Consider the following 57,374-nt stretch of genomic DNA (forward strand, 5'->3'; position numbering starts at 1 on the left):
CCGGTAACAACGGTACCACGACCGGAGATGGAGAATACGTCTTCGATTGGCAGCAGGAATGGCTTGTCAATCGCACGCTCTGGTTCTGGGATGTAAGAATCCAGGAAACCAGCCAGTTCGATGATTTTCGCTTCCCACTCTGCGTCGCCTTCCAGCGCTTTCAGAGCAGAACCACGAACGATTGGGGTATCGTCGCCTGGGAAATCGTACTGAGACAGCAGTTCACGAACTTCCATCTCTACCAGTTCCAGCAGCTCTTCGTCATCAACCATGTCGCACTTGTTCAGGAACACGATGATGTAAGGAACGCCTACCTGACGACCCAGCAGGATGTGCTCACGAGTCTGAGGCATTGGGCCGTCAGTCGCAGCAACAACCAGGATCGCGCCGTCCATCTGCGCAGCACCGGTGATCATGTTTTTAACATAGTCGGCGTGGCCTGGGCAGTCTACGTGTGCGTAGTGGCGAGTCGGGGTGTCGTACTCAACGTGAGAGGTGTTGATGGTGATACCACGAGCTTTTTCTTCTGGTGCGTTATCGATCTGGTCGAATGCACGAGCAGAACCACCGTAGGTTTTTGCCAGAACGGTAGTGATTGCAGCGGTCAGCGTTGTTTTACCATGGTCAACGTGGCCGATAGTACCGACGTTAACGTGCGGTTTTGTACGTTCAAACTTTTCTTTAGACATCGATTGTCCCTCTAAGACACGGATAAATCGGTGATATCACCACATCAACCAGGCGAAATGCCTCAATTGTTGAATACAGTAAAATTGAAACAGAGAGAAACGGGAAGGAGAAGTGAAGTGGTGCTGATACCCAGAGTCGAACTGGGGACCTCACCCTTACCAAGGGTGCGCTCTACCAACTGAGCCATATCAGCACGTATTGGAGCGGGCAGCGGGAATCGAACCCGCATCATCAGCTTGGAAGGCTGAGGTAATAGCCATTATACGATGCCCGCATCCTGAAACTCGGCTACCCAGTTCTTTCTGTAACAAAAAAAGAGATTTCTCTCTTTTTCAGTTTGAGCTGGCTAATTTTTCCAACCAGCTCCGGCGGCATTTACGCTGCCAGAAAGTGGTGGTGGGGGAAGGATTCGAACCTTCGAAGTCTGTGACGGCAGATTTACAGTCTGCTCCCTTTGGCCGCTCGGGAACCCCACCGGACTTGATGGTGCCGACTACCGGAATCGAACTGGTGACCTACTGATTACAAGTCAGTTGCTCTACCTACTGAGCTAAGTCGGCATCAAGTAGCGCGCATTCTATGGATACCTGCGCGGTCATGCAACTAAAAATTTGCATAAAACGTTCTTTCGCTCACATTTTATGCTAACAGCGTGTTGAGCGCTGTAAAAGTAGTCATTCACGGTCAAATAATCAACATGTAAGGGGTATTTGCACTGTAAACACCGTAGCGTGACGGCCTCCGCGTAACGCAGCGCTTTCCATCTTTTTTCTTATTATTCCTGTCATCTGGTGTTAACCTCCTGCCCATTGTCCAAAATTAACTGTGTGATGAGCCACGATCCGGCAGTTTAATGCTGGCTCACTGAAGCATGCTTATGAGCAAAAAAGAGCAAACGTTAATGACGCCTTATCTTCACTTTAACCGCAGCCAGTGGGCTGCCCTGCGTGATTCCGTCCCTATGACGCTGACGGAAGGTGAAATCGCACGGTTAAAAGGGATAAACGAAGATCTGTCCCTTGAAGAAGTGGCAGAAATTTATCTCCCCCTCTCGCGCTTGCTTAACTTCTATATCAGCTCGAACCTGCGTCGTCAGGCGGTGCTGGAGCAGTTTCTCGGGACGAACGGTCAACGCATTCCTTATATCATCAGTATCGCAGGCAGCGTGGCCGTGGGTAAAAGCACCACCGCACGCGTCCTGCAGGCACTGTTGAGCCGCTGGCCGGAACACCGCAGCGTGGAGCTGATCACGACCGACGGCTTCCTGCATCCAAACGAAGTATTAAAAGAACGCGGGCTGATGAAGAAGAAAGGCTTCCCGCTCTCTTATGATATGCACCGTCTGGTGAAGTTTGTCTCCGATCTGAAATCCGGCGTGCCTCACGTGACGGCGCCGGTCTATTCGCACCTGATCTACGATCGCATCCCGGGTGGGGATAAGACGGTGGTCCAGCCGGATATTCTCATTCTGGAAGGTCTCAACGTGCTGCAAAGCGGCATGGACTATCCTCACGATCCGCATCACGTCTTTGTCTCGGATTTCGTCGATTTCTCTATTTATGTCGATGCGCCGGAAGACCTGCTGCAGAACTGGTACATCAACCGCTTCCTGAAGTTCCGTGAAGGGGCATTCACCGATCCGGATTCCTATTTCCACCACTATGCTCAGCTTTCTGAAGAAGAAGCGATCAATGTGGCGACGGGGCTGTGGAATGAGATCAACTATGTGAATCTTAAAGAGAACATCCTGCCGACGCGCGAGCGTGCGAGCCTGATCCTCACCAAGAGCGAGAAGCACGCCGTCGACCAGATTCGCCTGCGGAAATAATAAAGCAGACATAATAAAACCGGCTTAGCGCCGGTTTTTTTCGTTATGCGTGTGGCTTCTCGCCATTTTCATCCTGATCGACCGCGAAGCAGGCCACCAGTTGACCACCATACTCCTTCAGCTGCGGCTGTAGCTGGGTGCAGGGGCCAAAGCGGCGGCTGCAGCGGGCGTTGAATGCACATCCCGGCGGCGGATTCAGCGGGCTTGGCAGCTCTCCCGTCAGCTTTATGCGCTCACGACGATCGTCCGGGTTCAGACGCGGCGTCGCAGACAGCAGCGCCTGGGTGTACGGGTGACGAGGGTTATTAAAGATCTGGTCTTTGGTCCCCTTCTCCACGCAGCGCCCCAGGTACATCACCATCACTTCATCAGCAATATGCTCCACCACCGACAGGTCGTGGGAGATGAACACGTAGGAGAGCCCCAGCTCCTGCTGGAGATCCATCATCAGGTTCAGCACCTGCGCCCGCACGGAGACGTCGAGCGCTGAAACAGGTTCATCGGCAATCACCACGTCCGGGTCAAGCATCAGCCCGCGTGCGATAGCGATACGCTGACGCTGGCCACCGGAGAACATGTGCGGGTAGCGGTCATAGTGCTCGGTTTTGAGGCCGACCTTCGCCATCATCGCCAGCGCTTTTTCACGGCGCTGCTCTTTGCTGAGATTGCTGTTAATCAGCAGCGGCTCTTCCAGAATCTGCCCCACCTTTTTACGCGGGTTCAGCGAACCGTACGGGTTCTGGAACACAATCTGGATTTTCTGGCGACGCAGCTTCTGCGCCTGCGGGTCGTGCTTGAGCAGATCCTGCCCCTGATAATAGAGCTCGCCGCCGGTCGGCACTTCAATCATCGTCAGCAGACGGCCCAGCGTGGATTTCCCGCAGCCGGACTCCCCCACCACCGCCAGCGTTTTACCGCGTTCAAGGTTAAAGGAGACGCCGTCCAGCGCTTTCACCAGGCGTTCAGGGGCAAACAGCCCCTTCTTCACCGGGTAATATTTTTTCAGGTCGATGGCCTGCAACAGCGGCTGTTGCGTGGTGGCCTGTTGCGTACTCATAGTGTTGGCCTCCCGGCATCATCGAGTGGGTAGTGGCATTTCGACTGACGACCGTCAGCCAGCTGGTTCAGCTCTGGTTCTTCCGCCCGGCATTTGTCCGTCGCATACGGACAGCGCGGATTGAGCAGACAGCCCTGCGGACGGTCATATTTGCCCGGCACTACACCCGGCAGCGACGCCAGACGCGCTTTATCCTGAGCAAACTCCGGCAGCGCGCGTAAAAGCGCCTGGGTATACGGGTGACGCGGCGCGCGGAAGATATCGTGTGAATTTCCGGTCTCGACCACCTGGCCGGCATACATCACGATGATTTTGTGCGCAGCTTCAGCCACCAGCGCCAGATCGTGCGTAATCAGCACCAACGCCATGTTCTCTTTCTGCTGCAGCTCCAGCAGCAGCTCGATGATTTGCGCCTGGATGGTCACATCCAGCGCCGTCGTCGGTTCATCGGCAATCAGCAGCTTTGGCCGACAGGCAATCGCCATGGCGATCATCACGCGCTGGCTCATCCCGCCTGAGAGCTGGTGCGGGTAAACGTCCAGACGCGATGCCGGGTCAGGAATGCCCACCTGGTTGAGCAGATCGATCGCCCGCTGACGACGGGTTTTCTTATTCCCGCCCTGGTGCACCTTGATTGCTTCCATAATCTGGAAACCGACGGTGTAGCACGGGTTCAGGCTGGTCATCGGATCCTGGAAAATCATCGCCACTTCCGCACCCACCAGCTGGCGGCGCTGTTTCTCAGAAATGCGCTTCAGGTCCTGACCGTTGAACTGCAGGTTTTCCGCCATCACGCGGCCCGGGTAATCAATCAGCCCCATGATCGCCAGTGAGCTCACTGACTTACCGGAACCGGACTCCCCGACAATGCCAACCACTTCGCCCTGATTTACGCTGTAGCTGATGCGGTCCACGGCGCGAAACGGGGTGCCTTCATCGCCGAAGTGCACCGATAATTTATCTACATTTAATAACGCCATCTCGTGCCTCTTACTGCTTCAGTTTGGGATCAAGCGCATCACGCAGGCCATCACCCATCAGGTTAAATGCCAGCACCGTCAGCAGGATTGCCAGACCCGGGAAGGTGACAACCCACCAGGCGCTTTGTGCGAACTGCAACACGTCGGAGAGCATGGTGCCCCACTCCGGTGTTGGCGGCTGCGCACCCATGCCCAGGAAGCCAAGAGCGGCCATATCAAGAATGGCGTTAGAGAAACCGAGCGACGCCTGAACGATCAGCGGCGCAAGGCAGTTCGGGAAGATATTGACGAACATCTGGCGCATCGCACCGGCACCCGCCACGCGAGAGGCGGTGACGTAATCGCGGTTCACTTCCACCAGCACCGCCGCACGGGTTAAACGCACATAGTGAGGAAGCGCCACGAACGTCAGCGCCAGGGCGGCGTTACCGATCGACGGACCGAAGATCGCCACCAGCACCAGGGCCAGCAGCAGGCTTGGCAGCGCCAGCATGATGTCGACGATACGCATGATGATGTTATCAACGATACCGCCGAAGTAGCCGGCAACCAGACCCAGTACGATCCCCATAATCAGGGATAACACCACCACCAGGCAGCCGACCAGCAGCGACAGGCGCGCACCGTACATCAGACGCGACAGCACATCGCGGCCCACATCATCGGTCCCCAGCAGGTGCGCCAGGCTACCGCCATCCTGCCAGGCAGGCGGGGCGAGCAGCGCATCGCGGAACTGATCCGCCGGGTTATACGGCGCGAGGACGTTCGCAAACACCGCAATCAGGATCATGATAGCGACATACACCAGCCCCACCACCGCGCCTTTGTTGCGCTTGAAGTAGTGCCAGAACTCCTGCATCGGCGTCATCGGAACCGGTGCAGCAACAGCTTTGTTTTCAGAAACCTGTGACATGATGGCCCCTTACTTCTTATGACGAATACGCGGGTTCACCACGCCGTACAGCAAATCGACCAGCAGGTTGACGAGGATAATCATCGTCGCGACCAGCAGCACACCGCCCTGCACCACCGGATAGTCACGGCGTTGCAGCGCGTCAATCAGCCAGCGACCCAGGCCCGGCCAGGAGAAGATGGTTTCGGTCAGGATCGCCCCCGCCAGCAATGTCCCCACCTGGAGACCGATAACGGTCACCACCGGCAGCATGGCGTTACGCAGCGCATGGACGATGATAACGCGCATACGCGTCAGGCCCTTGGCGCGCGCGGTGCGGATATAATCCTCACCCAGCACTTCCAGCATCGATGAACGGGTCATACGCACGATCACCGCCAGAGGAATGGTGCCCAGCACCATGGCAGGCAGGATCATATGCGCGATGGCATCCATGAAGTTGCCCTCTTCGCCCCAGATAGCCGTATCAATCAGCATAAAGCCGGTGAGCGGGTTGGAGTCATCCAGGAATACCATATCGCTGACGCGCCCGGAGACCGGTGTCAGGTTAAGCTGCACCGAGACCAGCATGATCAGCATCATGCCCCACCAGAAGATAGGCATGGAGTAGCCGGTCAGCGCCAAGCCCACAGCGGTGTGGTCAAAAATAGAGCCACGCTTAACGGCAGCCAGTACCCCGACAGGAATACCCACCGCGGTGGCGAAAATCATGGCGCAGACGCCAAGCTCCAGCGTCGCTTTAAAACGCGGCACGAACTCGTCCCACACCGGAAGACGGCTTTTCAGCGAAATCCCTAAATCACCGTGCAGCACGCCCCAGATATAGTGGAGATACTGCTGCCACATTGGCTTATCGAGGCCAAGTTCAGCCAGCAGCTGTGCATGGCGCTCAGGGGAAATACCACGCTCGCCCGCCATAATCATTACCGGGTCGCCGGGGATCATATGGACGAAGGCAAAAGTGAGAAGGGTGATACCGATAAACGTGGGGATAACAAGTCCCAGACGTCGGAGGATGAACTGCAACATAACCCGGATTCTCTCTGATGACGCACGACCAGTGGCGTGACGTCTGTATTGCTCACAAATCTTATCCCCTCTCCTTTCAGAGAGAGAATTAAGCACTGCTGCCGGGTGGCGCTACGCTTACCCGGCCTACATACCGTAGGCCAGTGCAAGCGCAGCGCCGCCTGGCGTTGCTTTTAATTATTCAACCGATACGTTTTCGAAGTGGTGTTTGCCCAGTGGATCAACCACGTAGCCTTTCACTTCTTTACGCACTGGCTCGTACACGGTGGAGTGAGCAACAATCAGCGCCGGAGCCTGATCGTGCATAACAACCTGCGCCTGCTTGTACAGTTCAATACGTTTGTTGTGATCGTCGGTCGCACGCGCCGGCTGGATCAGGTCTTCAAACGGCTTGTAGCACCAGCGAGAGTAGTTAGAACCGTCTTTTGCCGCCGCGCAGCTGAACAGGGTGGCGAAGAAGTTGTCCGGATCCCCGTTATCACCGGTCCAGCCCATCATCACTGCCTGGTGCTCACCCGCTTTGGCGCGCTTCAGGTACTCGCCCCACTCGTAGGTCACAATCTTGGCCTGTACGCCAATCTTCGCCCAGTCAGCCTGAACCATTTCTGCCATACGGCGTGCGTTCGGGTTGTACGGACGCTGTACCGGCATCGCCCACAGCTCAACGGTGAAGCCTTTATCCTGGCCCGCTTCTTTCAGCAGCGCTTTCGCTTTCTCAGGATCGTAGGAGTAGTCTTTAACGTCGTCGTTATAGCCCCACATGGTTGGTGGGATCAGGTTTTTGGCTGCAACGCCAGCGCCCTGGTAAACCGCCTTGATGATCGCTTCTTTGTTCACCGCGTAGGTGAGCGCCTGACGCACTTTCACGTCATCAAACGGTTTCTTCTCGGTGTTGAAGGAGAGATAGCCCACGTTCAGGCCAGCCTGCTCCAGCAGGTTGATGTTCTTATCCTGCTTCATGCGGGCGATGTCAGCCGGGTTCGGGTATGGCATCACCTGGCATTCGTTTTTCTGCAGTTTTGCATAACGTACTGACGCATCAGGCGTAATGGAGAAGACCAGACGATCAATCTTCGGCTTGGTGCCCCAGTAGCCTTCGAATGCTTTATACAGAATACGGGAGTCTTTCTGGTACTGCAGCAGCTGGAATGGACCGGTACCGATTGGGTTCAGGTCGACTTTTTCCGGCGTACCGGCTTTCAGCATGTTGTCCGCGTACTCTTTGGACAGAATTGAGGCGAAGTCCATGGCCAGGTCAGCCAGGAACGGTGCTTCCGGACGCGTCAGCACGAACTGAACGGTATTATCGTCCACTTTTTTCACTTCAGAGATCAGATCCGGCAGACCCATCCCTTCGAAGTATTCATAGCTGCCGCCAGAGACTTTGTGGTACGGGTTCTGAGCGTTTTTCTGACGGTCGAAGGAGAACACAACGTCGTCGGCGTTAAAGTCGCGCGTTGGTTTGAATTCTTTGCTGTCCTGCCACTTCACGCCCTTGCGCAGGTGGAAGGTGTAGGTTTTACCGTCTTCGCTGACGTCCCACTTCTCGGCCAGACCCGGAATCACTTCCGTGGTGCCGGTTTTGAATTCAACCAGACGGTTATAGATCGGTACAGAGCTTGCGTCGTAAGTCGTACCAGAGGTAAAGAGCTGTGGGTTAAAGCCTTCCGGCGAGCCTTCAGAACAGTAAACCAGGGTTTTTGCCTGTACACTTGCTGCCACGGTCATAGCCACCAGGCTCAGACCAAGCTTCAGCATCCCTGACTTCTTCAAGGAAATACTCATTATTCTGCTCCAATGTGATGTTTTGCTTTGTTGTGTTACGCCGCCAGACCTTTATTTATTTTTTACCCGGTCCGGTCGGAGGTGCCCGAAGGCGTTAAAGGGATGGAGAATCCTTTCAGAAGAGCGTTTGAGTTGCAGCGCAGATCGTCCCTGAAATGCCCCTCATGCCCTACAATCTGTCAACAGAATGTGAAAACGTCAATACAGGTGACGGGGATTTACGCTGAGTGTGAGAAACCGCAAACAAAGATTAAAAAAACCATGAGCGTCAGTTTTCAGCAGGGAAATTTATGCTACTCGCCATGTTGCAGCACAACTATCTTCATATTTCGCAACAATCAGTGATTAACTTTTATTCAGAATGGGTAAATTTTCTTGCAGAATGGTGATTATCTGAGCACTAAATACCGCGAACGTTAAAACGCACAGCGAAAAATGCTGAGGTTATCCATAAGCAACGCGAAAAAAGATCAATCTATATATAAAAAAATACAATGGATTATGTCACAAAATCGTTAACAGGCAGGGAGAAGCGGGCGTAAGGGACGTTTTGATTACTCTGAAGAGCTAAGGCCATAATGCAAAAAGGGCTAACCTTACGGTTAGCCCTTTTCAGAATGTGGTCGGCGAGAGAGGATTCGAACCTCCGACCCACTGGTCCCAAACCAGTTGCGCTACCAAGCTGCGCTACTCGCCGAATGCGGAGCGCATCTTACTGCTGAGGTGCGCCCCCGTCAATCCCTTATTTTCAAAAAGCCATTCAACTGGCGATATTCTCGCCAGAGCAGCTACTGCGCGGCTTTTGCGCTGTTATCAGGGAGTTTACACCAGTTGTTGTTTTCGTTAATCCCACCGTTCGGTGAGGTGTAGCCGAGACAACCCATAATGGTGTCGTACAGCTCAACGTGACGACGCGGCACCTTCATTTCCGCCTCTTTCTTCAGATGGGCAAACATCTTCGCTTTCTCCGGGTCTTCCAGATACTTATCGGACATCCACACCATCATTGGCACGCGGAACTGCTCGGGCGGCGCCATCTTGCGTGGCGTACCGTGCAGATGCTCGAACTCATTGATAGATTCACCGTGGTCCGCCGCATAGAAGACAATAGCCTTCTTATCGCGAACCTGGTCAATCACCGAATCAATAAAGTGATCCACATACATCACGGAGTTGTCATAAGAGTTAATCAACTGGGCTTTGGTGCAGTCTTTATCCACTCCGACGCACTCCGGCGTCCATTTGGCAAAGCTGCGCGGGTAGCGCTGCGTGTAGTTAAAGTGCGACCCTTTGGTATGAAGGATGATCATATGCTTACCATCAGGATTCCCGTTGAGTGAGAGTTTCATCTCATCAATCAGCAACATGTCATCGACAGGTTTGCCACGGTTGCGCGCCTCTGCGCCAATCTGCTCGCGGTAGGAGATGTTTTGCGCCATGGTGTTGCTGTAGAACCACATCTCACTCTGCATCGCATAGAGATCGGAGGTAAACCCAAGCTGATGCAGCACCGAGAAGACGTTTTGCTCTTTTAGCGTACGCTGCGGGTTATCGCTCGCCCCGCCCTCGCGCACAAACATGCAGCGCAGGGAAAGCTTGGTGGCGGTATCACAGGAATAGCCACGATAGGCAATCAGGTTCTTTTCCTGCGCCAGTTTAGGCGTGGTATCACGGTTATAGCCGAGAATGCCCATATGATCCCAGCGTGTGGTCTCTCCGATAATAAAGACGACGTAGGTATCGTCAATATCCTTTGGCGCCACATAGGTAAACTTCTTCGCCGGGTTTATCAGCGACTTATTATCCGAGGACTCATCCACCTGCGCCCACGCATACAGCCCCAGCGCGGAGATCCAGTTAGACGGTAAATAAGAGTTGGCAACCACGCCACCGTAGCTCGGCATATCCACGCCGGAGGTACGCTCATCATTCTTCTGCTTCACCTCCAGCAGACGAATCGGCCCCCAAACCATCAGGCCCGCCAGCAGCACCACGGCGACGCTTCTGAATCGCTTTCCTGGCGTGCGGATCTGGTGAACAAGGGTATAGCGGCAGCGGTTGCTCCAGATGAGCAGCAGCGGCAAGGCGCTGACCGCTACCAGCCAGAGGATAAAGTGCAGCCCCACAACCTCTTTAGAGAGGTCGATATCCGTGGTCATCACCGAGGCAATAATGCCGTAGCCAATCACCACGTTCATAAAAGTCATATAATAGCTGGCACCCGCCGAGCACAGCACGATAAACGTTGCCAGCACTCGCCACACGCGACGGCCAAACAGGGTAAGAATACGGAATAAAAAGAAGGTGACCAGTACCGCAGCGACCAATTCGACAACCGCTGCAATTCCTTTCCAGACGGTAAAATCATGCGCGTAACCGTCAAACCGACGGAAAAAAACTGCGCCGTTCATAAACAGGCCGATGTACAACGCCAGCAAAAAGCAGAGCTTTTGTTGCGCCATCGATTTAATGTATTTCATGCAAGCTACCCGGAAAAAGGGACAGTACCGCCGCCCACCTCGATTAAAAAGTGGGCAGATTAGACATACGCTCAGGGGATCGTTCAATGAAACGTCTACAGGCGTGGTAAGTAGACCACAGGGAAGCGGAAAAGTGGCAGCAGAGAGTGTGATCAGTACAGTTATTTACAAAAAAGCAAATCCAAAAACAGACAAAATCGCTTTATTTCCAGGTTAAGAAAATAAAAAGGCCGGATTACCGGCCTTTCTCGTCGCGATTATGCATGAACTTCTTTAAAAACTTCACGTTGCGGCTGGCGAATCGTGGTTGACAGCGCCAGGGAGATAATCAGCAAGGCAAATATCACGCAGAAGGTTACGTAGAACCCGCCGAACAGGGAAGCAATCAGCGAGCCGCAGATACTGCCGATCCCGAAGCCCAGATAGATCACGCCGTAGTTTTTCGCCAGATTGTTCAGGCCAAAGAACTCGCTCACCAGTGACGGGAAGACGGTAATGGTGCCGCCGAAGTTAAAGGCCACGCAGGCAATTGCCGCGAAGAAGGTGGCTTCATTCAGCGGAGCGAACAGCAGCGCCGCCATACCGACCAGCGAAACCACCTGCCCAATCGTAATCACGCGGATGCGGGCGATTTTGTCGGACAGAATACCGAGGACCAGACGACCGGAGAGGTTAGCAATGGAGATGACGGTCACCGCGTTGGCCGCCGTGGCTGCATCCAGTTTCACCATCCCCTGTGCGATATCTTTCGCGACGCCGATGACATACAGGCCGCTCATGCAGGCCGTCAGGAACATCACCGCCAGCATCCAGTACTGCGGTTTACGCATGGACTGCGCGAGGGTGAAATCATTCTCCACCACGCCATTCACGGATTTCACTTCCTGCTGCGGCGCATCCTTCATCAGCGTGGCGCCGAACAGAATCATCACCAGCACGATTGCGCCCCAGATCATAAAGGTTTTTTCGAGACCGACGGACGCCAGCAGATGGGCATCGATAAATTTGAACCCGAGGCTGCCCAAACCATAAGAACCAATGGCAAACGCGGAGATTAAGCCTTTACGTTCCGGGAACCACTTCACGCAGTTTGACAGCGTCAGCAGATAGCCCGCGCCGTCCGCCAGTCCCACCAGCACGCCCGCACTCAGCCAGAGCATCATCAGATTGCTGGAATGCGCGGTCAGGAAAAAGCCCAGTCCCAGCAGGATGCCGGACGCCATGGTCACGCGCTTCACGCCAAAACGCTCCTGCAGCTTGCCCGCGACGGAAGATGAAATCGCCAGACCCAGGCTCAGCAAACCAAAGGAGAACGCGACCTGGCTGACCGGTGCGCCGAGTTTGTCAGAAAGCGCACTGTTAAACAGGCTCCAGGTATAGACCGATCCCAGCGCAAACTGAGTGACGATGGTGCCAAAGAGCGTGAGCCAGCGCGTGCGGTTATAGGTTGATGTGTTCATGGCAGTTGTCCTGCAAGATAAATTGAGGGAATTCGCTGAGGACAACGATAAACAAAACCTGAATATGCCTGGGGTAAAACGGCATGAAATGCAGGCGGAACGGAATGAAATGCCTGGAATCGGGAATGAATGACCTGGCACGGGAATAAAGCGACAGCGTGTTAGTATCTGCTATCGCTGTAAAGCCCGTGGTTATTGTATTCGAGATGTTATCGTAACGTTTAAAAAAGTAACAACGCTAGAAATTGGCGCTGACGCCGAGGGTGTATAAAAACTCCTCACCGGTGGTGGTATGCTCCCCCTGAGCCAGCGAGGCATAGGCCGCCATGTGCGTATTAAAGGGAATATCCGTTCCCACGGTGACATCCATCCAGCTGCCATTTTGGGCAGGAGCTGGCGTTTGCGGCATACCAAACTGCGATTTCCACTGGTTTTCACCAAACTGTTGGTTATAGCTGATCTGCGCCCAGGGCCGGAGATCGCCGTACTGGGTGTTAACGCGCCACCCCAGCGTGCTGACGCTGGCATGCCAGAGCGGGTCCGTAACTGACTGTGTCGACGCGCTATCACCAAACTCGTTGATCATCATGGGAGCCGTGCCGTCGTACCGCCACGCCACCACCGGGCCTGTGGTGATACGCGCTGAAACGGGAAAATTCCAGCCTACGCTCGTCGCCCCCTCTGTCGTGCTGCCAGACGGTATATTCAGAGCAAGACCCGGCGCATTTTGCGAAGACTGAATACGCTCCGCGAGAATATCCTCATAGCGCGGTTGGTGATCCGCGTCCCATGTATAGCGTTCCGCCGTATTATTTTGGGCATCTGAAACGATATATTCCTGTTGCCAGGCAGACGCTGTATTACAAAAAAACAGGCAGGCTGAAATCCCCACCAGGCCAGACACAGCATGGCGACCACTGATTTTTTTTATCATCTTCAACGCGACCCCAGAGAGAGCCGAATTCGGCGATATTTGTCGTTATTCAGGAAGAGCTTAGAGAGCATATGGCCCTGTATTAACTATTGTCTTTATAGTAAACACGTCAAGCCAGTCAGAACGAAATTTTTGCGAAATCAGTATCAATAAGGGAGATGACGGATGGAACGTTGCGGTTGGGTAAGCCAGGATCAGCTTTATATCGACTATCACGATCGGGAATGGGGCGTGCCGGAAAGGGATGGCAAAAAGCTCTTTGAGATGATCTGCCTGGAGGGCCAGCAGGCGGGGTTATCATGGATTACGGTACTGAAAAAACGCGAAAATTACCGCAGCGCTTTCCACCAGTTCGACCCCGTCGCCGTCGCCGCGATGACCGATGAGGACGTCGAGCGACTGGTGCAGGATGCCGGCATCATCCGCCATCGCGGCAAGATCCAGGCCATCATCGGTAATGCACGCGCTTATCTGGCGATGGAACAAAACGGCGAATCATTTTCAGATTTTGTCTGGACGTTTGTGAATAACGCTCCGCAAGTCACGGAGGCGACCACGCTCGCGGAAATTCCGGCCGCCACTCCGGCCTCGGATGCGCTCTCGAAGGCCCTGAAAAAACGCGGCTTTAAGTTTGTCGGCTCCACCATCTGCTACGCCTTTATGCAGGCCTGTGGCCTGGTCAACGACCACGTTACCGGCTGCTTCTGTCATCCGGGAGGCCATCATGATCCGCAAATGGCAAAATGAAAATACCGCGCCGCTGCTGAGCCTGTGGCTGGAAAGCACCACGGAAGCGCATCCGTTCATCGCGCCGAATTACTGGAAAGAGAATGAGGCCATGGTGCGGGACGTTTATCTGCCGTCCGCTGAAACCTGGGTCTGGGAGCAGGACGGCGAACCTTGCGGATTTATCAGCGTGATGCAGTCTCAGTTTGTCGGCGCCCTGTTTGTGGCGCCGTCATGCATCGGGAAAGGCATCGGGCGCGCGCTGCTGAACCATGTTCAACAGCGCTTCCCGCACTTAACCCTGGAGGTGTATCAGAAAAATGTCCGGGCGGTGAATTTCTACCATGCTCAGGGCTTTCGCATTGAAGACAGCGCCTGGCAGGATGACACCCAACACCCGACGTGGATTATGAGCTGGCAGGCGGATCAAACGCCGTTAAGGTAAGCTCGGGACCCGTATATTTCTCGACCCAGGCCAGCGCCGTGTTCCCTGCGCAACCATTCCCCAGCTTCGAGCTGGGGAGATCTTTGGTCAGCACGTTAACCGCCCCGTTTTTACAGATACCGCCTTCGGCGAGCTCAAGGTCAGGCCATGCGCCCTGATGAATGCAGATCACGCCCGGCTTAATCCCGTCGCTCACCACCGCCCCTGCCAGCACTTGTCCACGCGCGTTCCAGACGCGCACTACGTCGCCGTCCGCAATCCCGCGCGCTTGCGCATCAAGGGTATTCAGCGTGATGGGCTCTCGCCCGGCGACCGCATACTGCTCGCGCAGGGAGGTATAGTTAAGCTGGCTGTGCAGACGGTGCGCGGGATGGGCAGATAATACCTGCAGCTGATCCGGCCGGGCGTTGCCGTGCCATTCGTCCGGCTCGAGCCACGTGGGATGCGGCGGGCAGTCAGCATAGCCAAAGCTGGCGATGCGCTCGCTGTAGATCACTATCTTGCCGCTCTCGGTTTTCAGCGGGTGGTTCTCCGGATCGCGGCGGAAATCGGCAAAACGAACAAACTTCGCGTTCTGTTCGCTCTCCGGCATTTCGACGATCTGGTTCGCCTCCCAGAACTCAGTAAATGGCGGGAGCGTCACGCCCTGCGCCGCGCCGCGCTGCCCGGCAATCTGGTAGAAGGCTTCCAGCCATTCGAGATCGGTTTTTCCCTCGGTAAAACGCGCGCGACCGCCCGCTTCCCACCGCTCGCTCAGTTCAGCAAACACGTCGAAATCATCACGCGCCTCATCGCGCGGGGCCACCACGCGCTTCATCGGGACCATATGCTGGTTGCTGTAGTCACCGGTCATGGTGAGATCGTTACGCTCAAACGAGGTGGTCGCCGGGAGGACGATATCGGCGTGTTTCGCCGAGGCGGTCCAGAAGCACTCGGAGATCACCACCAGCTCCGGCTTCTGCCAGGCGCGGATCAGGCGGTTGGTATCCTGATGGTGCGTGAAGTTCGACCCGCCCGCCCACCAGACAAATTTAATATCCGGGAAGTGGCGGTCGAGACCATTGTGCTGATAAAAACCGCCCGGATTTTCCAGGGCTTCAACAATACGCGCCACCGGGATTTTATCCACGGCGTCCACGCCCCCCTGCACCGAACCTTGCAGAGACGCCAGCACCGCCGCTTTACGCGTGGGGTTACCGCCATTGGCAAAGTGATAGGAGAGACCAAAACCGCCGCCCGGCGTACCGATCTGCCCCAGCATCGCGGCGAGGGTCACCAGCATCCAGTGTTTCTGCTCGCCAAACTGCTGGCGCTGCATCCCCCAGCCGGACATCAACATCGTGGTGTTTTTATGGAATAACGCCGCCAGTTCGCGGAGCTTCTGCGCAGAAACGCCACAAATCTCTGCTGCCCACTCTGCCGTTTTCGCCACCCCATCGGAGCGACCCGTCAGATAGTCGGCGAATTTATCGAAGCCGGTGGTACAGCGCGTCAGGAATTCGACATCGTGCCAGCCGTTTTCCACCAGGGTATGGGCGATACCCAGCATCATTGCCACGTCGGTGCCCATATGTGGGGCAATCCACTCGGCGCTGTCGCCGAAGAAATCCAGGGTTTCAGAGCGCATCGGGTCAATGCAGATGATGCGCTTGCCGCTTTTGCGCAGCGCGTCGAAATAGCCAATGCCCTGCTCGTCGCTGGCATTCCAGGCAATTTTCAGCGTGTTAAGAGGGTTAGCGCTCCACAGCACCACCACGTCGGTATGTTCCAGCACCAGCGGCCAGCTGGTCTGCTGCTGGTACACCTCGTTCCCGCCCACGACATACGGCATGATCGCCTGCGCCGCACCGGTGGAGTAATCCCCCAGATGACCGGTATAGCCGCCCGCCAGGCTCATATAGCGCTGCAGCAGCGTCGACGCCTTGTGCAGCACCCCGTTAGAGCGCCAGCCGTAGGACCCGGCGAAAATGGACGACGGACCGTAACTGTCGCGAATGCGCTTGTGCTGGGTGTGGATCAGCGCCAGCGCGTCATCCCAGCTCACGCGAACAAACTCATCCTGACCGCGAATGCCCTGCGGCTTGTCAGGTGAGGCGAGAAAACCTTTACGCACCATCGGCCAGCGCACGCGTGTTTTGCTGTGCACCTGATCGCGAACGACGGTCTGTAAAGAGTTGGGATGTTGTGTTGGCAATGCTCCGCGAGACGACAGAACATTTTCGCCATCGGTTTCGACCAGCATTGGCCCCCAGTGGGCGGCGGTCAGAATGGTTTTCGTTGAGGTGCTCAAGCGTGCGCTCCTGGTTGCGTGCAGGTTTTACGGCCTTCTTGCTGAGACCGTTTATGGTTTGTCACAAATTTCAGAGTTATACCCGGAATTTTCTCCGTATCTGGACGTCATAATCAACTGCCACGTTCGCCGTGGCAAAGAATAAAAAGGATTAAGGAAAGAAGATGAAAAAACGCGTACTCGTTATTGCCGCTCTGGTGAGCGGTGCACTGGCTGTTTCTGGCTGCACAACCAACCCTTACACCGGTGAGCGCGAAGCGGGTAAATCCGGCATTGGCGCAGGTATCGGCTCGCTGGTCGGCGCAGGCGTTGGGGCGCTCTCCTCCTCCAAGAAAGACCGCGGCAAAGGCGCGCTGATTGGCGCAGCGGCGGGCGCGGCCCTGGGCGGCGGCGTCGGTTATTACATGGACGTGCAGGAAGCAAAACTGCGCGACAAAATGAAGGGAACCGGCGTGAGCGTGACGCGCAGCGGCGATAACATCATCCTGAACATGCCGAACAACGTCACCTTCGACAGCAGCAGCGCAACGCTGAAACCCGCGGGTGCGAACACCCTTACCGGCGTGGCGATGGTGCTGAAAGAGTACAACAAGACCGCCGTGAACGTGATTGGCTACACCGACAGCACCGGCAGCCAGGATCTGAACATGCGTCTGTCCCAGCAGCGCGCCGATTCCGTGGCCAGCTCGCTGATTACCCAGGGCGTTGAAGCAAACCGCATCCGCACCAGCGGCATGGGCCCTGCCAACCCTATCGCCAGCAACAGCACGGCGGAAGGCAAAGCGCAGAACCGCCGCGTAGAGATTACGTTAAGCCCAATTCAGTAGGTAAAAGCAAAACGGCAACCCCGTTGCCGTTTTTAGTGTTTGCGCCCTCTCCCGTGGGAGAGGGTTGGGGTGAGGGTACCAGACCGCAACCTCCGGTAAGCGCAGCGCCACCGGGCAAATTACTTGATTCGTCCGATTTTCCCGCTAAGGTATTCTCACTAAATTCAGGGAAATCAGCGATGAGCAAACCAGCCCGGGCCACCATCAGCGACGTGGCGAAAGCCGCCAAAACCGGTAAAACCAGCATTTCGCGCTACCTTAACGGCGAGAAACATCTGCTATCCGATGCGTTGCTGGCGCGTATTGAACAGGCCATTGCCGATCTCGACTACCGTCCCAGCCTCATGGCGCGCGGGCTCAAACGCGGCCGCACCCGCCTTATCGGGCTGATCATCGCCGATATCACCAATCCCTACTCCGTCAACGTGCTCAGCGGTATCGAAGCCGCCTGTCGCGAGAAAGGCTTTACGCCGCTGGTCTGTAATACCAACAACGAAGTCGACCAGGAGCTGCATTATCTCGACCTGCTGCGCAGCTATCAGGTGGAAGGGATTGTGGTCAACGCGGTAGGCATGCGTGAAGAAGGCTTAAATCGCCTGCAGCAATCCTCCCTGCCCATGGTCCTCATCGACCGTAAAATCCCGGAATTTGCCTGCGACGTGGTCGGGCTGGATAACACCCAGGCCGCCACGACCGCCACCGAACATCTGATTGAACAGGGCTTCGAGGCCATTCTGTTTCTGAGTGAACCGCTGGGGATGGTCAACACCCGTCGTGAACGCCTGAGCGCATTTCGCGCCACGCTGGAGCGTTATCCCGGCGTGATCGCCGAAAATGCCGAAACGCCGCTTCACGAAGCTGGGCAGCTCGACAACACCCTGCGTCAGTTCCATACGCGCCATCGTGGGATGCGCAAAGCGGTTATCTCCGCCAACGGGGCGCTGACGCTGCAGGTCGCCCGCTCGCTCAAGCGCATTGGCCTGCACTGGGGCAGCGACATCGGTCTGCTGGGGTTTGATGAACTGGAGTGGGCGGAGCTGGCTGGCGTCGGCATTACTACCCTCAAACAGCCCACCTGGCAGATTGGCTATGCTGCTGTTGAACAAGTCGTTCGTCGTATTGAAGGCACCAGCGATGCCGTTCGCGAGCAGGTCTTCTCCGGCGAGCTGATCGTTCGTGGCTCCACCGCGCGTTAAATTTCCCTTGTGATAGCGATCATAAATTCAACATCCTGACCTTTTCTTTGGAACCGGTTCCATCTAGCGTAATAGTATTGATATGTTGCGATGGAGTCCGAAGATGGGCAGGAAAATTATGGTGGTCACCGCCGCGTACGGTGCGGAACAGGTGCGACAGGCGGGCGGTCAACGGGCGATGCTCCCCGTTATTGCTGGCGCGGGGGCAGACGGCGTGGAGATCCGCCGGGAACTGTTCAACAGCGAAGAGCTGCTGGCGCTGCCCGCGCTGGGCGAATCCATTGAGCTGCTGGGTCTGCTGGCGTGCTACTCCGCACCCGCCGCCCTGTTTATGCCCGACGGCACCCTCAACCCGGACCTGCCCCGCTATCTTTCTGAAGCCAACACCCTGAACGCACTTTGGCTGAAGGTTTCCCTGGGCCATTTCAGCGACACGCAACCTCTGGACGCCCTGCGTACGCTGCTGAATACCAGCGGTATGGCGCTGGTCGTGGAGAACGATCAGACCGACTGCGGACAGCTCGCGCCCATGCAGCGCTTCCAGGCCGCCTGTCGGGAAATGGCGCTTCCCGTCACGCTGACCTTCGACATGGGGAACTGGCTGTGGGTGGGCGACTCCCCGGAAGAGGCCGCGCGTCATCTGGCCCCCGCGGTGAGCTATATCCACGTGAAAGCCGCCGTGCCGCATAAAGATAACTTCCGCGCCGTCGCACCGGACCGCGCCGATGCGCGCTGGCTGGATCTGCTCGGCCAGCTGCCTGCCGATGCCCCGCGCGGTATCGAATTCCCGCTGGAAGGGTCGGATTTAACCGCCGTTACCCGCCATTACGTCAACCTGCTGCGCGAGGAGTAAACCATGCACAAGACGCTGGATGTCATCACGATCGGCGAGGCCATGGCCATGCTTGTCGCCACCGAAACGGGCGAGCTGAGTGCGGTGGAGCACTTTATCAAACGCGTCGCAGGCGCTGAACTCAACGTCGCGACCGGCCTGGCGCGTCTCGGCCTGAACGTGGGCTGGGTCAGCCGCGTGGGGGATGACAGCTTTGGCCATTTCGTTCTCGATTCGCTGAAAAAAGAGGGGATTGATGCTGCAGGGGTCACCCTCGACGGACGCTTCCCTACCGGCTTTCAGCTTAAATCCAAGGTCGAAAATGGAACCGATCCCATCGTGGAGTATTTCCGCAAAGGCTCGGCTGCAAGCCACCTTTCTGTCGCGGATTACCACGCCGATTACTTTGCCTCCGCACGTCATCTGCACCTGAGCGGCGTAGCCGCGGCACTCTCTGCCAGCTCGTATGAGCTGCTGGATCATGCCGCGACCACCATGAAAGCCCAGGGGAAAACCCTATCGTTCGACCCCAACCTGCGTCCGGTGCTGTGGAAAAGCGAAGCGGAAATGGTGGAGAAACTGAACCGTCTGGCGTTCCGGGCGGACTGGGTTCTGCCAGGCCTGAAAGAAGGGATGATTCTGACCGGCGAAAGCACGCCGGAAGGCATCGCCGACTTCTACCTGAATAAAGGGGTAAAAGCGGTGGTGCTGAAGACCGGTGCCGATGGCGCGTGGTTTAAAACGGCCAACGGCGAGCAGGGCGCGGTCGCGGCAGTGAAGGTCGAGAACGTCGTCGACACCGTCGGCGCAGGTGACGGCTTTGCCGTGGGCGTGATTAGCGCCCTGCTGGAAGGTAAAACGCTGCCGCAGGCCGTCGCGCGAGGCAACAAGATTGGCTCGCTGGCCATTCAGGTGCAGGGCGACAGCGAAGGATTACCAACGCGAGCACAGCTCGGCGTTTAAATTCCCTCTCCCTGTGGGAGAGGGCCAGGGTGAGGCAGCAAGCCGCACCAGATAATTAAGCCACCGTGTACCCTACAGACAACGGCGGTAACAACCTCAACAACAGAGGCAAGCCTATGAACAGTTCGACCAATGCAGTAAAACGCTGGTGGTACATCATGCCAATCGTGTTTATCACGTACAGCCTGGCGTACCTTGACCGTGCCAACTTCAGCTTCGCGTCCGCCGCGGGGATCACCGAGGACCTCGGGATCACCAAAGGGATCTCCTCCCTGCTGGGTGCCCTTTTCTTCCTGGGCTACTTCTTCTTCCAGATCCCCGGCGCGATCTATGCGGAACGCCGCAGCGTGCGTAAGCTGATCTTCATCTGTCTGATCCTGTGGGGCGCCTGCGCGTCGCTGACCGGCATGGTGAACAATATTCCTGCCCTGGCCGCCATTCGCTTTATCCTCGGCGTCGTTGAGGCGGCGGTTATGCCCGCGATGCTGATCTACATCAGCAACTGGTTCACCAAATCTGAGCGCTCGCGCGCGAATACCTTCCTTATCCTCGGTAACCCGGTCACGGTACTGTGGATGTCGGTGGTGTCCGGCTACCTGATCCAGGCCTTCGGCTGGCGCGAGATGTTTATCATTGAAGGGGTGCCGGCAATTATCTGGGCCTTCTGCTGGTGGGTGCTGGTGAAAGATAAACCAGCCCAGGCGAAATGGCTTTCCGAAGATGAAAAAGCGGCGCTGCAGGCGCAGCTGGATAAAGAACAGCAAGGCCTGAAGGCGGTGCGTAACTATGGTGAAGCCTTCCGCTCGCGTAACGTGATCCTGCTCTGCGCGCAGTACTTTACCTGGAGCATTGGCGTGTACGGCTTTGTGCTGTGGCTGCCGTCCATTATCCGCAGCGGCGGTGAAAACCTCGGCATGGTCGAAGTAGGCTGGCTGTCATCCGTACCGTATCTGGCGGCAACCATCGCGATGATCGTCGTTTCCTGGGCGTCGGACAAGCTGCAGAACCGCAAGCTGTTTGTCTGGCCGCTGCTGCTGATTGCTGCCTTCGCCTTTATTGGCTCCTGGGCCGTGGGCGCAAACCACTTCTGGGTCTCTTATACGCTGCTGGTGGTTGCCGGTGCGGCCATGTACGCCCCTTACGGACCGTTCTTTGCCATCATCCCCGAGATGCTGCCGCGTAACGTGGCGGGTGGCGCGATGGCGCTGATTAACAGCATGGGTGCGCTGGGTTCGTTCTGCGGCTCCTGGTTCGTCGGTTACCTGAACGGTGCCACCGGCAGCCCATCCGCATCGTACATCTTTATGGGAGTGGCGCTTTTCGCCTCGGTATGGCTTACTCTGATTGTTAAGCCTGCTAATAATCAACAACACCCTGTCGGCGCTCGCCACGCCTGAATCCTTAAAAAATCAACGGAGATTAGCATGAAGCCGTCCGTCATTTTGTATAAAACCCTGCCGGAAGATCTGCAGAAACGCCTTGAAGAGCACTTCACCGTCACGCAGGTGAAGAACCTGCGCCCGGAAACCGTGGCACAGCACGCCGACGCGTTCGCGAGCGCGGAAGGCCTGCTGGGTTCAAGCGAAAAAGTGGATGTCGCCCTGCTGGAGAAAATGCCGAAGCTGCGTGCTACCTCAACCGTTTCCGTGGGTTACGACAACTTCGACGTGGATGCGCTTAACGCCCGCAAAATCCTGCTGATGCATACCCCGCATGCCCTGACGGAAACCGTGGCCGATACGCTGATGGCGCTCATGCTCACCACGGCCCGTCGCGTGGTGGAAGTGGCTGAGCGCGTCAAAGCGGGCGAATGGACAAAAAGCATTGGTCCGGACTGGTTCGGTGTGGATGTTCACGGCAAAACGCTGGGCATTGTCGGTATGGGGCGTATCGGGCTGGCGCTGGCGCAGCGCGCGCATTTTGGTTTTAACATGCCGATTCTGTATAACGCGCGTCGCCATCACAGTGAAGCCGAAGAACGCTTCAACGCCCGTTACTGCGAGCTGGATACCCTGCTGCAGGAAGCCGATTTTGTCTGCCTGGTGCTGCCGCTGACGGATGAAACCCGTCATCTGATCGGTAAAGAGGCGTTTGAAAAAATGAAGGCATCTGCCATTTTCATCAACGCGGGTCGTGGCCCGGTGGTGGATGAGAAGGCGCTGATTGAGGCTCTGAAAAACGGTGAGATCCATGCAGCAGGTCTGGACGTGTTTGAGCAGGAGCCGCTGCCGGTGGACTCCCCGCTGCTGACAATGCCTAACGTGGTTGCCCTGCCCCACATCGGCTCAGCCACCCATGAGACGCGCTACAACATGGCGGCCACCGCGGTCGATAACCTTATTGCCGCCCTTAGCGGAAAGGTGGAGATAAACTGCGTGAACCCGCAGGTGCAACGGTAGAAACGAAAAAACCCGCCAGAAGGCGGGTTTTAAATTCTTTGCTACTGGGTTGGAAGCTTACAGGCTTACAACGTTACCAGCTGCTGGGCCTTTAGCGCCGCTTTCGATGGTGAAGGACACTTTCTGACCTTCGTCCAGAGATTTATAGCCATCGTTCTGGATAGCAGAGAAGTGTACGAACACGTCTTTAGAGCCATCGTCAGGAGTGATGAAGCCGAAACCTTTATCAGCGTTGAACCATTTTACCAGACCAGTCATTTTAGCAGACATAGAAATTACCTTATTAACAAATATATTGTGCCTTCCGGCTTGATGGATTGCGTTACAGATTTTTAAGCGATGAAGGAAGGGTCACTACGAAGGGTATCTATGGATAACAATCTGGACTGCTTTACTAAACTGCTTTAGGTCTGTGTAACAAACCGACGGGAATAGTTATACCGATGTGGTAGAGGAATGACAAGCGTTATTTTCGCAACGCATTAAAAAACCCCGCCAGAAGCGGGGTTTTTTCGGTTTATTCTGTGGCAGCGACTGCGGCACTCCAGGCCTGGCTGAAGGCCTGATGCTGAGAGGCCAGCGGCCCAATCAGCGTATTGTACTGGCTTGCCTGCTGGGAGGTTGGGAACTGAATACCGTTGGCAACAAAGCTTACCTGCGTATTCTGCTGGGCAATAAAGTCACCCACCTGGACCAGCTGCTGCGTGAAGATTTGCGCGGCCGGAATCAACGGTTGCAGTGCTTCTGACGGTTTGGTCACCACTTTCTCATACACTTTGTCGAAGACCGGTTTGAGATCGTCGCCCTGCTTCAGCGCAGAACGTGACGCGTCAGCCTGCATTTTCGCATTCTGCAACTGCTGGCTCAGCACGCCAAGCGCACCGTTGGACTGGCGCAATGGTTCACGCTGCGTCATGTAATCCTGTGGAACGCGGATGGCGTTCACGCTATCCACTACCGGGCGGATACCGGAATCCATCGCCTGGCTCACCTGCTGTGAATAACCATAAAGAATGGCGTAATCGGACACAAAGGGGCCAAACTGCTTTTTCTGATCCGCAGTCAGCGTTGGCAACCGCTCGCCGCTGCGCATCACTGTATTCTGCAGAAAATCGATAAACGCTTTGCGCTGATCGCCTTCTTTATCAAAACACCCACTCAGGCTAACAACCATCAACAACGCCGCAATAGGCGCAAACCAGCGAGAGCAGGACTTTCCTGTCGCCATTTTATTACTCCTTTCACCCAAAAAAGCGCACACCGGCACACGCGTGCCCGACGCTGACAAGGATAGTCCAGGTCAGCCTTGCAAGATACTCTTTTCATGCAAAACGGCTATTGCCGATTTATTTCTTACCATTTACAAAAAAATACCTGGCGAAGCCGACTTATGACTAATCAGGGAATTAGCATAACTCTCCATATTGCTGAATCGGATACAGCGATCGTTACCGCACGATTAATCACACCCGTGACGATCCTGGGTTGGTATTAGGGACTATTCTTAACTGGCTCTCTGATGTTCTTGATCACGATGTGAGATTTAAGAGGAGTCCTCAATGGAATATAAAGATCCTGAGTTTGAGCTGCTGAGCAGCCTGGAACAGATCATTTTTAAAGATGTACCGCAGACGATTACCCTGCAACAAAAATCCAATCCCTTTACAGAATATGAGCAATTGCGCAAAGGGACAGGACTGAAAACCGAAGAATTCGCCAGAGCGATGGGTGTCAGCGTGGCTATGGTGCAGGAGTGGGAGTCAAAACGTGAGAAACCCACCCCAACCGAGTTACGGCTGATGCGCCTGATTCAGGCCAACCCTGCACTCAGCAAGCAGATCGCGTAGTGAAGATTGAATGCCCCCGCCTTTGCGGGGGCTTGTGTTTTACAGGCTATCACAACGCCAACCTGCCTCTTCCCACACCAGCTCATGCGTTAACGTTAAGCCGCTTAAAAACGCCTCATCGTGTGATACCACCAGCAGTGCCCCAGGGAAACCGGCCAGCGCCGCTTCAATGGCCTGGACTGAAGCCAGATCCAGATGGTTGGTCGGTTCATCCAGCAGCAGAAGCTGCGTGGCCTCCGCGCGCCACAGCACGCAGGCCAGGGCAGCCTTAAGACGCTCACCGCCGCTGAGCGCCGCCAATGGGAGCATCACTTTGTCAGCCCCCAGTTGAAGCTGCGCTAAACGGGTTCGCAATACCCCCTCTTCCAGAGGAGTATGACTCAAATTGAGATGCGTCATGACCGACTGCGAGAGATCGAACCGGGAGAGATGCTGGTCGAGATAAGCGCAGCTGACGGACACTTTACAGCTACCCGAACGGGGAGCCATCTCGCCGAGGAGGGTTTTTAACAGCGTCGACTTCCCGCAGCCGTTCGGCCCCTTTAACGCCACGCGCATCGGTCCGTCCATCCGCCAGTTGAGCGGAGGAACAGGTACATGCTGCAGCACCAGATCCTCCAGCACCAGCACCTGCTTCCCCTCCGAGATCTGACTCCCCGGTAAAGTGAACATCACCGGATTATCGTCTTCAACGCGTTCACGCGCCTTGTTTACCGCGGCGTTCAGCGCTTCGTTTTGCTCGCTGTGCTGTTTTTTCCAGGTGCCGATACGTTCCTTTGCCGCGCCTTTATATTTGACCCGCTCGAACGACGCGATATTCAGGGTATCGACGGTGCGTAACGTCTTTGCCGACCGCCGCTGGCTGTCATCATGCTCTTTTTGCATGCGCACGCGGGTGCGTTTGCGCTCGGTTGCCGCATGTTCCAGCGCCGCGCGGGCCGCCTGCTGTTCGGCATCGCGCTGGGTTTGATAATCCGCATAATTCCCGCCGTAGCTGCGCAGACCCGAACCGCTCAGTTCAAGGATACGGGGTACATGAGCCAGTAACTCCCGGTCATGGGAGGCCACCAGCACGCCGCCCTGATACCGACTCAACTGGTCGTAGAACCACGCCCGGCCTTGTCGATCCAGATGGTTAGTCGGTTCGTCCAGCAGAAGAAAGTCCGCGCCCGCCGTAAACGCCCCGCACAGCAGGGCGCGGATGCGCTCGCCGCCGCTGAGTTCTATGGCGGGCTTATCAGGCTCAAACGGTGGGAGCGTCGCATTGATAAACGCTTCGCTCAGACGTTCGGCGATATCCCAGTAGCCGTCGAGCAACGCCAGATCGTCAGGCTGGTAATCGCCGCTGTCAATGCGCTTTCGCGCAGTAAAAATCGCGTCATACCCGAGAAGTTCAGCCAGCGTCGTCTGCGAAGAAATAACATGCTGCTGCGCCACCCAGGCATGCGAGCCAAAGCGTTCAATATGACCGGTAGCCGGTTCGTCCAGCCCCGCCAGCAGACGCAGCAGACGCGTTTTTCCGCTGCCGTTGCGGCCAACCAGCGCGCACAGGGAGGGTTCCAGCGTGAGATTCAGCGGACCAAAAAGGGTATCGCCCGTCGGAAACTGACAGGCGACCTGATGCAAAATAAAAGAAGGGGACTGCGCAAAATGAGCCATAAGCACTCCTGAATGAAATCAAAACATCCCCTGCCGACGCGATGGCGTTTAGCAAGGATCGAAATTCATCAGTCGTGTTTGTTCATTTTTGGGGGGCACTCCAGCGCGAGAAAGTTAACGGGGATAAGGATAGCGGGAATGTGTTGACCATTTCAAGGTTAAATTTTCAGCAACACACTATAAAAAAACCCGCCGAAGCGGGTTTTTAGCATTTGTCACAACGGGCACATTACTGCAGCAGCGAAATATCCGCCACGCGCAGGAACAGCTCACGCAGTTTCTCGAGCATAGAGAGACGGTTAATACGCAGCTCTTTATCTTCTACGTTTACCATCACTTTCTCGAAGAAGGCGTCGATGACGTCACGCAGCTCGGCCAGCTCCACCAGCGCTTCCTGGTAGCGACCTTCCGCGAAGACCGGCTCGAGCTTGTCGCGCAGCACCACAACCTGCATCGCCAGGGCGATCTCTTCCGGCTCTTTCAGCGTCGCGGCGTTCACGCGCTCGTTCAGCGTCTCGTCGGACTTCGCCAGGATGTTGGAGACACGCTTGTTGGCCGCCGCCAGAGCAGATGCCGCTTCCAGCGTACGGAAGTGAGAAACCGCCTTCATACGCGCATCGAAATCAGCCGGACGGGTCGGACGACGCGCCAGCACCGCCTGAATGGTGTCGACGGTGTAACCTTCATCCTGATACCAGGCGCGGAAACGACCGAGCATAAAGTCGATCACGTCATCCACAACGTTGGCATTGGTCAGCTTATCGCCGTACAGACGCACCGCTTCTTCGGTCAGGGTCTGCAGATCCAGGTTCAGGTTCTTCTCAACGATGATACGCAGCACGCCGAGCGCAGCACGACGCAGCGCAAACGGGTCTTTGTCGCCTTTCGGATGCTGGCCGATACCGAAGATACCCGCCAGGGTGTCCATCTTATCGGCAATTGCGACAGCACAAGCTACCGGGTTGGACGGCAGTTCGTCACCCGCAAAGCGCGGCTGATACTGCTCGTTCAGGGCAACCGCCACGTCTTCCGCTTCGCCATCGTGACGCGCGTAGTGCATGCCCATCACGCCCTGGGTGTCGGTAAATTCGAACACCATGTTGGTCATCAGGTCACACTTGGAGAGCAGGCCTGCGCGGGTCGCGTGGTTAACGTCGGCACCGATTTCACGAGCGATCCAGCCGGACAGCTCCGCAATACGGTCGGTCTTGTCGCGCAGCGTACCCAGCTGCTGCTGGAACAGTACGGTCTGCAGGCGTGGAAGATGATCTTCCAGACGCTTTTTACGGTCGGTGTTGAAGAAGAACTCGGCATCCGCCAGACGTGGGCGCACGACCTTCTCGTTACCGGAGATAATCTGGCTCGGATCTTTCGATTCGATGTTCGCCACGAAAATGAAGTTTGGCAGCAGCTTGCCGTCGTTGGCATAGACCGGGAAGTACTTCTGGTCACCCTTCATGGTGTACACCAGCGCTTCAGCCGGAACGGCCAGGAATTTCTCTTCGAACTTCGCGGTCAGCACAACCGGCCATTCCACCAGCGAGGTCACTTCTTCCAGCAGGCTGTCGCTCAGATCGGCTTTACCGCCAATCTTACGCGCCGCGTCTTCCGCGTCCGCTTTGATTTTGGCTTTACGCTGTTCATAGTCAGCAATGACCTTGCCGCGCTCCAGCAGGATTTGCGGATACTGGTCGGCATTGTCGATGGTGAACTCAGGCTCGCCCATAAAGCGGTGGCCGCGGATCACGCGATCGGACGCCACGCCGAGAATGGTGGCCGGAATAACGGTGTCGCCCAGCAGCAGGGTCACGGTGTGAACCGGACGCACGAAGTGCACGTCGGACGCGCCCCAGCGCATCAGCTTAGGAATGGGCAGCTTCGCCAGAGACGTGGCAATCATGTCCGGCAGCAGCGCTTCCGCGCTTTCGCCTTTCACATGGGCACGATACAGCAGCCATTCACCTTTATCGGTGGTCAGACGCTCGGCCTGATCGACGGTGATGCCGCAGCCGCGCGCCCAGCCTTCCGCCGCTTTGCTCGGCTTGCCTTCGGCGTCAAACGCCTGAGCAATCGCCGGGCCACGTTTTTCGACTTCGCGATCCGGCTGGGACGCCGCCAGGTTTGCCACTTTCAGCGCCAGACGACGCGGAGCAGCAAACCACTCAATTTTACCGTGCGCCAGGCCAGCGTTATCCAGCTCGGCAGTCACGTTCGCAGCAAAAGATTCAGCCAGGCTGCGCAGGGCTTTTGGTGGCAGCTCTTCGGTGCCAATTTCCACCAGGAAAGTTTTCTCAGACATGGCCGCCTCTTATTTGTTTCGGTTGCACATCGGGAAGCCAAGGGCTTCACGGGACGCATAGTAAGCTTCTGCAACGGCTTTGGTCAGGGTACGAATACGCAGAATGTAGCGCTGACGTTCAGTCACGGAGATCGCTTTGCGGGCGTCCAGCAGGTTGAAGCTGTGGGCGGCCTTCAGAATACGCTCGTAGGCAGGCAGCGGCAGCGGAGTCTCCAGCGCCAGCAGCTGCTGCGCTTCTTTCTCATACTGCTCGAAGCAGGTGAACAGGAAGTCCACGTCCGCGTATTCAAAGTTATAGGTGGATTGTTCCACTTCGTTCTGATGGAACACGTCGCCGTAGGTGGTTTTACCCAGCGGGCCGTCGCTCCAGACCAGGTCGTAAACGCTGTCTACGCCCTGAATGTACATCGCCAGACGTTCCAGACCGTAGGTGATCTCACCGGTGATCGGCTTACATTCCAGACCGCCAACCTGCTGGAAGTAAGTGAACTGGGTCACTTCCATGCCGTTCAGCCACACTTCCCAACCCAGACCCCAGGCACCCAGCGTTGGGTTTTCCCAGTTATCTTCCACGAAACGAATGTCGTGAATGGTCGGATCCATACCCAGCTCTTTCAGCGACCCGAGGTACAGTTCCTGAATGTTGTCGGGTGATGGCTTAATCACCACCTGGAACTGATAGTAATGCTGCAGACGGTTCGGGTTCTCACCGTAACGACCATCGGTCGGACGACGGGAAGGCTGCACATACGCGGTCGCCATTGGCTCTGGCCCCAACGCGCGCAGGCTGGTCATCGGGTGTGAAGTGCCGGCGCCGACTTCCATGTCCAAAGGTTGAACAATGGTACAGCCCTGACGAGCCCAGTAATCCTGTAAGGTCAGGATCAGGCCCTGGAAGGTCTTGGTATCAAACTTTTGCATAGTATTTCGTGCTGGATACGTGTGGTTTTAAATGGAAGGGACCAGTATACCCGCTGGCTGCAAGATATACAGTACGAAACGGGGTTGTTTAGGGAAAATTGGGAAATAAGCATTCACGCCAGGGCGCTGACGGCGTCTGGCTGTTGATTATGCGAGCAGGCTAGCGCATGGAGAGGTGTAAAAACTGGCCGTCCGCATCAAACGAGCAGACAAAGCCTTCTTTACGCGCCGTATAGCCCTTGAGCTCATAGCTGCCCTGAAAGCGCTCAAACCCGGTGACGTTGATTTTCTGCACGTCCGAGTTATAGCGGCGTGCGGCCTGGTCCTTGCAGAGTGACTCCATATTCAGTGAACGTTCCGGGCTCATTTTGCCCTGCTGGGCTTTTTGCACTGGTGATTCTTGTGGCGCACTGCATCCTGCCAGCATGAAAAGCAGAATGAGTGATGCCACACGCTTCATCATCATTTTTATTACCGTCCTGGTCAGTGGCTGTTATTTTTAGTATCAACACGTTTATAGATTATGGTCAGCCATTCTGCGAATCTCGCGGTCTCCCGGCAAGCCTGCGAATAAAACTCAGAATTTTCCAAACGAAGACTTTTGGACAATGGGAGTCACACTCACTTTACAGGGAATACGAGGAACTGATGCCGTCAAAAATTAACTGGATTGATAACCTGCGAGGAATAGCGTGTCTGATGGTGGTCATGATCCACACGACGACCTGGTACGTCACGAACGCCCACAGCATCAGCCCCGTTAACTGGGATATCGCCAATATTCTCAACTCTGCGTCGCGCGTCAGCGTGCCGCTGTTCTTTATGATTTCCGGCTTTCTCTTTTTTGGTGAACGCAGCGCGCAGCCGCGGCACTTCATCCGCATCGCGGCCTGCCTGGGGTTCTATAGCGCCGTTGCCCTGCTCTATATCACCCTGTTCACCTCCATTAACGCCGGGTTATCCCTCAAATATTTGCTGCAAAAGCCGGTGTTCTACCACCTGTGGTTCTTCTTCGCCATTATCGTGATCTATCTGGTCTCCCCCCTCATTCAGGTGAAAAACGTCAGCGGAAAAATGCTTCTGGCCCTGATGGTGGTGATTGGCATTGTCGCCAACCCGAATACGGTCTCGCAGAAAATCGACGGATTTGAGTGGCTGCCGGTGAACCTCTATATCAACGGCGATACCTTCTATTACGTGCTTTACGGCATGCTGGGGCGCGCCATCGGGATGATGGACACGCAAAAACGCGGTCTGAACTGGCTCTGCGGGGCACTGTTTATCGCCGGCGTGGCGGTGATTTCACGCGGGACGCTGCATGAGCTGCAGTGGCGCGGTAATTTTGCCGATACCTGGTATCTGTACTGCGGCCCGATGGTCTTTATCTGTGCCGTATCGCTGCTCACGCTCGTTAAAAACACCCTGAATGCGCGTCCCCTTCCCGTACTGAGCGTCATTTCACGACACTCTCTCGGGATTTACGGTTTTCACGCGCTGGTGATCCACGCGCTTCGGACAAGAGGGGTTGAACTAAAAACCTGGCCGGTGCTGGATATCATCTGGATTTTTGCCGCGACCCTGGCGATCAGCCTGCTGCTGTCGATGCTGCTGCAAAAAATAGACGTTCGCCGCTTCGTCAGCTAACGCTGCGCTGCCGGGCGCGATGGTACTGGCGCGGGGAGGAAAACCCTGCCGCCAGCGAAGCCTGCTCCACGCCGCGCCCCTGCAATAGCCACTGCTCCGCCACCGCCAGACGCAGCTGCTCCAGATAATCGCGGACGCTAATCCCTAAATGTGTCTGGAAAAGCCGGGTGAGATGGCGCGGGCTGACGTGCGCCAGCGCGGCGATATCAGGCAAGTTCCACGTTTTTTGCGGCTCGGCGGTGAGCGCATCCTGCGCCCGATGAATCGCCGGATGAAGATGATTGCGGTAGCGTAGCCACGGGGAGAGCTGGGGATCGTCACCAGAACGGCGGAACCAGACCACCATCTCGCGCGCCACATTCAGCGCCTTTTCGGGGCCGCACAGGCGGTTAATCATATGCAGCGCCAGGTCGATGCCCGACGTGATCCCCGCGCTGGTCCAGATGTTCTCGTCCTGCACAAAGATGCGGTTTTCTTTAATCGTCGCCGTAGGGGCCGCGGTGCGTAAACGGCTGATAACGTCATGGTGAGTTGTGCACTGTTTGTTATTCAGCAGGCCCGATTTCGCCGCCAGCAACGCTCCTGAACAGACGCACATCACGGTGATTTCCTGGCGCTGGATCTGCGGCTGCCGGCGCATCAGCCAGTGCTGAATCTGCTGCGCCTGCGGGGTTGAGAACTGAAAGCGGGAGTCGCTCACCCCCGGCAGGACCAGCAAGCTGCCCGGAGACAGGCTTTCCGGCAACGGCTGGATGCCGCTCATCGTCAGACCTATCGACGTCGGAACCTCCGGCTGCGGGCCAATGTAATGCAGACGAAACGCGTCGCCTGCCAGCACAAAGGTTTCTGCCGGGCCGGTCATGTCTAATGACAGCACCCCGGGCAACATCACGAACCAGACGTCGATGGGCATTACAGTGACTCCAGCGTCTCCGCTACCGTTTTAATGTCGGCAAAACGCCCGGACAGTACCGTTTCGGTACGGTGGCGAATGTCCGCTGCGCTAAGGGTAATGCCCTTGTACGTCATGGGGAACGTCAGCGTTGCCTCGCTCACAAAGGTCACAGCATAACCCAGATCGGATGCCACCCGGGCGGTGGTTTCACAGCATTGCTCCGTGCGAATGCCGCAGATAATCACACTATTGATATCGCGCTCGCGCAGCCAGCGATCGAGCCCGGTATCCGTGAAGGCATTATGAACGTGTTTCTGGAAAACCACATCCGGCTGATGACGCAAAAAGGCCATCGGTTTGACATAGCCGCTTTCCAGCGTAAATGGGCCGTCTTCATCCACATGAAAAATATCAACGACCGGAATACCGCGCGCCTGGCAGCCTTCAATCAGCCCCAGCATCGCCTGCTGAAAAGCGGGAATGTCATCCTCCTGCCAGTAATTGCGGTGATGGAAGGACTGCTGAGTATCAATGTTGATGAGTGCAATGCGTGACATGATGGTTCTCCTCGCCAGTGGGTGTGACACCATACTGGCAAGGAAAGGAAGGCACGCACAGACCAAAAAAGGACATCCTCGTGCCTCTCCCGGACAAGCGAATTTACGTCATCAGCGGCAGCAGCTGCTGGTAGATTTTGCGGAACACGTCGCGCCTTTCCGCGTACCGCGCATGGCGCGCCGCGTCAGGCAAATGTGCCTGTTCAAGCGTAAGCTGCGGCAGCAGTTGTGAAAGCGGTTTTTCCGGGTTCATAGCAATCTGCGCCAGACGCGCGGCGCCGAGCGCGGGGCCAACATCGCCACCGGTGCGGAAATCCAGCTGCAAGCCGCTGATGTCCGACAGCATTTGTCGCCAGTAAGGGCTTCGCGCACCGCCGCCAATCAGGGTGACGCTTGCGGGTTTCAGGCCGCAGTCGTGAACCACGTCCATTCCGTCAGCCAGCGCATATCCGACGCCTTCGAGAACCGCACGCGCCAGTTCTGCCGGACCATGCTGATGTGTTAAGCCAAAGAACACCCCTTTCGCTTCCGGATTGTTGTGTGGCGTACGCTCGCCGGACAGATACGGTAAAAACCAGACGGTACCGGCATTTTCATCCGCCTGCTGTGCTGCGGCAATCAACGCAGGAACATCGGCCATCCCGGTCAGCTTCGCCGCCCAGTCCAGGCACGACGCTGCACTCAGCATCACCGACATCAAATGCCATTTTCCTGGCAGCGCATGACAAAAACTGTGCACCGCGCTTTCGGGATTGCTGCGATAGCCGTCGCTGACGGCAAAATAGACGCCAGAGGTTCCCAGCGACAGCATCGCCTGACCTGCCTCAACCATGCCGACGCCCACGGCCCCTGCGGCATTGTCACCGCCCCCGGCAACCACCGGCACGGCAGGCATATTCCAGCGTTCCGCAACGTCTGGCAGCAGTGTGCCTGTTACCTCGCTACCTTCGAACAGGGCGGGCATGTGTTCACGGGTCAAATAGCAGGCATCCAGCATCGCCTCGCTCCAGTCGCGTTTCGCCACGTCGAGCCACATCGTGCCGGCGGCATCGGACATGTCGGAGGCGAAATCGCCCGTCATGCGAAAACGCAGATAGTCTTTCGGCAGCAGGACTTTCGCCACCTGCCGGAAAATCTCCGGCTCGTGTCGCTGCACCCACAGAAGCTTAGGCGCGGTAAAGCCGGGCATCATCAGGTTGCCGGTAATCGCGCGGGAAGTGGGTACGCGTCCCTCAAGAAGCGCACACTCTTCTGCACAGCGGCCATCGTTCCAGAGGATCGCAGGACGCAACACGCGATGCTCGCTATCCAGCAAGGTTGCACCGTGCATTTGCCCGGCAATCCCCAGCGCTTTCACGTCACGCAGAGAATGCTGTTCACCTAACGCCTTGATTGCACGATCCGTTGCCTGCCACCACTGCTCCGGGTCCTGTTCCGACCACAGCGGATGCGGACGTGAAACCTGCAGCTTTTCAGTCTGCGTTGCTAACACCTCGCCCTGCTCGCTTAACAGGATGGCTTTCACACCCGATGTGCCCAGATCGATCCCGATATACATATAGTGGATTCCTTAAGTGAAAATGCCCGGTGGCGCTGCGCTTACCGGGCCTACAAGCTGGATGCCGTTATTTATCGAACAGGTAGTGGTTGACCAGATTTTCCAGCAGCTCCTGGTGCCCGCTCTGGTGCTGCGGCGCCAGCTGATGGTGTTCAGCGTACTTCGCGATCTCCGCAAGCGATAACTGACCTTTCAAAATTTGCTGGCCCAGCTCACTGTTCCAGCCGCTGTAGCGCTTCGCCACGCGTTTATCGAGCTCGCCGTCTTCAATCATACGTGCCGCCACCTTCAGCGCCAGCGCCATGGTGTCCATCGCGCCAATGTGGCCGTAGAACAGATCGTATTTGTCGGTGCTCTGGCGACGCACCTTGGCGTCAAAGTTCAGGCCGCCGGTAGTGAAGCCGCCCGCTTTGATGATTTCGTACATCACCAGCGCATTCTCTTCCACGCTGTTCGGGAACTGGTCGGTATCCCAGCCCAGCTGCGGGTCGCCGCGGTTCGCATCGACCGAGCCGAAGATGCCCAGCGCAATCGCCGACGCGATCTCGTGGTGGAAAGAGTGGCCCGCCAGCGTGGCGTGGTTGGCCTCAATGTTCACTTTAATCTCTTTTTCCAGACCGAACTGCTTCAGGAAGCCATACACCGTCGCCACGTCGTAGTCATACTGGTGCTTCGTCGGCTCATGCGGCTTCGGCTCAATCAACAGCGTGCCGCGGAAGCCGATTTTGTGCTTGTGGTCGACAACCATCTGCATAAAGCGGCCAATCTGCTCGCGCTCCTGACGCAGGTCGGTGTTGAGCAGGGTTTCATAGCCTTCACGGCCTCCCCACAGAACATAGTTTTCACCGCCCAGCTGATGCGTGGCATTCATTGCCGTCACCACCTGCGTGGCCGCCCAGCTAAACACTTCCGGATCCGGGTTGGTTGCCGCACCTGCGCCGTAGCGTGGGTTAGTGAAGCAGTTTGCCGTGCCCCACAGCAGCTTCACGCCGCTTTGCTGCTGTTTTGCCGCCAGCACATCCACCATCTGCGCAAAGTTGTTCAGATACTCTTTCAGCGATGCGCCTTCCGGCGACACGTCGACGTCATGGAAGCAGTAGTACGGCACGTTCAGCTTGTGGAAGAACTCAAACGCCACATCGGCTTTGCGCTTTGCCAGCTCGATGGCCTCACCCGGCTGCTGCCACGGGCGGTCAAAGGAGCCCACGCCGAACATATCGGCGCCGTTCCAGCAGAAGGTATGCCAGTAACAGGCGGCAAAGCGCAGATGATCTTCCATGCGCTTACCCAGCACCAGCTCATCCGGGTTGTAGTGACGAAATGCTAAAGGATTGGTCGTTTTCGGGCCTTCGTAACGAACACGATCGAGTTGGTCGAAATAAGCTTGCATATTGAGCTCCATAATCAGGGTATGCGGCGAGTCGTTGATACAGGAGTAATAGTGAATAGACATTTTGGGTTGCTCAATTACGTTATTTCACACTGCTATTGAGAGAATGCACAACTGTGCGCTGGCTCGCAAAATAATGCGCAGACGAACTATTTTTCGGCGCGGATTCCAGAATCAAATGTAATTAAGACGTTACGTATTTTAAAATCCGATCGCGGTCATAAATTCAGAAATAAACCAAATATCATAATGAGAAGATAAAAATCTGTAATTGCCAGCCTGCCTTTCCGCGTTAAAAATTTGCTGCGTCCCAGCAGTGAATGTTTCTTTTATCTCAGCAACACATACCCCTACAAAAAGGCCTAATAATTATGAAGATAAAGAACCTGACCCTAACGCTCTGCACTACGCTCCTCCTTGCAAGCTTTGCAGGGCATGCCAAGGAGGTCAAAATTGGCATGGCGATTGACGACCTGCGTCTGGAGCGCTGGCAAAAAGATCGCGATATTTTTGTGAAAAAAGCGGAATCACTCGGCGCAAACGTGTTTGTCCAGTCGGCTAACGGCAACGAAGAAACACAAATGTCGCAGATCGAGAATATGATTAACCGCGGCGTCGATGTGCTGGTCATTATCCCCTATAACGGCCAGGTATTAAGTAACGTAGTGAAAGAAGCCAAACAAGAAGGCATAAAAGTGCTGGCCTATGACCGCATGATTAATAATGCGGACATTGATTATTATATTTCGTTCGACAATGAAAAAGTCGGCGAATTACAGGCACAAAGCCTGATCGACAAAGTGCCTCAGGGCAATTATTTCCTGATGGGCGGCTCGCCGGTAGATAACAACGCCAAGCTGTTCCGCGAAGGGCAAATGAAGGTCCTTAAGCCGTACATCGACAACGGGAAAATAAAAGTGGTTGGCGATCAGTGGGCCGACGGATGGTTACCCGAAAACGCCCTGAAGATTATGGAAAACGCGCTGACGGCCAACAACAACAAAATTGACGCGGTTGTGGCCTCCAACGATGCCACCGCAGGCGGTGCGATTCAGGCCCTGAGCGCCCAGGGGCTGGCGGGTAAAGTCGCCATTTCAGGGCAAGATGCCGATCTGGCTGGCGTAAAACGTATTATCGCCGGCACCCAAACCATGACGGTCTACAAACCGATTACCGAGTTGGCCAATACGGCGGCGGAAATCGCCGTGGAACTGGGCAACGGTAAGCAACCAAAAGCAGACGCCACGCTGAATAACGGGCTGAAAGACGTTCCGGCTCGCCTGCTCACCCCTATTGAAGTCAATAAAGAGAACATTGACGCCACCGTCATTAAGGACGGTTTCCACAAGAAGAGCGAACTGTAATCCGGCGCGGCCCCTGCTCTGCGGGGGCGCATCACGTTGCACTGTTCTTTCCTCGGGTTATGTGGAGCAGTTATGCCTTATTTACTTGAAATGAAAAGCATCACCAAGCGCTTCGGCACGGTGAAAGCCGTCGACAACGTCAGTCTCCGGTTGAATCCCGGCGAAGTGGTTTCGCTGTGTGGCGAGAACGGTTCAGGCAAGTCAACGCTGATGAAAGTGCTGTGTGGGATCTACCCGCACGGTAGCTACGAAGGCGAAATCGTCTTTGCCGGCGAAGTGATCCAGGCAACTCATATTCGCGATACCGAACGCAAAGGTATCGCCATCATCCACCAGGAACTGGCGCTGGTGAAACATCTCACCGTGCTGGAGAACATTTTCCTCGGAGCCGAAATCTCCCGCCACGGCGTGCTGGATTACGACACCATGACGCTCCGCTGTGAAAAGCTGCTGGCGCAGGTGAGCCTCCACATTTCACCGGATACCCGCGTGGGCGACCTGGGCCTGGGGCAACAGCAGCTGGTTGAAATCGCTAAAGCGCTCAATAAGCAGGTCAGGCTGCTGATCCTCGATGAGCCAACGGCCTCGCTCACCGAACAGGAAACCGCGGTTCTGCTCAATATCATCCGCGATCTGCAAAACCACGGCATCGCCTGTATCTACATTTCGCACAAGCTTAACGAGGTCAAAGCCATTTCGGACACCATCTGCGTGATCCGCGATGGGCAACACATCGGCACGCGTGAAGCCGCGGGCATGAGCGAAGATGACATCATCACCATGATGGTGGGGCGCGAGCTGACGGCGCTCTACCCGAATGAGCCTCACACCAAAGGTGATGAAGTGTTGCGCGTGGAAAATCTGACCGCGTGGCACCCCGTTAACCGCCACATCAAGCGCGTCAATAACGTCTCGTTTTCTCTGCACAGCGGCGAAATTCTCGGTATTGCCGGGTTAGTCGGCGCCGGGCGCACGGAGGCCGTACAGTGTCTGTTTGGCGTATGGCCGGGGCGCTGGGAGGGCACGATTTATATCGACGGCCAGCCGGTGAAAATCGACAACTGCCAGCAGGCGATTGCCCACGGCATTGCTATGGTGCCGGAAGACCGCAAAAAGGACGGCATCGTGCCGGTCATGGCCGTGGGGAAAAACATTACGCTTGCGGCACTCGATCGCTTCTCCGGCGCGCTGAGCAGCCTGGACGATGCCGCCGAGCAGCAGTGCATCCTCCAGTCGCTTGCCCGTCTGAAGGTCAAAACCTCCTCACCGGAACTGGCCATTGGCCGCCTGAGCGGCGGCAACCAGCAGAAGGCGATTCTGGCGCGCTGCCTGCTTCTCAACCCGCGCATATTAATCCTCGATGAGCCCACGCGCGGGATTGATATCGGCGCCAAATATGAAATCTACAAACTGATTAATCAGCTTGTACAGCAAGGGATTGCCGTCATTGTTATTTCGTCTGAGTTACCCGAAGTGCTCGGCCTGAGCGACCGTGTGCTGGTCATGCACGAGGGAAAACTGAAAGCCAACCTGATTAACCAGAACCTGACGCAGGAGCAGGTGATGGAAGCCGCTTTAAGGAGCGAACGTCATGTCGAAAAGCAATCCGTCTGATATCAAAGTCGCCGTTCCGACGCCCGGTGCGTTCGCAGGACTAAAAGCGCTGAACCTGCAGGTGTTCGTGATGATCGCGGCCATTATCGTCATCATGCTCTTCTTTACCTGGATGACGGATGGCTCGTACCTGAGCGCGCGTAACGTCTCTAACCTGCTCCGCCAGACCGCTATCACAGGCATCCTGGCCGTGGGCATGGTGTTCGTGATTATCTCCGCGGAAATCGATCTGTCGGTCGGCTCGATGATGGGGCTCCTCGGTGGCGTGGCGGCCATTTTTGACGTCTGGCTCGGCTGGCCGCTGCCGCTGACCGTGGCGGTCACGCTGGTGCTGGGTCTGGTTCTGGGGGCCTGGAACGGCTGGTGGGTAGCCTACCGTAAAGTGCCGTCGTTCATTGTCACCCTGGCGGGGATGCTGGCCTTCCGCGGGATCTTAATCGGCATCACCAACGGTACCACCGTCTCCCCGACCAGCGCGGCCATGTCGCAGATTGGTCAAAGCTATCTCCCGGATGGCGTGGGCTTTACCATCGGCGTGGCGGGGCTGCTGGCGTTTGTCGCGTGGCAGTGGCGTGGACGCATGCGCCGTCAGGCTCTGGGGCTGGCGTCGCCAGCATCAACCTCGGTGGTGGGACGTCAGGCGCTGACGGCGGTCATTGTGCTGGGTGCCATCTGGCTTCTGAATGACTATCGCGGTGTCCCGACGCCGGTGCTGCTGCTGGCGCTTTTGCTGCTGGGCGGCATGTTTATGGCGACGCGCACCGCGTTTGGCCGCCGTATTTATGCCATCGGCGGCAACCTTGAGGCTGCCCGTTTGTCGGGGATTAACGTCGAACGCACCAAACTCGCGGTCTTCGCCATTAACGGCCTGATGGTCGCCATCGCCGGGCTGATTCTTAGCTCACGTCTGGGGGCGGGTTCACCCTCCGCGGGCAACATCGCCGAGCTGGATGCTATCGCCGCCTGCGTCATCGGTGGCACCAGCCTCGCAGGGGGTATCGGCAGCGTCGCGGGCGCGGTGATGGGGGCATTTATCATGGCGTCGTTGGATAACGGGATGAGTATGATGGACGTCCCGACGTTTTGGCAGTATATCGTCAAGGGAGCCATTCTTTTACTGGCAGTCTGGATGGACTCGGCCACCAAGCGACGGGCCTGATAACGGTATTGTGACTTAATTGGGAAGTGAGCCATGTTTGAAAAGCGTCACCGCATTACGTTGTTATTCAATGCCAACAAAGCCTATGACCGTCAGGTGGTAGAAGGCGTGGGTGAATATTTGCAGGCGTCGCAATCCGAATGGGATATTTTTATTGAAGAAGATTTCCGCACCCGTCTGGAGAACATTAAAGACTGGCTGGGCGATGGCGTTATTGCCGACTATGACGACCCCGTCATTGAGCAGCTGCTTATCGACGTCGACGTGCCGATCGTGGGCGTCGGCGGCTCCTACCATTCGCCCGAACACTATCCGCCGGTTCACTATATTGCCACCGACAACCATGCCCTGGTCGAGGCCGCGTTTCTCCATTTAAAAGAGAAAGGCGTCCATCGCTTCGCGTTTTATGGTTTACCCGCCACCAGCGGCAAGCGCTGGGCCGTAGAGCGTGAACACGCATTTTGCCAGCTGGTCGCGCAGGAGAAGTATCGCGGCGTGGTCTATCAGGGGCTGGAAACCGCCCCGGAAAACTGGCAGCACGCGCAAAACCGTCTCGCTGACTGGCTGCAAACGCTGCCGCCGCAAACCGGGATTATTGCCGTAACGGACGCCCGCGCCCGCCACGTGCTGCAGGTCTGCGAACACTTACATATTCCGGTGCCCGAAAAGCTGTGCGTGATTGGCATTGATAACGAAGAGCTTACCCGCTATCTGTCCCGCGTGGCGCTCTCTTCCGTGGCTCAGGGCACGCGTCAGATGGGCTATCAGGCGGCGAAGCTGCTGCACCGTCTGCTGGATAAAGAATCTCTGCCGCTTCAGCGCCTGCTGGTGCCACCGGTTCGCGTCGTGGAACGTCGCTCGACCGATTATCGCTCCTTAAGCGACCCGGCCGTCATTCAGGCCATGCACTATATTCGCAACCACGCCTGCAAAGGGATTAAGGTCGATCAGGTGCTGGATTCGGTAGGCATTTCGCGTTCGAATCTGGAGAAGCGTTTTAAAGAAGAGGTGGGCGAAACCATTCATGCCGTCATCCATGCTGAAAAGCTGGAGAAAGCACGCAGCCTGCTCGTTTCCACGTCGCTGTCGATCAACGAAATTTCGCAGATGTGCGGTTACCCGTCGCTGCAATATTTCTACTCGGTGTTCCGCAAAGAGTATGACACCACGCCGAAAGAGTATCGGGATCGCCACAGCGAGGTGCTGATATAGAAAAGAAAACGCCTTCCAGTGGAAGGCGTTTTTTGAGATTACATATGAGCGGCGATTAAGCGCTGGTTATCCTGGTACATGGCGAACAGATAGTTGTTATAGCTCTGTCCCTTCGTTGAATACCCTTTCAGCTTGTGGATCATCGTACTGGCCGTCACTTCCTGGTCCGCTTTACGCAGCTGAGCGCGTGATTTACGGAACGATGAGTAGGCCGGGTGCGTGTTCAGATTCACCACATAGGCGTTCACGGAATCCTTCACGGATTCAAACTGCGAATAGCCTTTCACCTTGCCAGGCGCATTCGTACAACGACCTTTCACGCATTTCATGCCGAAAAGGTTGTTGTTGTTACGCGCAAGCTTAGACGTTCCCCAGCCGCTTTCGGCTGCAGCCATGGTCGCAACCATGCTGCCCGGGATGATATCCACACGCTCAAGGAGAGCATTCCACGGCACACGACGCGTGTTCCCGTTCCAGCTCAGCTTGTAGCGCTTCGTGATATCTTTCAGACGCGCGCGCTCAGATGGCGACCAGCGGCTATCGTACTGTTTGGAAATCAGCCAGTTACGATCCGCAGTAATCGCGGCATTTTGACTCGTGATGTAAGGCATTACCGTCCGGAGAAACGCTTTTTTCCTTGGTGTTCCGGAAGGGTATTTTCGCAAATCAGGAAGTGAACTACTCTTTGCACTATTGCGAGAATACTCTTGTTTACTGCTAACCTTACTACTTGTCGTCTTTATTACGTGGGCTTTCTTACTCGTTGTATCCGTGTGCGTCTTCGCAAGCACCCCACCCGAAAATGCCGTGGTGAGTAACATGAGTATCGCAGCCCCATATCGTCGAATGGGAGTCGATATCATTAGGTCTCCTGGTCGGATGTAATCATCCCAACACCTTATTTTTTTCACAAATTTGAGAGCGGAATCTCAAATCATATCAAAAATAGACTTCAAGAGCACGTATAGAAATAGTCCAATTCCGAAACTATGTCACCTGAAACTTGCTCATAAAAACATCATTTCTGGAAAAATGTGTGCGTTATCGCAGATAACTGCCTAATTTTGCGCAAGATCACTCATCCTCACGCATCCTCCTGGCAGAAAGCGACAGGGGATGAGTTTTTCCCGCCCGCCTGCTGGCAAACTGGTCAAAAATGCCGCGACAGGAACCTGGAATGAAACGCACCGCAATAGCCTTTCTGATGTTACCCGCACTGGCACATGCCGACTGGTCATCGCCGGGGTTTGGCGCATTTCGCGCCGAAGGCACCGGGATTTTCACCAGCCAGGCAAAGCTTGCGAAGGGTACGCGTCCTCTTACGCTCAGTTTTGACAAGACGTGCTGGCAGCCCACAGGCGCGATAAAACTCAATGAGATGCTGTCGCTCAAGCCCTGTGACGGCACACCACCGCAGTGGCGCCTTTTCCGCGACGGTGAATACCAGATGCGAATCGATACACGCTCCGGCACGCCCACGCTGCTGCTGGCGGTTCAGAGCGCGACAGAACAGCCGGTGGCCAACGTTATCCGCCAGTGTCCGAAGTGGGACGGTAAGCCGCTGACGCTGGACGTCAGCCATACCTTCCCGGAAGGCTCCGTCGTGCGCGATTTCTACAGTAAACAGACGGTGACCGTACAAGGTGGAAAAATCACCCTGCAGCCAGCCGCCAACAGTAACGGCCTGCTGCTGCTTGAGCGCGCCGAAACCGACAAGCCTGCGCCGTTTAGCTGGCAAAACGCCACCGTCTATTTTGTACTGACTGACCGCTATGTGAATGGTGACCCGAGCAACGACAACAGCTACGGCCGCCACAAAGACGGCATGCAGGAGATTGGTACGTTCCACGGCGGGGATCTCAAGGGACTGACCAGCAAGCTCGATTACCTGCAGCAGCTGGGGGTGAATGCGCTCTGGATAAGCTCCCCGCTTGAGCAGATCCACGGCTGGGTTGGCGGCGGCACCAAAGGTGATTTCCCGCATTATGCCTACCACGGCTACTACACCCAGGACTGGACAACGCTCGACGACAACATGGGCACCGGGGATGACCTGCGTCAGCTTGTTGATGAAGCGCATAAGCGCGGCATTCGCATCCTGTTTGATATCGTCATGAACCATACGGGCTACGCGACGCTTGCGGACATGCAGGCGTATCAGTTTGGCGCCCTGTACCTGCAGGGTGATGAGCTGAAAAAGACGCTGGGAGAGCACTGGACGAACTGGAAGCCTGGCGCAGGCCAGACCTGGCATAGCTTCAACGACTACATCAACTTCAGCGACAAAGCCGCATGGGAAAAATGGTGGGGCAAGAAATGGATCCGCACCGACATCGGTGATTACGACAACCCCGGCTTCGACGATTTAACGATGTCGCTGGCGTTTCTGCCCGACCTGAAAACGGAATCCACCGCCCCTTCCGGGCTACCCAATTTCTATCAACACAAACCCGATACCCACGCGAAAGCTATTCCGGGCTATACCCCGCGCGATTACCTGACCCACTGGCTCAGCCAGTGGGTACGTGACTACGGCATCGACGGTTTCCGCGTGGATACCGCGAAGCACGTTGAGCTCGCGGCCTGGCAGCAGCTGAAAGACCAGGCAAGCCAGGCGCTGGCCGCCTGGAAAGGCGCTCACCCGGACAAAAAGCTCGACAACGCACCGTTCTGGATGACCGGCGAATCCTGGGGTCACGGAGTGATGCAGAGCGATTATTACCGCCACGGCTTCGACGCGATGATCAACTTTGATTATCAGGAGCAGGCGGCGAAAGCGGTAAATTGCCTGGCCGATATGGATCTCACCTGGCAGCAGATGGCGGAGAAGCTGCAAAGCTTCAATGTGCTGAGCTACCTCTCATCACACGATACGCGTCTGTTCCGCGAAGGGGGCCAGCGCGCGGCGGAGCTGCTCCTGCTGGCACCGGGCAGCGTGCAAATCTATTACGGGGATGAGTCCGAGCGTCCGTTCGGGCCGACAGGCTCCGACCCGCTGCAGGGCACCCGCTCGGATATGAACTGGCAGGACGTCACGGGCAAGCAGGCCTTAACCGTCGCCCACTGGCAAACGCTGGGTCAGTTCCGCGCCCGCCACCCGGCGATTGGTGAAGGCAAGCAAACCACGCTGTCGCTGAAAGAGGGGTATGGATTCGTACGTGAACATGATGACGATAAGGTGATGGTCGTCTGGGCGGGGAATCAGTAGATCATACCCCTCACCCTAACCCTCTCCCCATGGGGAGAGGGGAGAAGCTCCAGAACTATTCACTACACAAATCCACTCCCGCCCTATAAAACCACAAATCCGACCACACCACCCGATTTGCACCAACACGGTGCTAGCGTTATGGTTACCCACTTTCAAAATAAGCTCGACAGATCACCTGCTATGACGTTTTCACTTTTCGGCGACAAATTTACCCGCCATTCAGGCATTACTCGCCTGATGGAGGACCTCAACGACGGGCTGCGCACACCGGGCGCAATCATGCTCGGCGGCGGAAACCCGGCTCAAATCCCGGAGATGAATACCTATTTCCAGACCCTGCTCGCTCAGATGCTGGAAAGCGGCAAAGCAACCGATGCGCTTTGCAATTACGACGGCCCGCAGGGGAAAACCGAGCTGCTGGCACTCCTCGCCGAAATGCTGCGTGACGAGCTGGGCTGGGATATCGAACCACAGAATATTGCACTGACAAACGGCAGCCAGAGCGCGTTTTTCTACTTGTTTAACCTGTTCGCAGGACGTCGCGCGGACGGCACCACCAAAAAAGTGCTGTTTCCGCTGGCGCCGGAGTATATCGGCTATGCCGATTCCGGCCTGGAAGAGGATCTGTTCGTCTCTGCGCGCCCGAACATCGAGCTGCTGCCGGAAGGCCAGTTCAAATATCACGTCGATTTTGAACACCTGCATATTGGCGAAGAGACGGGCATGATCTGCGTATCGCGCCCGACTAACCCAACGGGCAACGTGATCACCGATGACGAACTGATGAAGCTGGATGCGCTGGCCAATCAGCACGGTATTCCGCTGGTGATCGATAACGCCTACGGCGTGCCGTTCCCGGGCATCATCTTCAGCGAAGCACGTCCGCTGTGGAACCCGAACATTGTCCTGTGCATGAGCCTCTCTAAGCTGGGTCTGCCGGGCAGCCGCTGCGGCATCATCATTGCCAATGAGAAAATCATCACCGCCATCACCAATATGAACGGCATTATCAGCCTTTCACCGGGCGGCATTGGCCCGGCGATGATGTGCGAGATGATCAAACGCAAGGACCTGCTGCGTCTGTCGAATGACGTGATCAAGCCGTTCTACTACCAGCGCGTTCAGGAGACGATCGCGACACTTCGTCGCTATTTGCCGGAAGAACGCTGCCTTATCCACAAACCGGAAGGGGCGATTTTCCTGTGGCTGTGGTTTAAGGATTTACCCATCACCACCGAGCTGCTTTACCAGCGCCTGAAAAAGCGCGGCGTACTGATGGTGCCGGGCGATTATTTCTTCCCGGGTCTGGATAAGCCATGGCCGCATACCCATCAGTGCATGCGCATGAACTACGTCCCCGACCCGGAAAAAATCGAAGCGGGTGTTAAAATTCTCGCCGAAGAGATCGAAAAAGCCTGGCAAGAAGGCAATTGTTAAAAAATAAGGCTCTTCAAATGAAGAGCCTTATTTTTCCGTGATCTGAATCTTATATTAAGGATATATCCTGTAGCACTCCATTTATCATTCCCATTGAGTTTTCTTAGGAATATTCCTTTAATTTAGGCTCGCTAACTACCCTCTCAATAATTAAGCAAAAATTAAATATGCTAACTTATTGTTATTTTAAATAACCCCCTTCAACGCAGCAAAATACCTCCCTGAGTCGCTTTCATGCATATTTAAAAATACTGCATATACTCACTAATACGCCGCTCGGCGTTCTTTTGCGTGGAGTATTCATATGCTACCTAATAATGTTAGTCGCATCAGCGCTATTGCTGTTGCGGTACTGCTCGCGTTCTCTCTTTCTGCCTGTAGTGGAAGCGGTGGCGGATCTCACTCAACGGCCAAAAATAACCCTGCGACGGGAAGCAGCAGCGGCTCAGATGATGGAAGTGGCACAACCGCGAGCAATGGCGGTTCGGGCAGCAACGGATCGGGCACCGGAACGGGTTCAGGTACCGGGACAGGCGCTGGCGGCGGAACGGGTTCTGGTTCAGGGTCGGGATCAGGTTCAGGCTCAGGCTCAGGCTCAGGCTCAGGAGGCAGTGGAGGAACCACTACCGCAGGCGTAAATACGATACTGGGTGATGCCGGTAAAACCGTGACCAGCGTCGGATCCACTGTGGATAGCCTCGGAAGCCAGCTTCCGACAAATAATCCCGTCACGTCAACCGTCTCAACCACCGTCAGCGGTGTTGGCAGTGCCGTGTCCACCGTGGGGACAGGCGTCACGACTGGCGTTGGCGATCCAAACAACCCGAACGGTGTGGGTACCACGGTTAAAGGCGTGACCACGTCGGTCACCTCCCTCGGCAATACCGTTTCAACGGTAGGCACGGGCCTGGCGAGTTCCACTTCCGGAACCCCGGTCAGCGGCGTAACCGGCCTGACGGGCAGCGTGGTCAACAGCACCGGGCAACTGGTCAGTAACACCGGCACGGGTCTCACCAACACGGTAAGCAGCCCTGCTGTCACTCAGGTAACAACCGATACCACGACCCTGGCTAACAAGACGCTGGGCGGAGTACAAGGCGTGACGCAAACCGTAGGCACCACAACGGGTCTCGGCACACCGGTTAACGGTCTGCTGACCCAGGTGGGTGGCACCGTCAGCGGCGTGGGGACCGACATTAGCAGCAGCAATAGCGGGCTTAGCGGTGTCGGTCAGGTCGTTCAAAATGTCGGCCAGACGGTCACGGATAGCGGTACGCTAGTGAAACCCACATCAACCACCGGAGGCAGCGGCACAGGATCTCTGACGGCCGATGCCAATGTGACAGCCACAAACAATAGCCTGAGCACAACGGTCAATACCACCCTCAATACGCTGACTGCGGGTGTAACGGCCAATGCAGGCACAACCCAAAACACATCTACGACAAACCCGATTAACGGGCTCAACACGTTAACCTCGAGCCTACTGACGCCAAAACAGTAATCCTTTTACTGCCTGTCTGCGCCCCTGGTTCAGGGGCGCTTTATTCAGCGACATTTACCCCAACCGGGGATGACGAACAGGGATAGCGCGATGAAACACCACTTCCTTTTTTCGCTGACGGGGCTGGTTGTGCTGAGCATGGCCCGCGCCGATACTCTGCCCTCTATTATTAACCCCGATAACCCGGCGCAAGTTTCTCGTAACGTTGCCCCCGAACAGACTGAGGCCGCGCCGCAGCCGAACGTCAAAATAGAAAAACCGAAGTCAACGCTGACGCCTGAAACGCCTATTACCATTCATCACATTCAGTTTATTGGCGGCACGCGTTATCCCTTGAAGGAATTACTTCAGCCCTTCAGGCCTTACGCTGGAAAAACCGTGCCGCTAAAAACGCTTACGGGGCTGGTAAATGATATTACGGAACGCTATAAGGCCGACGGTTTTCCACTCTCTTATGCCTGGCTGCCCGATAATAATTTCCAGCAGGGCAATATTAAAATTGTTCTGGTTGAAGGCTATGTCGCTCATAGCGACATCACCAGTAATAACCCGCACATCGCCGAACGTCTTAAACGTTTGTCTGAAAAAATCATGGCGGAAAAACCGCTGTCTCAGGATACGTTCGATCGCTACAGCCAGCTGATGACGCGCACCCCGAACGTTCCGGTTACGGCTAACGCGCAGCTGCCAACCAATATCTATGGCGCGGCGGCGATGCAAATCACCGGTAATCAGGAGCGGAGCTGGAATATCGCTTCCACCATCGATACCCGTAAAGGGCAAGATTTAATGATGCTGAACGGCACGCTCAGCAACATGACAAGCTATGGCGATCAGCTTGGCGTGGCCACGCTTGTACCGTTAGATAGCAACACGCGAAAAAATTATGTCGGGCTCAACTGGCAGCAGTTTTTAAACGATGAAGGGCTGACCATGCAGCTAAAAGGCAGCTATTACCGTGAAGATCCGCGAGATTTTTCGCCCCTGCTCTCTTTGCCGAATAATATCAGCGTCGATTCGAAGCAAAAAACAACGCAATACAACGGCGGCGTGACGTTTGGCTACCCCCTGCTGCTGAAGCAAAAATCACAAATTAATCTGACCAGCGGTTTTGATTACACCGACCGCCAGGATGATTATGCCCTGCAGGCAAGACTGCTGGGCAAAACCTATAGCCTGGACTCCGTCAACCAGCACGCGCGTTATCCCGCGCTGGAAGTGGGCATCAACGGTGCACATCAGTTCACAACCGCCAGCCTCAGCGGCCGACTCAACGTGCGTCAGGGTATGGATGCGATGGGAGCCGATATCGTCTCGGCTCCCAGGCCCGATATTAATTTTACGCTCACGAAAAGCTATCTGGACGCAGCCTGGCTGTTTGCCGATAAGTGGCGGCTATCAACGTCCTGGGAGGGGGACTGGTCAAACAACACGTTGCCAGAGCCCGAACGCGTTAGCTTCGGTGCCCAGCGGTTTGGCCGTGGATACCAGGACAGTGAAGCAAGCGGTGATTACGGCTATGGCGGGCAGGTAGAACTGCGCTATATCCAGATGCGAAAAGAGAGCACATGGCTTGCCACAATCCAGCCCTACATGCTGGCCGATACCGCGCAAACCTGGTTTAACACCTCCGGCTTGCCTCATCAGCGGCTCGGGTCAGTGGCGGCCGGCGTGATGGTAGGCGATACCCGCCACTATAGCATCACGGTTGAGGCGGCAAGACCCGTCGGGGATGTTCCGACAGACAGTCGCAACAGAGACTGGCGCTACAGTCTGACGTTTACTTGGAATTTCAATAAAATGCAGTAAGCCTTTCAGCCCGAATACTGGCAGGATCAACGCAGCGCAGCGCGTGGGTTGGACAGGCCTCCACGCAGGCCGGTCCGCCTTCGCGCTGCACACATAAATCACATTTCAGCGCTTGTGCCCTGCTTCCCACCAGCCGTACCTGCATCGCCCCAAACGGACAGGCGACCATGCAGCTTTTACAGCCAATACAGCGCGTCTGCTCAACAAGCCAGGCGCCTGCCGTAAGGCTGATGGCATGGGTTGGGCAGACATTGGCACATGGGGCGTCCTCGCACTGATGGCAACCCACCGCCGTAGTGTAGGCGTCCCCCTTCACCACCCGCAGGCTAGAGGTAAAAGCCTCTGCGGTGAAGTCATCCTGATGCGCGACCGCACAGGCCACTTCACAGGTGCGGCATCCGATGCATTTTCCCGCATCCGCCATGATAAATCGGTTCATCTGTTACGCCTCGCGTACGTTAAAACCCAGCTCTTTTGAGATCGCATACGGAACGCGGCCGTGGATATCAAACACCAGCTCATCATACATGGCGCTCAGTTCAGTGATGGTGTTCCGCGTCAAAGGTTAGATCTGTTCCTGATGGCCACACGCCATAAAGATCTTGCCCATTGCTGAGCAGTAGAGAGGCATATGCTAGCTGATTCAGATCCCGGTTATGCAGCAGGAACTGCTCGACAAGCATTATCTGCGTAAGCACGGGGCGAATGCCTACTACGGGCAGTGATCGGGCATTGAGATGGGCTTTAAGGAACAGCACTGCAGGCAAGATCGTAGGCCGGGTAAGGCAACGCCGCCACCCGGCTTTACCGCATCAGAAACGCCAGGTCAGGCCGGTCATCAGCGTGAAGCTGTCGTCGCGGTCGATCATCGGGCTGTTCTTCACGTCGTCAGGCAACACGGTGTAGACCGCGCTGGCGTTGAGATACAGCTTCTGGGTTAACTGATATTTAGCCGCCAGGCCAACGTATGGTGTCCAGCTGTCGCCGGCGGTGTATTGATCCAGTCCGGAGCGGCGAGACTCGCTACCGGATACGCCGTAGTAGTAGTCGTTATAGCTTTCGTCGCTGTAGAACACACCTACGGAAGGCGTCAGGGTCAGGCGCTCCATTTTGATCGGACGGAAGTACGATACTTCGCCGATCACGCCGCCGCTTTCATCCGTGGCATCACCAGAGACCGCCACTTTCAGCGAACCCCAGCTTTCGTGGCGGTAGTACGCCCCACCGAGGAAGGCGGATGCTTTACGCTCATCAAGCTGCTTCATCTGATGATCGTCGTTATCGTCAGGGGCGAAATGCAGCGGCATCCACGTTGCGGTCAGGCTCAATTCATTTTTTGCATCTTTCCACAGGATCCATCCGCCCGTGGTCTGACGAACGTAGAAACGATCGCCTTCGTAGCTAATCAACGGTACTGCGGTCGTATTTTCGTTATAGCCTTTGTAAGGAGACTCATTAAATACAGCCCCCGCACCAAGTGAAAATTCACCGGCCATGGCAGACGTTGATGCAAATAACGTGGCAGCGATCAGTAAATTGTATTTAATAGTCATTCCATGTAATCCATATATATGCCAAACAAGCGAGGCGCATAATAATGGTTACAAAATTGCCAATGCAACGCTGCGGTTTATATAATATTATATATAAAATCATATAGATGGGTGTGCATAATGAGTACATTACAGCTAAAACCACGCGAATTAAAAATTATCTCCGTCATTGCAGCCACCCACAGCATTGGTGATGCCGCCGCCCTGCTGGGTATGGCGCAGGCCAACGTCAGTAAATATCTGTCTGATTTTGAAACGCGGGTTGGGCTCAAGGTTTTTGAGCGCACCACGCGGCAGCTGGCCCTGACCCAGTTTGGTGAAGCGTTACTCCCCTACGTGAATGCCACGCTGGATAAGAACAGCCAGCTTGTTAATTTCATTGCTGATTATAAGCATGAAAAGCGCGGAAAAGTGACGATCTATGCCCCAACAGGTATCGTGACCTACCTCGCGCGACACGTGATCCATCAGATAGAAGACATCGGCGACATCCGCATCTCCCTGAAAACCTACAATCTGGACCGGAATGAATTTTCAGAAGGCGTTACCTTTCCGGATGACTGCGACATTTTAATTACCTATGCTCAGCCGAAAGACGAAAGCCTGGTTGCCAGCGTGTTGACACAATATTCCGTTACGGCCTTCGCAACCGTAGAATATTTAAATAAACATCCCTTAACCGGACCTGAAGATTTAATTAATCACTCCTGTATTCTCATTGACTCCATGCTGGTCGATGAAGCCAACATCTGGCGTTTCCGCGTGCACGGCAGCGATGACGTGCATGACTACCGGGTGACCGGTAATTATATTTGCGACAATACGCAGACGGCCCTGGAGCTGGCAAGAAATAATCTTGGGATTGTTTTTGCGCCAAAAGAGAGCCTGAAAAAAGAATTAACGAAAGGCATGCTCGTCCCCTGCTTCCCGCATCAGGAAGAGTGGTGGCTCGACCTTACCGCCATCTTCCGCAAACGCGAATACCAGCCCTGGCGCGTGCAATACGTTCTGGATGGCGTACTGAACTGCCTGCGCCAGCAAATCGCTCAGGCCGCCCACGGACGGCCTGAGCTGGGCGACTAGAATAGCCCCAGGGGCTTATCGGAATAGCTGACCAGCAGACATTTGGTCTGCTGGTAATGCTCCAGCATCATCTTGTGGGTTTCACGCCCGATGCCCGACTGCTTATAACCGCCAAATGCCGCGTGTGCCGGATAGGCGTGATAGCAGTTGGTCCAGACGCGTCCGGCCTGAATGCCGCGGCCCATTTTATAGGCCAGATTACCGTTGCGGCTCCAGACGCCTGCCCCCAGGCCATACGGCGTGTCGTTGGCAATCGCCAGCGCCTCCTCCATCGTTTTAAAGGTGGTCACGGCCAGCACCGGTCCGAAGATTTCCTCCTGGAAAACGCGCATGGTGTTCTGCCCGAACAGGATCGTCGGCTCAAGGTAATACCCGTCCTGCAGATCCCCTCCGAGCACCTTACGGCGTCCGCCGGTGAGAATATCCGCCCCCTCCTTCTTGCCGATGTCGATGTAGTTGAGGATCGTTTCCAGCTGTCCATGCGAGACCTGCGCCCCCATCTGGGTGACATTATCGAGCGGGTTACCGCTGCGGATAGACTCGACGCGGCGAATGGCCCGCTCCATAAAGCGCTCGTAGATGGATTCCTGCACCAGCGCGCGGCTTGGGCAGGTGCAGACTTCGCCCTGGTTAAACGCAAACAGCGCAAACCCTTCCAGGGCTTTATCAAAGAAGGCATCCTCTTCCTCCATCACGTCCGCGAAGAAGATGTTCGGGGATTTCCCGCCCAGCTCGAGGGTCACCGGAATGATGTTTTGCGTAGCGTACTGCATGATCTGCTGGCCCACCTCCGTCGACCCGGTAAACGCCACTTTGGCAATCCGTTTTGAGGTGGCCAGATATTCCCCTATCTCACCGCCCGCACCGTTGACCACGTTAATCACGCCCGGCGGCAGCAGATCGCCAACGATTTCCATCAGCAGCAGGACCGAGAGCGGGGTCAGACGCGCCGGTTTGAGCACAATACAGTTTCCGGCCGCCAGCGCGGGCGCCATTTTCCAGCTCGCCATCAGCAGCGGGAAGTTCCACGGAATAATTTGGCCTACTACCCCCAGCGGTTCGTGGAAGTGATACGCCACGGTGTCGTTGTCAACTTCGCTGATCCCGCCCTCCTGCGCGCGAATACAGGAGGCAAAATAGCGGAAGTGGTCGATAGCCAGCGGCACGTCAGCCGCCATCGTTTCCCGGATCGGCTTGCCGTTATCCCAGGTTTCCGCCGTCGCCAGCAGCTCCAGATTTTGCTCCATCCGGTCGGCGATTTTGAACAGGATCGCCGCCCGGTCCTGCACGGAGGTGTGAGCCCATTTCTCTTTCGCTTTGTGGGCCGCATCCAGCGCCAGGTCGATATCACGCTTACCGGAGCTGGCAATCTCGCACAGCGGCTGGCCTGTAACCGGGGTCAGGTTGGAATAGTATTCGCCGTCGACGGGCGCGACCCAGTCGCCGCCAATAAAGTTGTCATAACGGGGCTTCAGCTTGAGGGGAAAACCATACTCGCCGGGCTGGATACGCGATGAGGGAGGATTGTTTGTCATGTCCGTCTCCTTGCTGTTGGTGTACAACAAGGGTAGTTCCGGCTGGCGATTTTCTCGCCAGCCGGTAACGGTGTTTACGACGGAGGTCACGGAGTTTCAGGAAATAATAACGAATCGCGCAACAGATGATCGTTACCGCGACGGCGGGTAAAGCCGATGCGGTTGAAGTATTCCAGGATCTGGATCGCCAGCTTACGGCCCACGTTCAGCCGATCGCGGAAATCCGCTGCGGAGGTCGAGCCGCGCGCCTGATCCAGCTCGCGGATCAGGTTGGCAAACGCCACAATGCGATCGTTACGGTAGTAACGATCTTTCACGATCGCGACGATTAGCCCCTGCTGCGCCGCATGGCGCAACACCTGCCGCATCAGCTGCTCTTCGGTATTCGTTTCGCGGGCCAGATCCCGAACCCACCACGGCTCATCGCTAAACAGCGGGGCTACGTTTTGCCATATCGCCTCCTGATCTGCGGTGAACCCGGCCTTGTGATCCGGCAGGTGCAGCCAGCCGTGGTGGCTTTTAATCACCCCGCTTTCGCGCATGTTTTCAATCAGCAGCAGCACCAGCGCATCGTCTTCCATCGGCAGCGCCATGCGTCGCAGACGCTCGCGCCCCGGGCCAGGCTCGTCCTGATGCTGTTCATGGTAAGTCGCGAGCGTGTTCAGTATTTTACGCTGCCATTGCGCAGCAACCGGGGCATTGAGCAGGCTGTCTCCGGCCTGTATAAAGCCCGGCTCCTGGGTCAGCTGGCGTAAGCCTTCCCCGCTCAGCTGGCGTGCCCATGCAAAATCACGCAGACTCACCGCCCCGCGATCGAGGTGCACCCGCAGCGCGGCGTTATCCTCTTTGGCCTGCGCCAGCGCGGCCAGCCACTGCAGATATTCCGGCTTACGCTTGCCGCGTCGAGGTGGGTTAAGCGCCACCACGCGCGCGCCCGCCAGCGTTTCCCTTGCAGAAATGTCACGCAGTACCAGACGATCGTTGTCTGCCAGCCAGAGCGGCGAATCGAATACCAGCTCGGCAAGGTCGTTTTCCAGCAGCGACACGCGCCCGGTGATATGGCTGGCCGCGTGGTGAATATGCAGCGGCTGCCATTGGGTCAACGGTATGTGTGTCTGCAGGGAGACAATCACGCGTTCAGACGGTTCCGGTGGAGCATCGGCCAGCAGCCAGTCTCCGCGGTTCAGCTGCTCTTTTTCCGCATCCCCGGCAATGTTCAGCGCGATACGTTGTCCGGCGTGGGCACGGTCAGCGGGCTGGTTTTGTGCATGCAGTCCGCGCACGCGCATCGGTTTATTCACGCCCGTCAGCCAGAGGGTATCTCCCACGCTGACTTCACCGCTCAGCGCGGTGCCGGTTACGACCAGCCCCGCACCTTTTACCGTAAAGGCCCGGTCGATCGCCAGACGAAAGCGGTGATGGCTAGCGTGAGCGCGTGATGAAAGGTGCTGCAAATGGTGGCGAAGTTCGTCGATACCACGCCCTTCTGTCGCCACGGTGACAAAAAGCGATGCGTCGGCAAAGCCATACTCCCGCAGTGTCGCCTGGACCGTTTCGCGCACCTCGCTGACGCGCGCGTCATCCACGCGATCGGCTTTGGTCAGCGCCACGGTCAGCTGCGGGTTGCCGGTTAGCTGCAGGATCGCCAGGTGCTCGCGGGTTTGCGCCATCACGCCGTCATCGCAGGCCACCACCAGCAGGGCATGATCGATGCCGCCCACGCCCGCCAGCATGTTAGACAGAAACTTTTCATGCCCCGGCACATCAATAAAGCCCAGCACGCGGCCATCAGGCTGGGGCCAGTAGGCATAGCCCAGATCGATGGTCATGCCGCGCTTTTTCTCTTCCGGCAGGCGGTCGGCGTTTACGCCGGTAATCGCCTGCAGTAACGTGGTTTTTCCGTGGTCAACGTGACCGGCGGTGGCAATAATCATTTCAACAACATCTCCAGAAATCGCTCTTCATCTTCAAGGCAGCGCAGATCCAGCCACATTCGGCCGTCGTAAATCCGCCCGATAACCGGCGTCGAGAGACCGCGCCAGCGCGACGACAGCGCCTCAAGCTGGCTGCCGCGCCCGTCACGCGGCGTGAACGTCAGCGCCTCACTCGGCAGCCTGTCCACCGGCAGCGACCCGCTGCCAATCTGCGACTGGCAGGGCTCAATGCGAACGTCAAAATCGGGGTAATGCGCGGCGACGCGCGGCAGCAGTAACTCGGCCTGGGCGCGAATCGAGGCGGCATCGCGGCTTAACAGACGCAGCGTGGGCAGGCGGTCGGCCAGTTTTTCCGGGTGGAGATAGAGCCGCAGCGTCGCTTCCAGCGCGGCAAGCGTCATTTTATCGGCGCGCAGGGCGCGCTTAAGCGGGTGCTGCTGCAGCTGCGCAATCAGCTCGCGCTTGCCGACGATAATCCCGGCCTGCGGCCCGCCCAGCAGTTTGTCGCCGGAAAAGCTGACCAGGCTCACGCCCGACGCAATCATCTCTTGCGGCATCGGCTCTTTTGGCAGCCCGTACAGGCTCAGATCCACCAGCGAGCCGCTGCCGAGATCGGCAATCACCGGTATATTCAGTTCGCGCCCAATCGCCGCCAGCTCCGCCTCTTCAACCGTTTTGGTGAAGCCTTCAATATGGTAATTGCTGGTGTGGACCTTCATCAGCAGGGCGGTATTTTCATTCACCGCCGCGCGATAGTCTTTCGCATGGGTACGGTTAGTGGTACCCACCTCATGCAGCGTACAGCCCGCCTGGCGCATCACGTCAGGAATACGAAACGCTCCGCCAATCTCCACCAGCTCGCCGCGGGATACCACCACCTCTTTGCCGCTGGCGGTGGCCGCCAGCATCAGCAGCACCGCTGCGGCGTTATTATTCACAATGCAGGCATCTTCCGCGCCGGTCAGCTGGCACAGCAGCTCCGCCAGCGCGCGGTCGCGGTGCCCGCGTCCGGCGCCGTCCAGATCGTACTCCAGCGTTACGGGCGCTTGCATGGCCTGCACGACCGCGGCAACGGCCTCTTCCGCCTGCTGCGCGCGCCCCAGGTTGGTATGCAGCACGGTTCCGGTCAGGTTTATCACCGGGCGTAATGCGCTTTGCGCCTTCTCATCCAGCCGCTGTTCAACTTCCTGCTCCCACGCGCTACACCAGGCGGGCAAGGCGTTTTCTGCCTGAATCGCGTATCGGGCTTCGTCCTGAAGCAGGCGTAACATTTCCACCGTCGCGGTATGGCCGAAACGCTCAGCAACAGCATGAATGCGGGGTTCGCGAAGAAGACGGTCGGTAGCGGGGATCTGGCTGTACAGCGAATGATGAGTAGTCATGAAGGCGCCTGGCGAGTAAATATCTTCCCCCCTCCCGACGGGAGAGGGAGTTAACATGTGGGGGGATTGTACCGCCTCCGACGGCGAAGTGTTATAACCCGCGTCAAGCCTTTGGTGGTTCGGTACGGGCAAAGCTCTCGCGGCTAAACAGCGTGTCTGCAAGCTTCACCAGCAGCGGACGGTCGACGCACCAGCCCGGGGAGACGTGGCGGAAGTTGAGATAACCAATCGCGCAGGCGATGGCGATGGTCCCCAGGTTCAGGCTGTCGGTGTCGATCTTTCCCTCCCGGATAAGCTGTTCACACCTGTCCAGGCTGCGGCTGATTTTTTCCCGCTGGCGTAACAGTTCCGTTTCCGACTGCTGGGCAGCGGGCCTTGCCTGTTCCCGTACGGAGGTTAACGCCGCATCCATAATACCGTCGGCCAGGGCTTCGACCTGCTTCACCGCCAGCGCCGCTTTTGGGTCAGCAGGCAGCATAGCCGGGGCAACGCCCAGCAGCTCAATGTACTCGGCAATTATTGGGGAATCGAACCAGTACTCGCCCTCGTCCGTGACCAGCGCCGGGACTTTTCCCAGCGGGTTGTACTGCGCAACGCCGTTTTCCGCGTTGTAAGGCTGTTCATTCACGAATTCAAATTCAATCCCCTTCTCCAGCAGGAGAATCGAGATTTTTCGCACGAAGGGACTGGTGTAGCTGCCGATGAGTTTCATTGCCTGATCCTTAATGCCGGAAAAAAGTCAGTATGGATCAAGCGATGAAAAAAGGGCAGGTCTGCATGTCGCATTCCTGCCCTGAAGGATTAGTGATCGAGGTAGAGGTAGTGCATCCAGCTGGTCATACGCAGCAGTACTTTACGCATGACCGAGACGTGAGCGAAGTGGTCCGAATAGACCGCCACCTGGGCATAGATACCGTCCGGCAGGGCATCGACTTCAGCGTCAGGGCTCAGCTCGATGATGGCCTGCACGCCA

49 protein-coding genes, 5 tRNA genes and 2 pseudogenes (1 of these 56 running past the window's edge) are annotated in these 57,374 nt (G+C 56.3%); 22 read left to right on the plus strand and 34 right to left on the minus strand.

Going from position 1 to position 57,374, the window contains the following annotated elements:
* The 5 genes from ACOTXI_RS17930 to ACOTXI_RS17950 all read right to left on the minus strand — a co-directional run.
* A partial coding sequence (locus ACOTXI_RS17930; protein ID WP_421766142.1) for an elongation factor Tu occupies positions 1-689 on the minus strand: 689 nt, incomplete at its 3' end.
* Positions 690-807: 118 nt separating this feature from the next.
* Positions 808-883 (minus strand) — tRNA-Thr (locus ACOTXI_RS17935).
* A gap of 6 nt (positions 884-889) precedes the next feature.
* Positions 890-964, minus strand: a tRNA-Gly gene (locus ACOTXI_RS17940).
* 117 nt (positions 965-1,081) lie between these two features.
* Positions 1,082-1,166, minus strand: a tRNA-Tyr gene (locus tag ACOTXI_RS17945).
* A gap of 8 nt (positions 1,167-1,174) precedes the next feature.
* Positions 1,175-1,250 (minus strand) — tRNA-Thr (locus ACOTXI_RS17950).
* A gap of 317 nt (positions 1,251-1,567) precedes the next feature.
* Between ACOTXI_RS17950 and coaA the strand changes: the two genes are divergently transcribed.
* A complete protein-coding gene (coaA, locus tag ACOTXI_RS17955; protein WP_021242480.1) occupies positions 1,568-2,518 on the plus strand; it encodes a type I pantothenate kinase in 951 nt (316 codons plus the stop codon).
* Positions 2,519-2,561: 43 nt separating this feature from the next.
* On the opposite strand, the gene dppF is transcribed toward coaA, so the two are convergent.
* The 9 genes from dppF to ACOTXI_RS18000 all read right to left on the minus strand — a co-directional run bounded on the left by dppF (position 2,562) and on the right by ACOTXI_RS18000 (position 13,156).
* Entirely contained in the window at positions 2,562-3,575 is a 1,014-nt protein-coding gene (gene dppF, locus ACOTXI_RS17960) for a dipeptide ABC transporter ATP-binding subunit DppF (protein ID WP_008502773.1), read from the minus strand.
* Positions 3,572-4,555: a dipeptide ABC transporter ATP-binding protein gene (dppD, locus tag ACOTXI_RS17965; RefSeq protein WP_008502772.1), complete on the minus strand. Its 984-nt coding sequence runs from the start codon at positions 4,553-4,555 to the stop codon at positions 3,572-3,574. The genes dppF and dppD overlap by 4 nt, the downstream gene beginning before the upstream one ends.
* 10 nt (positions 4,556-4,565) lie before the next feature.
* On the minus strand, positions 4,566-5,468 hold the full coding sequence (gene dppC / locus ACOTXI_RS17970; protein WP_058654363.1) for a dipeptide ABC transporter permease DppC: 903 nt from the start codon (positions 5,466-5,468) through the stop codon (positions 4,566-4,568).
* Positions 5,469-5,477: 9 nt separating this feature from the next.
* Positions 5,478-6,497, minus strand: coding sequence for a dipeptide ABC transporter permease DppB (gene dppB / locus ACOTXI_RS17975; protein WP_058654362.1), 1,020 nt, complete (start codon positions 6,495-6,497; stop codon positions 5,478-5,480).
* A gap of 177 nt (positions 6,498-6,674) precedes the next feature.
* The gene (gene dppA / locus ACOTXI_RS17980) at positions 6,675-8,282 is read right to left on the minus strand and encodes a dipeptide ABC transporter periplasmic-binding protein DppA (protein ID WP_008502769.1); all 1,608 of its coding nucleotides are present in this window, start codon (positions 8,280-8,282) and stop codon (positions 6,675-6,677) included.
* A 620-nt stretch (positions 8,283-8,902) separates the two neighbouring features.
* Positions 8,903-8,979: transfer RNA gene (locus ACOTXI_RS17985), tRNA-Pro, on the minus strand.
* A gap of 91 nt (positions 8,980-9,070) precedes the next feature.
* On the minus strand, positions 9,071-10,762 hold the full coding sequence (gene eptB, locus ACOTXI_RS17990; RefSeq protein WP_008502768.1) for a kdo(2)-lipid A phosphoethanolamine 7''-transferase: 1,692 nt from the start codon (positions 10,760-10,762) through the stop codon (positions 9,071-9,073).
* 257 nt (positions 10,763-11,019) lie between these two features.
* A complete protein-coding gene (locus tag ACOTXI_RS17995; RefSeq protein WP_008502767.1) occupies positions 11,020-12,222 on the minus strand; it encodes an L-lactate MFS transporter in 1,203 nt (400 codons plus the stop codon).
* A gap of 238 nt (positions 12,223-12,460) precedes the next feature.
* On the minus strand, positions 12,461-13,156 hold the full coding sequence (locus ACOTXI_RS18000; protein WP_058654361.1) for an autotransporter domain-containing protein: 696 nt from the start codon (positions 13,154-13,156) through the stop codon (positions 12,461-12,463).
* Positions 13,157-13,321: 165 nt separating this feature from the next.
* Here ACOTXI_RS18000 and tag point away from each other — a divergent pair, with 165 nt between their 5' ends.
* Both tag and ACOTXI_RS18010 read left to right on the plus strand, forming a co-directional pair.
* Entirely contained in the window at positions 13,322-13,903 is a 582-nt protein-coding gene (gene tag, locus ACOTXI_RS18005) for a DNA-3-methyladenine glycosylase I (RefSeq protein ID WP_021242476.1), read from the plus strand.
* On the plus strand, positions 13,881-14,327 hold the full coding sequence (locus tag ACOTXI_RS18010; protein WP_008502764.1) for an N-acetyltransferase: 447 nt from the start codon (positions 13,881-13,883) through the stop codon (positions 14,325-14,327). Before tag ends, ACOTXI_RS18010 begins: the two co-directional genes overlap by 23 nt.
* On the opposite strand, the gene ACOTXI_RS18015 is transcribed toward ACOTXI_RS18010, so the two are convergent.
* Positions 14,290-16,569, minus strand: a complete 2,280-nt coding sequence (locus ACOTXI_RS18015) for a molybdopterin guanine dinucleotide-containing S/N-oxide reductase (RefSeq protein WP_058654364.1) — start codon at positions 16,567-16,569, stop codon at positions 14,290-14,292. The two genes, ACOTXI_RS18010 and ACOTXI_RS18015, sit on opposite strands and share 38 nt — an antisense overlap.
* 212 nt (positions 16,570-16,781) lie before the next feature.
* Between ACOTXI_RS18015 and ACOTXI_RS18020 the strand changes: the two genes are divergently transcribed.
* The 6 genes from ACOTXI_RS18020 (at position 16,782) to ghrB (ending at position 22,834) form a co-directional block, all read left to right on the plus strand.
* On the plus strand, positions 16,782-17,444 hold the full coding sequence (locus tag ACOTXI_RS18020; protein WP_008502762.1) for an OmpA family lipoprotein: 663 nt from the start codon (positions 16,782-16,784) through the stop codon (positions 17,442-17,444).
* Positions 17,445-17,623: 179 nt separating this feature from the next.
* Positions 17,624-18,640 (plus strand): LacI family DNA-binding transcriptional regulator, encoded by a 1,017-nt coding sequence (locus ACOTXI_RS18025; RefSeq protein ID WP_008502761.1) that lies wholly within the window; start codon positions 17,624-17,626, stop codon positions 18,638-18,640.
* A gap of 103 nt (positions 18,641-18,743) precedes the next feature.
* Positions 18,744-19,493: a sugar phosphate isomerase/epimerase family protein gene (locus ACOTXI_RS18030; RefSeq protein WP_058654360.1), complete on the plus strand. Its 750-nt coding sequence runs from the start codon at positions 18,744-18,746 to the stop codon at positions 19,491-19,493.
* Positions 19,494-19,496: 3 nt separating this feature from the next.
* A complete protein-coding gene (locus ACOTXI_RS18035; protein ID WP_058654359.1) occupies positions 19,497-20,435 on the plus strand; it encodes a sugar kinase in 939 nt (312 codons plus the stop codon).
* Between the two features lie 116 nt (positions 20,436-20,551).
* Complete coding sequence (locus ACOTXI_RS18040) at positions 20,552-21,832, plus strand: MFS transporter (RefSeq protein ID WP_008502758.1); 1,281 nt, start codon at positions 20,552-20,554, stop codon at positions 21,830-21,832.
* Positions 21,833-21,859: 27 nt separating this feature from the next.
* Entirely contained in the window at positions 21,860-22,834 is a 975-nt protein-coding gene (gene ghrB / locus ACOTXI_RS18045) for a glyoxylate/hydroxypyruvate reductase GhrB (RefSeq protein WP_047071211.1), read from the plus strand.
* A gap of 57 nt (positions 22,835-22,891) precedes the next feature.
* On the opposite strand, the gene cspE is transcribed toward ghrB, so the two are convergent.
* Both cspE and ACOTXI_RS18055 read right to left on the minus strand, forming a co-directional pair.
* A complete protein-coding gene (cspE, locus tag ACOTXI_RS18050; protein ID WP_003860775.1) occupies positions 22,892-23,104 on the minus strand; it encodes a transcription antiterminator/RNA stability regulator CspE in 213 nt (70 codons plus the stop codon).
* Positions 23,105-23,351: 247 nt separating this feature from the next.
* The gene (locus ACOTXI_RS18055) at positions 23,352-24,062 is read right to left on the minus strand and encodes a DUF3053 domain-containing protein (protein WP_008502756.1); all 711 of its coding nucleotides are present in this window, start codon (positions 24,060-24,062) and stop codon (positions 23,352-23,354) included.
* Positions 24,063-24,393: 331 nt separating this feature from the next.
* Between ACOTXI_RS18055 and ACOTXI_RS18060 the strand changes: the two genes are divergently transcribed.
* A complete protein-coding gene (locus ACOTXI_RS18060) occupies positions 24,394-24,681 on the plus strand; it encodes an HTH-type transcriptional regulator (RefSeq protein WP_008502755.1) in 288 nt (95 codons plus the stop codon).
* A 39-nt stretch (positions 24,682-24,720) separates the two neighbouring features.
* Here ACOTXI_RS18060 and ACOTXI_RS18065 read toward each other — a convergent pair whose 3' ends face one another.
* The 4 genes from ACOTXI_RS18065 to ACOTXI_RS18080 form a co-directional block, all read right to left on the minus strand.
* On the minus strand, positions 24,721-26,340 hold the full coding sequence (locus ACOTXI_RS18065; protein ID WP_058654358.1) for an ABC-F family ATP-binding cassette domain-containing protein: 1,620 nt from the start codon (positions 26,338-26,340) through the stop codon (positions 24,721-24,723).
* Positions 26,341-26,569: 229 nt separating this feature from the next.
* Positions 26,570-28,639 (minus strand): glycine--tRNA ligase subunit beta, encoded by a 2,070-nt coding sequence (glyS, locus tag ACOTXI_RS18070; RefSeq protein WP_008502753.1) that lies wholly within the window; start codon positions 28,637-28,639, stop codon positions 26,570-26,572.
* A gap of 9 nt (positions 28,640-28,648) precedes the next feature.
* Complete coding sequence (gene glyQ, locus ACOTXI_RS18075) at positions 28,649-29,560, minus strand: glycine--tRNA ligase subunit alpha (protein ID WP_003860141.1); 912 nt, start codon at positions 29,558-29,560, stop codon at positions 28,649-28,651.
* Positions 29,561-29,720: 160 nt separating this feature from the next.
* Positions 29,721-30,026: a YsaB family lipoprotein gene (locus ACOTXI_RS18080; protein ID WP_008502752.1), complete on the minus strand. Its 306-nt coding sequence runs from the start codon at positions 30,024-30,026 to the stop codon at positions 29,721-29,723.
* Positions 30,027-30,208: 182 nt separating this feature from the next.
* On the opposite strand from ACOTXI_RS18080, the gene ACOTXI_RS18085 reads away from it, so the two are divergent.
* Positions 30,209-31,204, plus strand: coding sequence for an acyltransferase (locus ACOTXI_RS18085; protein ID WP_008502751.1), 996 nt, complete (start codon positions 30,209-30,211; stop codon positions 31,202-31,204).
* Here the strand turns inward: ACOTXI_RS18085 and ACOTXI_RS18090 are convergent.
* The 4 genes from ACOTXI_RS18090 to xylA all read right to left on the minus strand — a co-directional run bounded on the left by ACOTXI_RS18090 (position 31,197) and on the right by xylA (position 35,604).
* The gene (locus ACOTXI_RS18090; RefSeq protein WP_008502750.1) at positions 31,197-32,117 is read right to left on the minus strand and encodes a GlxA family transcriptional regulator; all 921 of its coding nucleotides are present in this window, start codon (positions 32,115-32,117) and stop codon (positions 31,197-31,199) included. The two genes, ACOTXI_RS18085 and ACOTXI_RS18090, sit on opposite strands and share 8 nt — an antisense overlap.
* Positions 32,117-32,656 carry an isochorismatase family protein gene (locus ACOTXI_RS18095; RefSeq protein ID WP_008502749.1) on the minus strand — a complete coding sequence of 180 codons (540 nt, stop codon included), beginning with the start codon at positions 32,654-32,656 and terminating at the stop codon, positions 32,117-32,119. Before ACOTXI_RS18095 ends, ACOTXI_RS18090 begins: the two co-directional genes overlap by 1 nt.
* Before the next feature lie 103 nt (positions 32,657-32,759).
* A complete protein-coding gene (gene xylB, locus ACOTXI_RS18100) occupies positions 32,760-34,214 on the minus strand; it encodes a xylulokinase (RefSeq protein ID WP_008502748.1) in 1,455 nt (484 codons plus the stop codon).
* Positions 34,215-34,281: 67 nt separating this feature from the next.
* Positions 34,282-35,604: a xylose isomerase gene (xylA, locus tag ACOTXI_RS18105; protein ID WP_087855330.1), complete on the minus strand. Its 1,323-nt coding sequence runs from the start codon at positions 35,602-35,604 to the stop codon at positions 34,282-34,284.
* 371 nt (positions 35,605-35,975) lie between these two features.
* On the opposite strand from xylA, the gene xylF reads away from it, so the two are divergent.
* The 4 genes from xylF to xylR all read left to right on the plus strand — a co-directional run bounded on the left by xylF (position 35,976) and on the right by xylR (position 40,953).
* Complete coding sequence (gene xylF, locus ACOTXI_RS18110; protein WP_008502746.1) at positions 35,976-36,968, plus strand: D-xylose ABC transporter substrate-binding protein; 993 nt, start codon at positions 35,976-35,978, stop codon at positions 36,966-36,968.
* Between the two features lie 72 nt (positions 36,969-37,040).
* The gene (locus ACOTXI_RS18115; protein ID WP_008502745.1) at positions 37,041-38,582 is read left to right on the plus strand and encodes a xylose ABC transporter ATP-binding protein; all 1,542 of its coding nucleotides are present in this window, start codon (positions 37,041-37,043) and stop codon (positions 38,580-38,582) included.
* Complete coding sequence (xylH, locus tag ACOTXI_RS18120; protein WP_008502744.1) at positions 38,560-39,741, plus strand: xylose ABC transporter permease XylH; 1,182 nt, start codon at positions 38,560-38,562, stop codon at positions 39,739-39,741. The genes ACOTXI_RS18115 and xylH overlap by 23 nt, the downstream gene beginning before the upstream one ends.
* Positions 39,742-39,774: 33 nt before the next feature.
* A complete protein-coding gene (gene xylR, locus ACOTXI_RS18125) occupies positions 39,775-40,953 on the plus strand; it encodes a D-xylose utilization transcriptional activator XylR (protein ID WP_008502743.1) in 1,179 nt (392 codons plus the stop codon).
* A 38-nt stretch (positions 40,954-40,991) separates the two neighbouring features.
* On the opposite strand, the gene ACOTXI_RS18130 is transcribed toward xylR, so the two are convergent.
* On the minus strand, positions 40,992-41,816 hold the full coding sequence (locus ACOTXI_RS18130; protein ID WP_021242459.1) for a protein bax: 825 nt from the start codon (positions 41,814-41,816) through the stop codon (positions 40,992-40,994).
* Between the two features lie 314 nt (positions 41,817-42,130).
* Between ACOTXI_RS18130 and ACOTXI_RS18135 the strand changes: the two genes are divergently transcribed.
* From ACOTXI_RS18135 to ACOTXI_RS18155, 5 genes are all read left to right on the plus strand, one after another.
* Positions 42,131-44,161 carry an alpha-amylase gene (locus ACOTXI_RS18135; protein ID WP_008502741.1) on the plus strand — a complete coding sequence of 677 codons (2,031 nt, stop codon included), beginning with the start codon at positions 42,131-42,133 and terminating at the stop codon, positions 44,159-44,161.
* 183 nt (positions 44,162-44,344) lie between these two features.
* Complete coding sequence (gene avtA / locus ACOTXI_RS18140; RefSeq protein WP_008502740.1) at positions 44,345-45,601, plus strand: valine--pyruvate transaminase; 1,257 nt, start codon at positions 44,345-44,347, stop codon at positions 45,599-45,601.
* Positions 45,602-45,918: 317 nt separating this feature from the next.
* Positions 45,919-46,239: a hypothetical protein gene (locus ACOTXI_RS18145; protein ID WP_050009966.1), complete on the plus strand. Its 321-nt coding sequence runs from the start codon at positions 45,919-45,921 to the stop codon at positions 46,237-46,239.
* Between the two features lie 29 nt (positions 46,240-46,268).
* Positions 46,269-47,105: a collagen-like triple helix repeat-containing protein gene (locus tag ACOTXI_RS18150; protein ID WP_102000883.1), complete on the plus strand. Its 837-nt coding sequence runs from the start codon at positions 46,269-46,271 to the stop codon at positions 47,103-47,105.
* A gap of 90 nt (positions 47,106-47,195) precedes the next feature.
* On the plus strand, positions 47,196-48,914 hold the full coding sequence (locus tag ACOTXI_RS18155; RefSeq protein WP_058653906.1) for a ShlB/FhaC/HecB family hemolysin secretion/activation protein: 1,719 nt from the start codon (positions 47,196-47,198) through the stop codon (positions 48,912-48,914).
* Here ACOTXI_RS18155 and ACOTXI_RS18160 read toward each other — a convergent pair.
* Together ACOTXI_RS18160 and ACOTXI_RS18165 are read right to left on the minus strand one after the other, a co-directional pair.
* On the minus strand, positions 48,898-49,353 hold the full coding sequence (locus tag ACOTXI_RS18160) for a 4Fe-4S dicluster domain-containing protein (RefSeq protein ID WP_008502737.1): 456 nt from the start codon (positions 49,351-49,353) through the stop codon (positions 48,898-48,900). The two genes, ACOTXI_RS18155 and ACOTXI_RS18160, sit on opposite strands and share 17 nt — an antisense overlap.
* A gap of 3 nt (positions 49,354-49,356) precedes the next feature.
* Positions 49,357-49,548 (minus strand): annotated as a pseudogene (locus ACOTXI_RS18165) (IclR family transcriptional regulator domain-containing protein); the annotation flags it as partial.
* 10 nt (positions 49,549-49,558) lie between these two features.
* Between ACOTXI_RS18165 and araD the strand changes: the two are divergent.
* Positions 49,559-49,639, plus strand: a pseudogene (araD, locus tag ACOTXI_RS18170) (L-ribulose-5-phosphate 4-epimerase); the annotation flags it as partial.
* 87 nt (positions 49,640-49,726) lie between these two features.
* On the opposite strand, the gene ACOTXI_RS18175 reads toward araD, so the two are convergent.
* Entirely contained in the window at positions 49,727-50,467 is a 741-nt protein-coding gene (locus ACOTXI_RS18175; protein ID WP_058653905.1) for a MipA/OmpV family protein, read from the minus strand.
* A 120-nt stretch (positions 50,468-50,587) separates the two neighbouring features.
* Here ACOTXI_RS18175 and ACOTXI_RS18180 point away from each other — a divergent pair, with 120 nt between their 5' ends.
* Positions 50,588-51,550, plus strand: a complete 963-nt coding sequence (locus tag ACOTXI_RS18180) for a LysR family transcriptional regulator (protein WP_008502735.1) — start codon at positions 50,588-50,590, stop codon at positions 51,548-51,550.
* Here ACOTXI_RS18180 and aldB read toward each other — a convergent pair.
* The 5 genes from aldB to ACOTXI_RS18205 form a co-directional block, all read right to left on the minus strand.
* Positions 51,547-53,085, minus strand: a complete 1,539-nt coding sequence (gene aldB, locus ACOTXI_RS18185) for an aldehyde dehydrogenase AldB (protein ID WP_058653904.1) — start codon at positions 53,083-53,085, stop codon at positions 51,547-51,549. The genes ACOTXI_RS18180 and aldB overlap by 4 nt on opposite strands.
* 86 nt (positions 53,086-53,171) lie before the next feature.
* Positions 53,172-55,019 (minus strand): selenocysteine-specific translation elongation factor, encoded by a 1,848-nt coding sequence (gene selB, locus ACOTXI_RS18190; protein WP_058653903.1) that lies wholly within the window; start codon positions 55,017-55,019, stop codon positions 53,172-53,174.
* Entirely contained in the window at positions 55,016-56,401 is a 1,386-nt protein-coding gene (selA, locus tag ACOTXI_RS18195; protein ID WP_058653902.1) for an L-seryl-tRNA(Sec) selenium transferase, read from the minus strand. Before selA ends, selB begins: the two co-directional genes overlap by 4 nt.
* 103 nt (positions 56,402-56,504) lie before the next feature.
* On the minus strand, positions 56,505-57,113 hold the full coding sequence (locus ACOTXI_RS18200) for a glutathione S-transferase (protein WP_008502731.1): 609 nt from the start codon (positions 57,111-57,113) through the stop codon (positions 56,505-56,507).
* A gap of 89 nt (positions 57,114-57,202) precedes the next feature.
* Positions 57,203-57,374, minus strand: partial view of an HlyD family secretion protein gene (locus tag ACOTXI_RS18205; protein WP_008502730.1) — the end only. Its footprint extends 965 nt past the window's final position; the window shows 172 of its 1,137 coding nt (coding positions 966-1,137); its start codon lies beyond the right edge, outside the window; the stop codon is at positions 57,203-57,205.

Origin of the sequence: Enterobacter cloacae complex sp. BZL2005, assembly GCF_049238885.1 — a bacterium.
In the GTDB taxonomy this organism is placed as follows: domain Bacteria; phylum Pseudomonadota; class Gammaproteobacteria; order Enterobacterales; family Enterobacteriaceae; genus Enterobacter; species Enterobacter roggenkampii.

What these genes read in the sequence shown, in the direction of transcription:
- ACOTXI_RS18015 (WP_058654364.1), bottom strand. Translation starts at nt 16,569, where the DNA reads ATGCTGGTCGAAACCGATGGCGAAAATGTTCTGTCGTCTCGCGGAGCA.
- ACOTXI_RS18200 (WP_008502731.1), bottom strand. Translation starts at nt 57,113, where the DNA reads ATGAAACTCATCGGCAGCTACACCAGTCCCTTCGTGCGAAAAATCTCG.
- aldB (WP_058653904.1), bottom strand. Translation starts at nt 53,085, where the DNA reads ATGACAAACAATCCTCCCTCATCGCGTATCCAGCCCGGCGAGTATGGT.
- ACOTXI_RS18055 (WP_008502756.1), bottom strand. Translation starts at nt 24,062, where the DNA reads ATGGCGACAGGAAAGTCCTGCTCTCGCTGGTTTGCGCCTATTGCGGCG.
- selA (WP_058653902.1), bottom strand. Translation starts at nt 56,401, where the DNA reads ATGACTACTCATCATTCGCTGTACAGCCAGATCCCCGCTACCGACCGT.
- ACOTXI_RS18060 (WP_008502755.1), top strand. Translation starts at nt 24,394, where the DNA reads ATGGAATATAAAGATCCTGAGTTTGAGCTGCTGAGCAGCCTGGAACAG.
- ghrB (WP_047071211.1), top strand. Translation starts at nt 21,860, where the DNA reads ATGAAGCCGTCCGTCATTTTGTATAAAACCCTGCCGGAAGATCTGCAG.
- xylR (WP_008502743.1), top strand. Translation starts at nt 39,775, where the DNA reads ATGTTTGAAAAGCGTCACCGCATTACGTTGTTATTCAATGCCAACAAA.
- ACOTXI_RS18145 (WP_050009966.1), top strand. Translation starts at nt 45,919, where the DNA reads ATGTTAGTCGCATCAGCGCTATTGCTGTTGCGGTACTGCTCGCGTTCT.
- glyQ (WP_003860141.1), bottom strand. Translation starts at nt 29,560, where the DNA reads ATGCAAAAGTTTGATACCAAGACCTTCCAGGGCCTGATCCTGACCTTA.
- coaA (WP_021242480.1), top strand. Translation starts at nt 1,568, where the DNA reads ATGAGCAAAAAAGAGCAAACGTTAATGACGCCTTATCTTCACTTTAAC.
- xylF (WP_008502746.1), top strand. Translation starts at nt 35,976, where the DNA reads ATGAAGATAAAGAACCTGACCCTAACGCTCTGCACTACGCTCCTCCTT.
- ACOTXI_RS18130 (WP_021242459.1), bottom strand. Translation starts at nt 41,816, where the DNA reads ATGATATCGACTCCCATTCGACGATATGGGGCTGCGATACTCATGTTA.
- dppD (WP_008502772.1), bottom strand. Translation starts at nt 4,555, where the DNA reads ATGGCGTTATTAAATGTAGATAAATTATCGGTGCACTTCGGCGATGAA.
- dppF (WP_008502773.1), bottom strand. Translation starts at nt 3,575, where the DNA reads ATGAGTACGCAACAGGCCACCACGCAACAGCCGCTGTTGCAGGCCATC.
- ACOTXI_RS18010 (WP_008502764.1), top strand. Translation starts at nt 13,881, where the DNA reads ATGATCCGCAAATGGCAAAATGAAAATACCGCGCCGCTGCTGAGCCTG.
- ACOTXI_RS18000 (WP_058654361.1), bottom strand. Translation starts at nt 13,156, where the DNA reads ATGATAAAAAAAATCAGTGGTCGCCATGCTGTGTCTGGCCTGGTGGGG.
- ACOTXI_RS18080 (WP_008502752.1), bottom strand. Translation starts at nt 30,026, where the DNA reads ATGATGATGAAGCGTGTGGCATCACTCATTCTGCTTTTCATGCTGGCA.
- cspE (WP_003860775.1), bottom strand. Translation starts at nt 23,104, where the DNA reads ATGTCTGCTAAAATGACTGGTCTGGTAAAATGGTTCAACGCTGATAAA.
- eptB (WP_008502768.1), bottom strand. Translation starts at nt 10,762, where the DNA reads ATGAAATACATTAAATCGATGGCGCAACAAAAGCTCTGCTTTTTGCTG.
- tag (WP_021242476.1), top strand. Translation starts at nt 13,322, where the DNA reads ATGGAACGTTGCGGTTGGGTAAGCCAGGATCAGCTTTATATCGACTAT.
- ACOTXI_RS18160 (WP_008502737.1), bottom strand. Translation starts at nt 49,353, where the DNA reads ATGAACCGATTTATCATGGCGGATGCGGGAAAATGCATCGGATGCCGC.
- dppB (WP_058654362.1), bottom strand. Translation starts at nt 6,497, where the DNA reads ATGTTGCAGTTCATCCTCCGACGTCTGGGACTTGTTATCCCCACGTTT.
- ACOTXI_RS18175 (WP_058653905.1), bottom strand. Translation starts at nt 50,467, where the DNA reads ATGACTATTAAATACAATTTACTGATCGCTGCCACGTTATTTGCATCA.
- ACOTXI_RS17995 (WP_008502767.1), bottom strand. Translation starts at nt 12,222, where the DNA reads ATGAACACATCAACCTATAACCGCACGCGCTGGCTCACGCTCTTTGGC.
- ACOTXI_RS18035 (WP_058654359.1), top strand. Translation starts at nt 19,497, where the DNA reads ATGCACAAGACGCTGGATGTCATCACGATCGGCGAGGCCATGGCCATG.
- ACOTXI_RS18095 (WP_008502749.1), bottom strand. Translation starts at nt 32,656, where the DNA reads ATGTCACGCATTGCACTCATCAACATTGATACTCAGCAGTCCTTCCAT.
- ACOTXI_RS18085 (WP_008502751.1), top strand. Translation starts at nt 30,209, where the DNA reads ATGCCGTCAAAAATTAACTGGATTGATAACCTGCGAGGAATAGCGTGT.
- dppC (WP_058654363.1), bottom strand. Translation starts at nt 5,468, where the DNA reads ATGTCACAGGTTTCTGAAAACAAAGCTGTTGCTGCACCGGTTCCGATG.
- ACOTXI_RS18065 (WP_058654358.1), bottom strand. Translation starts at nt 26,340, where the DNA reads ATGGCTCATTTTGCGCAGTCCCCTTCTTTTATTTTGCATCAGGTCGCC.
- avtA (WP_008502740.1), top strand. Translation starts at nt 44,345, where the DNA reads ATGACGTTTTCACTTTTCGGCGACAAATTTACCCGCCATTCAGGCATT.
- xylB (WP_008502748.1), bottom strand. Translation starts at nt 34,214, where the DNA reads ATGTATATCGGGATCGATCTGGGCACATCGGGTGTGAAAGCCATCCTG.
- glyS (WP_008502753.1), bottom strand. Translation starts at nt 28,639, where the DNA reads ATGTCTGAGAAAACTTTCCTGGTGGAAATTGGCACCGAAGAGCTGCCA.
- dppA (WP_008502769.1), bottom strand. Translation starts at nt 8,282, where the DNA reads ATGAGTATTTCCTTGAAGAAGTCAGGGATGCTGAAGCTTGGTCTGAGC.
- ACOTXI_RS18040 (WP_008502758.1), top strand. Translation starts at nt 20,552, where the DNA reads ATGAACAGTTCGACCAATGCAGTAAAACGCTGGTGGTACATCATGCCA.
- selB (WP_058653903.1), bottom strand. Translation starts at nt 55,019, where the DNA reads ATGATTATTGCCACCGCCGGTCACGTTGACCACGGAAAAACCACGTTA.
- ACOTXI_RS18025 (WP_008502761.1), top strand. Translation starts at nt 17,624, where the DNA reads ATGAGCAAACCAGCCCGGGCCACCATCAGCGACGTGGCGAAAGCCGCC.
- xylA (WP_087855330.1), bottom strand. Translation starts at nt 35,604, where the DNA reads ATGCAAGCTTATTTCGACCAACTCGATCGTGTTCGTTACGAAGGCCCG.
- ACOTXI_RS18180 (WP_008502735.1), top strand. Translation starts at nt 50,588, where the DNA reads ATGAGTACATTACAGCTAAAACCACGCGAATTAAAAATTATCTCCGTC.
- ACOTXI_RS18020 (WP_008502762.1), top strand. Translation starts at nt 16,782, where the DNA reads ATGAAAAAACGCGTACTCGTTATTGCCGCTCTGGTGAGCGGTGCACTG.
- xylH (WP_008502744.1), top strand. Translation starts at nt 38,560, where the DNA reads ATGTCGAAAAGCAATCCGTCTGATATCAAAGTCGCCGTTCCGACGCCC.
- ACOTXI_RS18030 (WP_058654360.1), top strand. Translation starts at nt 18,744, where the DNA reads ATGGGCAGGAAAATTATGGTGGTCACCGCCGCGTACGGTGCGGAACAG.
- ACOTXI_RS18115 (WP_008502745.1), top strand. Translation starts at nt 37,041, where the DNA reads ATGCCTTATTTACTTGAAATGAAAAGCATCACCAAGCGCTTCGGCACG.
- ACOTXI_RS18155 (WP_058653906.1), top strand. Translation starts at nt 47,196, where the DNA reads ATGAAACACCACTTCCTTTTTTCGCTGACGGGGCTGGTTGTGCTGAGC.
- ACOTXI_RS18090 (WP_008502750.1), bottom strand. Translation starts at nt 32,117, where the DNA reads ATGCCCATCGACGTCTGGTTCGTGATGTTGCCCGGGGTGCTGTCATTA.
- ACOTXI_RS18135 (WP_008502741.1), top strand. Translation starts at nt 42,131, where the DNA reads ATGAAACGCACCGCAATAGCCTTTCTGATGTTACCCGCACTGGCACAT.